Origin of the sequence: Opacimonas viscosa, from assembly GCF_024199005.1 — a bacterium.
GTDB lineage: Bacteria > Pseudomonadota > Gammaproteobacteria > Enterobacterales > Alteromonadaceae > Opacimonas > Opacimonas viscosa.
The window spans coordinates 57672-115342 of the sequence record NZ_JANATA010000006.1; the positions used below are offsets into that span (position 1 = coordinate 57672).

48 protein-coding genes and 1 pseudogene (2 of these 49 cut by a window edge) are annotated in these 57671 nt (G+C 42.2%); 20 read left to right on the forward strand and 29 right to left on the reverse strand.

Features of this window, described 5'->3' with window-relative positions:
* A protein-coding gene (locus NLF92_RS05025) for a glycosyltransferase family 2 protein (RefSeq protein ID WP_254099497.1) crosses the window boundary here: on the forward strand, positions 1 to 658 show its 3' portion. 107 nt of this gene lie to the left of the window's left edge; only the last 658 of its 765 coding nucleotides appear in the window; the start codon falls outside the window, past its left edge; it ends in the stop codon at positions 656 to 658.
* A 4-nt stretch (positions 659 to 662) separates the two neighbouring features.
* On the opposite strand, the gene NLF92_RS05030 is transcribed toward NLF92_RS05025, so the two are convergent.
* Together NLF92_RS05030 and nudF are read right to left on the reverse strand one after the other, a co-directional pair.
* Entirely contained in the window at positions 663 to 1100 is a 438-nt protein-coding gene (locus NLF92_RS05030; RefSeq protein WP_254099499.1) for a DUF1249 domain-containing protein, read from the reverse strand.
* A gap of 7 nt (positions 1101 to 1107) precedes the next feature.
* Complete coding sequence (nudF, locus tag NLF92_RS05035; RefSeq protein WP_254099501.1) at positions 1108 to 1725, reverse strand: ADP-ribose diphosphatase; 618 nt, start codon at positions 1723 to 1725, stop codon at positions 1108 to 1110.
* 203 nt (positions 1726 to 1928) lie between these two features.
* Between nudF and tolC the strand changes: the two genes are divergently transcribed.
* Positions 1929 to 3254 (forward strand): outer membrane channel protein TolC, encoded by a 1326-nt coding sequence (gene tolC / locus NLF92_RS05040; protein WP_254099503.1) that lies wholly within the window; start codon positions 1929 to 1931, stop codon positions 3252 to 3254.
* Between the two features lie 152 nt (positions 3255 to 3406).
* Here the strand turns inward: tolC and NLF92_RS05045 are convergent, their stop codons facing one another.
* Together NLF92_RS05045 and prsT are read right to left on the reverse strand one after the other, a co-directional pair.
* Positions 3407 to 3892 carry a GNAT family N-acetyltransferase gene (locus NLF92_RS05045; protein ID WP_254099504.1) on the reverse strand — a complete coding sequence of 162 codons (486 nt, stop codon included), beginning with the start codon at positions 3890 to 3892 and terminating at the stop codon, positions 3407 to 3409.
* A gap of 46 nt (positions 3893 to 3938) precedes the next feature.
* Complete coding sequence (prsT, locus tag NLF92_RS05050) at positions 3939 to 6707, reverse strand: XrtA/PEP-CTERM system TPR-repeat protein PrsT (RefSeq protein WP_254099505.1); 2769 nt, start codon at positions 6705 to 6707, stop codon at positions 3939 to 3941.
* Positions 6708 to 6960: 253 nt separating this feature from the next.
* Between prsT and NLF92_RS05055 the strand changes: the two genes are divergently transcribed.
* The 5 genes from NLF92_RS05055 (at position 6961) to NLF92_RS05075 (ending at position 12997) form a co-directional block, all read left to right on the forward strand.
* Complete coding sequence (locus NLF92_RS05055; protein ID WP_254099507.1) at positions 6961 to 8769, forward strand: DEAD/DEAH box helicase; 1809 nt, start codon at positions 6961 to 6963, stop codon at positions 8767 to 8769.
* An 11-nt stretch (positions 8770 to 8780) separates the two neighbouring features.
* Positions 8781 to 10181 (forward strand): siroheme synthase CysG, encoded by a 1401-nt coding sequence (gene cysG, locus NLF92_RS05060; RefSeq protein WP_254099509.1) that lies wholly within the window; start codon positions 8781 to 8783, stop codon positions 10179 to 10181.
* An 87-nt stretch (positions 10182 to 10268) separates the two neighbouring features.
* A complete protein-coding gene (locus tag NLF92_RS05065; protein ID WP_254099511.1) occupies positions 10269 to 11168 on the forward strand; it encodes a DUF3530 family protein in 900 nt (299 codons plus the stop codon).
* Between the two features lie 75 nt (positions 11169 to 11243).
* On the forward strand, positions 11244 to 11582 hold the full coding sequence (locus tag NLF92_RS05070; RefSeq protein ID WP_254099513.1) for a hypothetical protein: 339 nt from the start codon (positions 11244 to 11246) through the stop codon (positions 11580 to 11582).
* A 143-nt stretch (positions 11583 to 11725) separates the two neighbouring features.
* Complete coding sequence (locus NLF92_RS05075; RefSeq protein ID WP_254099580.1) at positions 11726 to 12997, forward strand: AmpG family muropeptide MFS transporter; 1272 nt, start codon at positions 11726 to 11728, stop codon at positions 12995 to 12997.
* A gap of 17 nt (positions 12998 to 13014) precedes the next feature.
* Here the strand turns inward: NLF92_RS05075 and NLF92_RS05080 are convergent, their stop codons facing one another.
* On the reverse strand, positions 13015 to 13866 hold the full coding sequence (locus NLF92_RS05080) for a pirin family protein (RefSeq protein WP_254099514.1): 852 nt from the start codon (positions 13864 to 13866) through the stop codon (positions 13015 to 13017).
* A 284-nt stretch (positions 13867 to 14150) separates the two neighbouring features.
* Between NLF92_RS05080 and NLF92_RS05085 the strand changes: the two genes are divergently transcribed.
* Positions 14151 to 14744 carry an FMN-dependent NADH-azoreductase gene (locus NLF92_RS05085; protein WP_254099515.1) on the forward strand — a complete coding sequence of 198 codons (594 nt, stop codon included), beginning with the start codon at positions 14151 to 14153 and terminating at the stop codon, positions 14742 to 14744.
* Positions 14745 to 14866: 122 nt separating this feature from the next.
* Here NLF92_RS05085 and NLF92_RS05090 read toward each other — a convergent pair whose 3' ends face one another.
* From NLF92_RS05090 to rppH, 5 genes are read right to left on the reverse strand one after another with little or no spacing between them, the layout of a single operon-like run.
* Positions 14867 to 15739: a thymidylate synthase gene (locus NLF92_RS05090; protein WP_254099516.1), complete on the reverse strand. Its 873-nt coding sequence runs from the start codon at positions 15737 to 15739 to the stop codon at positions 14867 to 14869.
* A gap of 19 nt (positions 15740 to 15758) precedes the next feature.
* Complete coding sequence (lgt, locus tag NLF92_RS05095) at positions 15759 to 16562, reverse strand: prolipoprotein diacylglyceryl transferase (protein WP_254099517.1); 804 nt, start codon at positions 16560 to 16562, stop codon at positions 15759 to 15761.
* A complete protein-coding gene (locus NLF92_RS05100) occupies positions 16563 to 17399 on the reverse strand; it encodes a sulfite exporter TauE/SafE family protein (RefSeq protein ID WP_284700366.1) in 837 nt (278 codons plus the stop codon).
* Between the two features lie 4 nt (positions 17400 to 17403).
* On the reverse strand, positions 17404 to 19686 hold the full coding sequence (gene ptsP, locus NLF92_RS05105) for a phosphoenolpyruvate--protein phosphotransferase (protein WP_254099584.1): 2283 nt from the start codon (positions 19684 to 19686) through the stop codon (positions 17404 to 17406).
* A gap of 12 nt (positions 19687 to 19698) precedes the next feature.
* Positions 19699 to 20235 carry an RNA pyrophosphohydrolase gene (gene rppH, locus NLF92_RS05110; protein WP_254099518.1) on the reverse strand — a complete coding sequence of 179 codons (537 nt, stop codon included), beginning with the start codon at positions 20233 to 20235 and terminating at the stop codon, positions 19699 to 19701.
* A gap of 90 nt (positions 20236 to 20325) precedes the next feature.
* On the opposite strand from rppH, the gene mutH reads away from it, so the two are divergent.
* Positions 20326 to 20988 (forward strand): DNA mismatch repair endonuclease MutH, encoded by a 663-nt coding sequence (gene mutH, locus NLF92_RS05115; RefSeq protein WP_254099520.1) that lies wholly within the window; start codon positions 20326 to 20328, stop codon positions 20986 to 20988.
* A 10-nt stretch (positions 20989 to 20998) separates the two neighbouring features.
* Here mutH and NLF92_RS05120 read toward each other — a convergent pair whose 3' ends face one another.
* The 3 genes from NLF92_RS05120 to alr all read right to left on the reverse strand — a co-directional run bounded on the left by NLF92_RS05120 (position 20999) and on the right by alr (position 27689).
* Entirely contained in the window at positions 20999 to 22546 is a 1548-nt protein-coding gene (locus tag NLF92_RS05120; RefSeq protein ID WP_254099522.1) for a CYTH domain-containing protein, read from the reverse strand.
* 33 nt (positions 22547 to 22579) lie between these two features.
* Entirely contained in the window at positions 22580 to 26386 is a 3807-nt protein-coding gene (putA, locus tag NLF92_RS05125; protein WP_254099524.1) for a bifunctional proline dehydrogenase/L-glutamate gamma-semialdehyde dehydrogenase PutA, read from the reverse strand.
* A 190-nt stretch (positions 26387 to 26576) separates the two neighbouring features.
* Complete coding sequence (gene alr / locus NLF92_RS05130) at positions 26577 to 27689, reverse strand: alanine racemase (protein WP_254099526.1); 1113 nt, start codon at positions 27687 to 27689, stop codon at positions 26577 to 26579.
* A gap of 116 nt (positions 27690 to 27805) precedes the next feature.
* Here alr and murQ point away from each other — a divergent pair, with 116 nt between their 5' ends.
* Positions 27806 to 28732 carry an N-acetylmuramic acid 6-phosphate etherase gene (murQ, locus tag NLF92_RS05135; RefSeq protein WP_254099528.1) on the forward strand — a complete coding sequence of 309 codons (927 nt, stop codon included), beginning with the start codon at positions 27806 to 27808 and terminating at the stop codon, positions 28730 to 28732.
* 101 nt (positions 28733 to 28833) lie between these two features.
* Here the strand turns inward: murQ and NLF92_RS05140 are convergent, their stop codons facing one another.
* Entirely contained in the window at positions 28834 to 30441 is a 1608-nt protein-coding gene (locus NLF92_RS05140) for an RNA polymerase sigma factor (RefSeq protein WP_254099529.1), read from the reverse strand.
* A gap of 222 nt (positions 30442 to 30663) precedes the next feature.
* Here NLF92_RS05140 and NLF92_RS05145 point away from each other — a divergent pair, with 222 nt between their 5' ends.
* Positions 30664 to 31257 carry an outer membrane beta-barrel protein gene (locus tag NLF92_RS05145; protein ID WP_254099530.1) on the forward strand — a complete coding sequence of 198 codons (594 nt, stop codon included), beginning with the start codon at positions 30664 to 30666 and terminating at the stop codon, positions 31255 to 31257.
* Between the two features lie 108 nt (positions 31258 to 31365).
* On the forward strand, positions 31366 to 32757 hold the full coding sequence (locus NLF92_RS05150) for an exo-beta-N-acetylmuramidase NamZ family protein (protein ID WP_254099531.1): 1392 nt from the start codon (positions 31366 to 31368) through the stop codon (positions 32755 to 32757).
* A gap of 299 nt (positions 32758 to 33056) precedes the next feature.
* Here the strand turns inward: NLF92_RS05150 and NLF92_RS05155 are convergent, their stop codons facing one another.
* Entirely contained in the window at positions 33057 to 34949 is a 1893-nt protein-coding gene (locus tag NLF92_RS05155) for a glycoside hydrolase family 3 N-terminal domain-containing protein (RefSeq protein ID WP_254099532.1), read from the reverse strand.
* Between the two features lie 230 nt (positions 34950 to 35179).
* Here NLF92_RS05155 and NLF92_RS05160 point away from each other — a divergent pair, with 230 nt between their 5' ends.
* Entirely contained in the window at positions 35180 to 36553 is a 1374-nt protein-coding gene (locus tag NLF92_RS05160; RefSeq protein WP_254099533.1) for a Na+/H+ antiporter NhaC family protein, read from the forward strand.
* Between the two features lie 102 nt (positions 36554 to 36655).
* Positions 36656 to 38338: a gamma-glutamyltransferase gene (gene ggt, locus NLF92_RS05165; RefSeq protein ID WP_432420210.1), complete on the forward strand. Its 1683-nt coding sequence runs from the start codon at positions 36656 to 36658 to the stop codon at positions 38336 to 38338.
* A 217-nt stretch (positions 38339 to 38555) separates the two neighbouring features.
* Here ggt and NLF92_RS05170 read toward each other — a convergent pair whose 3' ends face one another.
* The 3 genes from NLF92_RS05170 to NLF92_RS05180 form a co-directional block, all read right to left on the reverse strand.
* Positions 38556 to 38975 carry a VOC family protein gene (locus NLF92_RS05170; RefSeq protein ID WP_254099535.1) on the reverse strand — a complete coding sequence of 140 codons (420 nt, stop codon included), beginning with the start codon at positions 38973 to 38975 and terminating at the stop codon, positions 38556 to 38558.
* A gap of 115 nt (positions 38976 to 39090) precedes the next feature.
* Positions 39091 to 40389 (reverse strand): adenylosuccinate synthase, encoded by a 1299-nt coding sequence (locus NLF92_RS05175; RefSeq protein WP_254099537.1) that lies wholly within the window; start codon positions 40387 to 40389, stop codon positions 39091 to 39093.
* A 98-nt stretch (positions 40390 to 40487) separates the two neighbouring features.
* Positions 40488 to 41333, reverse strand: coding sequence for a tetratricopeptide repeat protein (locus NLF92_RS05180; RefSeq protein WP_254099538.1), 846 nt, complete (start codon positions 41331 to 41333; stop codon positions 40488 to 40490).
* 225 nt (positions 41334 to 41558) lie between these two features.
* Here NLF92_RS05180 and NLF92_RS05185 point away from each other — a divergent pair, with 225 nt between their 5' ends.
* The gene (locus tag NLF92_RS05185) at positions 41559 to 41876 is read left to right on the forward strand and encodes an Mpo1-like protein (protein WP_254099540.1); all 318 of its coding nucleotides are present in this window, start codon (positions 41559 to 41561) and stop codon (positions 41874 to 41876) included.
* Positions 41877 to 41945: 69 nt separating this feature from the next.
* Positions 41946 to 42578 carry a motility associated factor glycosyltransferase family protein gene (locus NLF92_RS05190; protein WP_254099542.1) on the forward strand — a complete coding sequence of 211 codons (633 nt, stop codon included), beginning with the start codon at positions 41946 to 41948 and terminating at the stop codon, positions 42576 to 42578.
* A 7-nt stretch (positions 42579 to 42585) separates the two neighbouring features.
* Here the strand turns inward: NLF92_RS05190 and NLF92_RS05195 are convergent, their stop codons facing one another.
* The 6 genes from NLF92_RS05195 to rimK all read right to left on the reverse strand — a co-directional run bounded on the left by NLF92_RS05195 (position 42586) and on the right by rimK (position 48001).
* Positions 42586 to 43485, reverse strand: a complete 900-nt coding sequence (locus tag NLF92_RS05195; RefSeq protein ID WP_254099544.1) for a diguanylate cyclase — start codon at positions 43483 to 43485, stop codon at positions 42586 to 42588.
* A gap of 264 nt (positions 43486 to 43749) precedes the next feature.
* Positions 43750 to 44694, reverse strand: a complete 945-nt coding sequence (locus tag NLF92_RS05200) for a zinc transporter ZntB (protein ID WP_254099546.1) — start codon at positions 44692 to 44694, stop codon at positions 43750 to 43752.
* A gap of 18 nt (positions 44695 to 44712) precedes the next feature.
* On the reverse strand, positions 44713 to 45582 hold the full coding sequence (locus tag NLF92_RS05205) for a mechanosensitive ion channel family protein (RefSeq protein WP_254099548.1): 870 nt from the start codon (positions 45580 to 45582) through the stop codon (positions 44713 to 44715).
* Between the two features lie 32 nt (positions 45583 to 45614).
* Positions 45615 to 46046, reverse strand: a complete 432-nt coding sequence (locus tag NLF92_RS05210; protein WP_254099550.1) for an ATP-dependent zinc protease family protein — start codon at positions 46044 to 46046, stop codon at positions 45615 to 45617.
* Complete coding sequence (locus tag NLF92_RS05215; protein ID WP_254099552.1) at positions 46043 to 47077, reverse strand: succinylglutamate desuccinylase/aspartoacylase family protein; 1035 nt, start codon at positions 47075 to 47077, stop codon at positions 46043 to 46045. Before NLF92_RS05215 ends, NLF92_RS05210 begins: the two co-directional genes overlap by 4 nt.
* 18 nt (positions 47078 to 47095) lie before the next feature.
* Entirely contained in the window at positions 47096 to 48001 is a 906-nt protein-coding gene (gene rimK / locus NLF92_RS05220; RefSeq protein WP_254099554.1) for a 30S ribosomal protein S6--L-glutamate ligase, read from the reverse strand.
* Positions 48002 to 48136: 135 nt separating this feature from the next.
* Between rimK and NLF92_RS05225 the strand changes: the two genes are divergently transcribed.
* From NLF92_RS05225 to NLF92_RS05235, 3 genes are all read left to right on the forward strand, one after another.
* Complete coding sequence (locus NLF92_RS05225) at positions 48137 to 48979, forward strand: LysR family transcriptional regulator (protein ID WP_254099555.1); 843 nt, start codon at positions 48137 to 48139, stop codon at positions 48977 to 48979.
* Between the two features lie 247 nt (positions 48980 to 49226).
* Entirely contained in the window at positions 49227 to 52055 is a 2829-nt protein-coding gene (gene rapA / locus NLF92_RS05230; RefSeq protein ID WP_254099556.1) for an RNA polymerase-associated protein RapA, read from the forward strand.
* 36 nt (positions 52056 to 52091) lie between these two features.
* A complete protein-coding gene (locus tag NLF92_RS05235; RefSeq protein ID WP_254099557.1) occupies positions 52092 to 52769 on the forward strand; it encodes an RluA family pseudouridine synthase in 678 nt (225 codons plus the stop codon).
* On the opposite strand, the gene NLF92_RS05240 is transcribed toward NLF92_RS05235, so the two are convergent.
* The 4 genes from NLF92_RS05240 to purE form a co-directional block, all read right to left on the reverse strand.
* A complete protein-coding gene (locus tag NLF92_RS05240; protein ID WP_254099558.1) occupies positions 52747 to 53850 on the reverse strand; it encodes a PQQ-dependent sugar dehydrogenase in 1104 nt (367 codons plus the stop codon). The two genes, NLF92_RS05235 and NLF92_RS05240, sit on opposite strands and share 23 nt — an antisense overlap.
* Before the next feature lie 81 nt (positions 53851 to 53931).
* Positions 53932 to 54525 (reverse strand): copper chaperone PCu(A)C, encoded by a 594-nt coding sequence (locus NLF92_RS05245; RefSeq protein ID WP_254099559.1) that lies wholly within the window; start codon positions 54523 to 54525, stop codon positions 53932 to 53934.
* Positions 54526 to 54557: 32 nt separating this feature from the next.
* Entirely contained in the window at positions 54558 to 55691 is a 1134-nt protein-coding gene (locus tag NLF92_RS05250) for a 5-(carboxyamino)imidazole ribonucleotide synthase (RefSeq protein WP_254099560.1), read from the reverse strand.
* A 3-nt stretch (positions 55692 to 55694) separates the two neighbouring features.
* Positions 55695 to 56180, reverse strand: a complete 486-nt coding sequence (purE, locus tag NLF92_RS05255) for a 5-(carboxyamino)imidazole ribonucleotide mutase (RefSeq protein WP_254099561.1) — start codon at positions 56178 to 56180, stop codon at positions 55695 to 55697.
* 195 nt (positions 56181 to 56375) lie between these two features.
* Between purE and NLF92_RS05260 the strand changes: the two are divergent.
* Positions 56376 to 57269: pseudogene (locus NLF92_RS05260) on the forward strand (LysR family transcriptional regulator).
* A 116-nt stretch (positions 57270 to 57385) separates the two neighbouring features.
* Here NLF92_RS05260 and NLF92_RS05270 read toward each other — a convergent pair.
* Positions 57386 to 57671, reverse strand: partial view of an amidohydrolase gene (locus NLF92_RS05270; RefSeq protein WP_254099567.1) — the 3' portion only. The gene runs 1052 nt beyond the window's last position; 286 of the gene's 1338 nt are visible here — the last part of the coding sequence; the start codon falls outside the window, past its right edge; it ends in the stop codon at positions 57386 to 57388.

Sequence of the window (57671 nt, forward strand, 5' to 3'; positions counted from 1 at the left end):
AGGGAGTACCGATAAGACATGTTCTATTGCCCAGAAATACGGAGCTCAGGTTATCCATCATGAGTGGTTAGGCTATGCTAGACAGAAGCAGCTAGCACTCTCATATTGCTCACAAGAGTGGGCCCTAAACCTTGATGGTGACGAAGAACTCACCCCTGAATGCTTATCAAGTATCAAAAAAGTTATTGTTGATGACAAATACGCTTGTGTTAGATTCAAGCGAAATGATATTTTTATTGGAAAACCACTTTCTAAATGGAGCAAAAAACCTAACAATCTGCGTTTTTACAAAAGCAAAAACGCATACTTTGATGAGTCACGTTATGTCCATGAAAGTGCCTCAGTAAAAGGCAAAGAGCTATACATAGACGATGCCTTTAACCACTATGGTTATGCTACAATTAATTCCCTAAATCAAAAAAACAATACTTACTCGACTTTGAAAGCCAAGGAAAAATTTACCAAAGGTAAGTCTTTTTCCACTACTAAACTGGTCCTAGCTTTTCCTTTGTTTTTTTGTAAAGAATATTTTCTACAACGTAAATTCATGTCCGGGAAACGAGGATTTTTATTGGCTGTTATTAAGGCATACTATGCGTTTTCTAAAGAAGCAAAGCTTTATGAATGTTACGAAAATTCAAAACTACAGAATAAATAACTGTTTACTTTATCAGAGTATTTTCTTGCCAATGCAAGCAGAAAGTTAGCCATTCAGCCAAGAACACATTTACCATAAATTTTTCGTTTCTTTGGTGCATGTGCAAATTTGGATATTCATAACTGGCCTTGATCTGACCAATGTTTTGGCAACTCAGAACTTCCGCACTGCGCGCATCATGATACATGCGGATCGTCATTATGGGTTTTAAATAGCCTGGTAACTGTTCCGATAACTGTTGCATCGTTAACGTAGTGGTATATCGTGCAGATTCGGTAATCTGGAGCTGGTAACTCAATAATTCACCGACACAAAAATCATAGGACAGATCGACTTCATCCACTTCAGGCAAGAGCCTAATAAGCTTCCCATAATTATGCTCACAGATCCCAAGTAAACTGGCGAGATGCGGTACATATTTTTTCTTTCGTGGTGTCGTCATGTGGATGTTATGTCCATTCTTTAAGGATTGTTTGCTCGTGCAAGAAAAAATGTTGAAGGATAATTATAGCTGCTGCATTGTCGATCACGCCAGTTTCTAACCATTCTTTTGCTTCTAATCTAGGTACACGCAACACCTTGATGTCCTCGGCTTCATTCTCTACCCCGTGTATACCATGGGCCACAGTACTATCGGTTTGCGCTAAAAATAATTCCAAACGCTCTGTAGTACCTCCCGGACTAGACAAATAACTACATACCTTCGTTAGGTGCGTCAGCTCAATCCCGGCTTCTTCTTGTGCTTCTTTATGGCAGACAGCTTCAGCATCGAGTCCAGGGTCAATCATCCCAGCGATAACCTCAATTAACCACGGGGACTCTGTAGTCGCCATAGCACCTAGTCTAAATTGCTGAATTAACACAAATTCATCCGTTACTGGATCATAGGGTAACAGCGCAACTGCATGACCTCTTTCAAACATTTCTCGCGTGATTTCAGGACTCCATCCGCCACTAAATAATTTATGTTTCAATGTGTATTGCACCATTTTAAAAAAACCATTGTATAAAGATTGTTTACTCACGATGGCAACATCTTGATGGCTAAAGGTTTCGCGTTTACTCATGATTTTTCTCTAATTGGTGAACATTAGGTAGGTCTAAAACAACGTAATGAATTGCAATATGACTAATTCATTTAGTCCAATATGCTATATTACATTCTGTTACACATAAGGGCATAATGTAACGTCAATATGATTTAATTATGTCACAGAGTTTCATACACTTCACACTAACATTATTTTTATACGAATTTATAGGCAGCAATATGAAAAAAACACTACTCAGTGTACTCATTAGTATAGGATTTACAGGCTCGCTTCACGCTGAAGATTTATCTGATATCTATGCACAAGCGCTGGCAAAAGACCCGGTTGTCAATCGCGCTAAAGCACTCAGAGATACGGCCTTCACTGGTATCAAATTATCGCGTTCTAGCCATTTACCAAAAGTTTCCGGCTCTATCAGCTATGGTATTTCGGACAGTGAGTCGCCTACCGGCACAGATAGTGTAAGTGTTTCTGATACCGATAGTTTAGGCTATCGCATTGGCCTAAGTATGTCGTTGTATGACCATGCCAACTGGGTGGGTTTGGACCGCGCAGAAAAAGTTGCACAACAATCTGAAGCTGCCTATTCAGCGACATTACAAAACCTGATTGTGCGAGTCACTACGGCGTATTTAAATATTCTTCGCGAACAAGACAATGTTGAATTTGTCCAAGCAGAAAAACGTGCTATCGAACGTCAGCTAGAACAAACTAAACAGCGTTTTGAAGTAGGTTTAACTGCCATTACCGATGTCCATGAAGCACAAGCCAACTTTGACACAACGGTTGCTCAAGAAATCCGTGCGCAAAATGCTTTGGAACTGCGTAAAGAACAACTACGTGAAATTACGGGTAAGTATTACAACCAAGTCAATGTGTTAAATACTACATCATTTTCACCCACCGCACCTGCGCCTAACTCAGTTGATGAGTGGCTCAAACTAGCAGAACAAAGCAACCTAGATCTGCAAGCAGCACGCTTCGCAGTGGATATTGCCAAACAAGATATTAATGGCGCCGATGCTCGTCATTTACCGACACTAGATTTATCTGGTTCGGTATCAGGTTCAGACCTGACGACCAACAATGTCGATTTGGCTAGAACCAATTCGTCGAGTTTGGGTATTACGTTAAATGTTCCCATTTTTTCTGGTTTTGCTACGACTGCAGGAAGCGAGCAAGCGCGTTCTCGTTTTGTTGCTGAAAGTGAAACTTTAGAACAGACTTACCGTTCGACGGTACTACAAGTACGCAATGGTTTTAACAATATCAAAGCAAACATTTCTACCATTCGAGCTTTCGAACAAGCTGTGGTCTCCGCTGAATCAGCACTTCGAGCAACTGAAGCAGGCTTTGATGTGGGTACGCGTACGATTGTAGATGTCCTAAACAGCACGCGTAATTTATTCAACGCACGCAAAAACTTGTCAAATGCACGCTATGACTTTATTACCGCAGTTGTGAATTTGAAACGCGCTGCAGGCACATTAACCGTAGCTGACTTAGATGCCATTAACCAAGGTTTGATTCCACCGGCAGTTTAGTTTTTAGTGACTAAGCAAAATACATAATAATAAAAAAAGGCATAACATTTTCCGTTATGCCTTTTTTTTGCCTTACTGACTGGAGCAATCACTTAGCTAACCCCTTTATCACATACAGCATGAGAGATTAGACGCGATTAACTTAGTCTGATTCAAGCAACTTCTAGCTTCTTTTCCCAAAACTCTGCAGAGCCTACTTGGGGATCTAGTTCGTAAGAGGAAAACCCGGTTTTACGATATAACTTTTGAGCAATGCTGTTGCCTTGCAAAACTTCCAGAGTCACTTTACAAGCCCCTCTGTCTCGTGCGACTGCGTCAACTTTAGCTAATAGATATGAGCCAATCCCTTGACCACGATAATCCGGATGCACGACCATATCATGGATATTAACTAATGGTGCGCAGGCAAAAGTCGAAAACCCTTCAAAACAGTTGACTAAGCCTACTGGTGTACTATTAGAAAAAGCAATGATAGAAAATGCATAAGGACGGATTGCCAATTCTCCGATCAAGCACTGTTTGGCCTTTGCTGATAAAGGTTTTCCGCCTCCCATAGGATCACGAGAATATACATCCATTAATGTCAAAATAGCTTCCGAATGCGTCTTTTCATTGTAATTTGCAATAATATAATCCATATAAATACTTTTTGTGATTTGTGCAAAACACCGAACAACGACAAACTTATAGATTAAATGTTGCTTTCATCATTTCGATTCTATCCAGGTCAATCTCAGAGGACCATTGACGGGAATCTAGTTCGCGCTGTGCCAGTCTAATTTCGTTATTTTTGAGTAATGCTTCTATGTAATTTAGTATAACCATAGTACTACCTTCTTCTTTTTTCATTACACTTTTGTATAGTTTTACTGCTTCACCATGATTACCTTGCAAAGTATATATTTGTGCTAAAGTATCTACAACAGCAATATTACTTGGTTGTAAAGTATAGGCCTGCTTGGCAAAATCTATTGATTCGTCAATTAACCCCTGCTCCTTCAACAAATACGCTAAGTTATTTAAGACAATTAGGTTATCGGGAACGTCCTCTAATAATTCACGATATAAACGCTCTGCTGTAGCTGGCTGCTGATAAAAATAACGCTCAGCTAATAGCACTTTGACCATTTTATCTTCGGGTTCTAAGCGATGATGGGCTTCGAGCAGTGCGAGTCCCTTTGCTGTTTTATCCAAACGATTCAATATTTCAATATACAACAACAAATGCTTCACGATGGGACGTGCAGCATATGCAGCTGCTATGGCTTTTTCTGCCGCCAAATACTCACCTTCTGTACCCAATAGTTTCGCTTCAACAGCTAGTGCAAAAGGTTGTTTACGGAATGCTTCTGGTACTTTATCAAACGTATTACGGGCTTCTAGTATACGACTACTCAACAGCAAAAACTTCGCTTTTAGTACCTGTATTTGTGCCCGTTGTAATTGTTCTGGATACTGTTCCAGAAAGGCTAAACCTGCCACATAATCTTGTTGTTCGTCATACATTAATAATGCAGTTGCCATGGCAAAGCCATTGTTGGGTTCTTCTACCAACCAGCGTTTGCTATGTTCCATTAACGCTTCAGACCTCTGTAAAGAGGCTAATGTTTGTGCTTTTAACAACCAGTAGTTAGGGGCAGTTTCAATATCACGGGTTTGCTCTAGTACTGCAAGTGCTGCAGTAAAGTTTTGTTCCGCAATATACATTTCAACCAACACCATCGCTAACTCAGGTGTTTTGGTTGCTGTATAAGCACGCTGAGCATGGTTCAGTAAATCATTGGCGTCACTATGGCGTTTACGCAATGCATAATTCATTTTCAGTAGTGTCACATTATCGCCAAACTGTGTTAATAACGCTTCAGACTCTGCGATAGCCTGGGTGTAGTCTTTTTGCGTAATCGCTAGATTTACTCGACTGATCAAGGCTCTAGGTTCATTCGGAGAACGTTTAATGGCTTCTGCGAAGGCACTTTTGGCGGCAGTAAAGTCTCGTTTGTAAAGGGCAAGCTCACCTTTTAATAACCAAGGTTCATAACTAGCAGGAAGTTCTTTTTGCCATTTTTCCGCTAATGCATATGCCTTTTCTTTGTCTTGCAATCGCACATAACTAGATGCTAACACTCGATAACCAATCGCTTTATCAGTCATATTATCTAGAGCAGATTCGATATCCAATAAACCGCTAATATCTTGTAAAGAAAGCTTTAACGCACCCAAACGTGCCTGCTGGTCTCCTGCAACATCTGCGTGATAATGCGCGTTATCTGTAATCAGTTCTCGTGCAGCTTCACTGAAACCATCATTGAGTAACGCAAAACCGGTGCGATGCAATAAGTTTTGATATGAATGACTTTCAGGAGCAATTCGCACCAAGATGGCTTTTGCCTCTTTTGCCTTGCCTAATTCTAAATAGCTCGCAGCCAAAATATTTAAGGCTGAATGCCCTTCTGGCAGTAAATCCGCAATGGAGCCCAAATGTTCTACAACGGTGGCAAAGCGTCCTAAGTTAAATGCATTAAAACTAGCAACTAATCTAGCTCTGGTTGAATCAAAACCAAGACTGATAGATTTTTCTGATGCTAATAAAGCTGCATCTAAATCATTATTTAAGGTATGGGCGATACTGTTGAGTAAATGTAAGCGTGGGTTATTTGGTGCGATCTGAAGTAACTTAGCCAACATGGGTAATGCTTGTTCATGTTGCTCTAACTCGACATACATTTGCGCCAATAAAAATTGGGCTTCCAAATCGTCTTTAGCAATATCAGAATAAGCTTGTAACGTTTCTACCGCTAATCTCTGTTGCTTATTTGACATATAAATTTTGGCTAAAAAATTCAGCAAATCACGATTCTGTGGATATGACTGCCGCGCTTTTTCTAAAATACCTATAGCACTATTAATTGATTGTTTTTTAACCACTTCGGCCATGGCAAGTACTAACTCAACGTACACAGAATCCGCTTCCACTGCGATTAATTCATCGAGTAAGGAAATCGCTTCATCCGTTTGTTTTAGTTCTACTAATGACTGAACTCGATAATAGCCTACTTGCACTTTTTCCTTGTTTGCTAGATCTGTCCAACTTGGATCCAAATTTTGTAGACCGACGAGTGTATTGTTGCGTTGATAAACTTGTGACAACAAAGGAATAATCTCGGCGACTGAATATCCGAGTTCTTTCGCGCGCTCTAATTCTTTTTCAGCAAAGGCGTATTGGGCATTGGCAAAATAGGCTTTACCTAATAAAAAACGGGCTTGTGCGAGCTTTGGTGATTGTTGTAAAACGGTTTTTAGCTCCACGATTGCTGCGTCATAATTGCTTTGGCCAAGTGCCGACTGTGCAGCTTCGACCCCTTCTTCTGGGGTTTTTGTACCACACCCAGAGAGCAGTAATAAAGAACCAATAATGGGTAATAAGCGGTAAGATATGAGTGAGTTTCTGCGCATCGAGTGATTCCTTTTACAGCAGCAAAATCCATTTTTCGCGGTGTTTATTTATGTGAAACTATCCAAAAGTATAGGCTAAAGCGAACCAATTGAACCTACTTTGTCCGCTTTTGGATCAAAAAAAACAGGATTAAATTATTCTTAATTAGATTATCGACTGAATTAAGCTTATAATTAAAACTTACGCATAACGCGATTTGATTTTACCGCACGCTTAGATTCGTGCAACGCTCTATACCAATCAGGACTCTGCATGACCGACACCGTCGATTTGACATTTAAAGACCTCAATCTACCCTCTGAAATATTACAAGCTTTAGACAAAGTAGGATACGAAAAACCATCACCCATCCAAGCGGAAAGTATTCCTCTTATTCTAGAAGGTCATGATTTACTAGGACAAGCCCAAACGGGTACCGGTAAAACTGCAGCGTTCGCTTTACCTATGCTAGCCAACATTGATGTTGAAGAAAGTTACCCACAATTACTCGTCCTTGCACCGACTCGTGAATTAGCGATCCAAGTCGCAGAAGCCTTCCAAGTTTACGCAAGCTTCTCCAAGAAAATCCGAGTTTTACCGATTTATGGTGGTCAATCATATGACAACCAAATACGCCAACTAAAACGCGGTGTACAAGTGGTAGTTGGAACACCTGGTCGAGTGATAGACCACATAAAACGTAAAACGTTGAAATTAGACCGTTTGCGCTTTTTAGTGCTTGATGAAGCTGATGAAATGTTGCGTATGGGTTTCATTGACGATGTTGAGCATATTCTTTCGCATGCACCTGCAGAACGTCAAACCGCATTGTTCTCAGCGACTATGCCAGGTCCGATCAAAAAGATCACACAGAACTATTTGAAAGATCCAAAACATGTAAAAATTGCCTCTAAGGTATCTACTGCGACGACTATCCGTCAACGTTATTGCCAAGTTGCAGGTCATCACAAACTTGAGGCCCTCACACGTATCATGGAAGTCGAAAACTTCGATGGTGTGATTATCTTTGTACGCACCAAGACAGCGACCATTGAATTAGCTGAAAAGCTTTCTGCTCGTGGTTTTGATGTCGAACCATTAAATGGTGACATTCCACAGAATGCTCGTGAGAGGACTGTAGAACGTTTGAAGCGTGGCAGTATTGATATTTTAGTGGCGACCGATGTTGTTGCGCGTGGTCTAGATGTTGAACGTGTTAGTCACGTTATTAACTTTGATATCCCGTATGACACCGAGTCTTATGTGCACAGAATCGGTCGTACCGGTCGTGCTGGACGCCAAGGTGATGCGATCTTATTTATTTCTCATCGTGAAAAGCGTTTATTATTCCAAATCGAGAAAACCACTAAACAGACCATTGAGAAAATGGACATCCCAAGTATTTCTCAACTAAATGAATCGCGTTTAGTCCGTTTCAAAGAGTCTGTTGTAGAAGCGCTTAATGATGATTCTCTAGAGCAATTGTTACCGATTATCGAAACAATCCAAACGGAAACTGAAGCATCTCCTGAAGCATTAATGGCTGCGTTAGCTAAAATGGCCCAAGGTGATGAGCCACTGATCCTAAAAGAAGGCGATCGTCCTGACTTGAATGCCATGCCTGAACGCCGCGAACGCAGTGATCGTGGTGGTCGTGAACGCGGTGGTAGAGAACGTGGCGGCCGTGATGGTCGTGAGCGCAAACCGCGCGAGCGCACATCTGCACCTGAAGCCGGTATGCAACGTTTCCGTATCGATGTTGGTCATGCTCACAAAGTGAAGCCTGGTAACATCGTAGGCGCAATCGCCAATGAAGCAGATATCAGTTCAAAAAATATTGGTGCGATTGAGATTTACGATAACTATGCTACTGTCGATTTACCAAAAGGCTTACCAGCAGAAACGCGAGAGAAACTCCAAGGTACTCGTGTTGCAGGACAACGTTTAGCGATTCGTGAATGGTCTGATAAGCCACCAGCACGTCGTGATGGTCCTTTCAAAGGAGAGCGTGGTGATAAACGTAGTCCGAAAAAGGAACACCGTGGCGGTGGCAACGGTAAACGCAAGCCTAAACAAGACTAAAAGGAGTTAGGGTGAAATATTTTCCAGTTTTTCTCAAAGCTGAGAATTTATCTGTTTTAGTTGTTGGCGCTGGTGAAGTCGGTGCCCGTAAATTAGAACTCGTCCTAAAAACACCTGCCCAAGTGACCATTGTGTCACCTTGGGCTTGTGATACTGTTCACAGCCTAGTGAAACAGCATGATTTAACGTTGCATGAGCGGAAATTTGAAGACTCAGATATCTTTTCTCACAACCTGATATTTGTCGCTACCGATGACCCAGCGGTCAATACGCATATCCATCAGCTAGCAACTGCACACAACATTCTTGTTAATGTCGTTGACAACACCCCCTTATGTGAATTTATTACTCCTTCGATTGTTGACCGCTCTCCGGTCATCATTGCTATGGCTAGTGGTGGTGTGGCACCCGTTTTGTTACGTTATTTACGCCAAAAACTAGAAAGTGTCATTCCAGTTAAAACGAAATTACTTGGTGAATTTAGTCAAAAGTTTCGTGATAATGTCAAAGATAAGTTGGATAATGTCACCCAGCGCCGTTATTTTTGGGAATCTTTTTTTGATGGCAATATCGCAGAAGACGTATTGCAAGGTAATGAAGAAAAGGCAGAGACTGCTTTTTTAGCCTCATTAGATGCATTTGCTGCAGACCAAAAACAAGAGGGTGAAGTCTACCTTGTCGGGGCAGGTCCTGGTGATCCAGATTTATTGACATTCCGCGCCCTGCGTCTCATGCAAAAAGCAGATGTTGTCGTGTTTGATCGCTTAGTATCTCCAGAAATTGTTGAATTAGTCCGTCGCGATGCTGAAAAAATCTATGTCGGTAAAGCGAAATCAAAACATACCATTCCTCAGAACGAAATCAATCAGTTGCTGGTCGATCAAGCCAAAGCTGGGAATCGCGTAGTGCGTTTAAAAGGTGGGGATCCTTTCATCTTTGGTCGTGGCGGTGAAGAGCTAGAAACCTTGGTCGAACAAAATGTTTCATTTCAAGTCGTTCCTGCAGTTACGGCAGCATCAGGTGCTGCATCATATGCTGGCATTCCTTTAACCCACCGTGATCACGCCCAATCAGTCGTATTTGCGACCGGTCATCTCCGTGATGACACGATAGATTTAAATTGGCCTGCTTTAGTTAACCAACAACAAACGGTTGTTTTTTATATGGGTATGACCGGATTGAGCATTATTTCTCGTGAATTAATAGCACATGGTATGCCTGCAGATATGCCAGTTGCCGTGGTGGCATCTGCGACCCTGCCACACCAAAAGGTCGTGATTGGTGACCTGACTACGATTGAAGCTAATGTACTTGCTGCAGAGATCAAGCCTCCCGCACTTATTATTGTAGGCACAGTAGTTAATTTGCATAAGCAATTGAACTGGTTTAAAGCAGACGACTATACTATTTAACTTTAGGACTTCCTCGACATTCTGTATAAGATTAAGTTAACGCTAAAAATGTCGATATAAGGGTAAGTCTTAATAAAAGTTAGTGGCATGCATACCTCCTCACTCAGCAGATTTTTATTCATTATTTTGCTCTTGTTGCCCCTTATGGGGTTTGCACAGGAAGCATCATCTGCAAGTAGTGAAAATACTCCTGAATCCACACAAACTGACTCGACTAGCTCGAATACTCCCTCAACCACAGAGAATAGTGAACCTTTTGATAGTGTCGCTTTTCGTAAATCTATTTTATCCTTTCAAGCTGGTGTGTTTCGTGAGGACGTAGTCCGGCAAATAAAAGAACATATATTACCTGTACAAGTAGGTGAATATGCACTGCAGTCTATCATGGGAAAATCCTTACTTGGCGTCAACCAAGGCCAAGTGACCTTTATTGCCCCGGCACAAGGAAACAGTCGGCTTTTTACCCTATATCAACGCTTAGCTCGTATCTTTAACGAACATGGTTTTACAACGTCTGTCGTGCTGGTCCCGCTTGGACTCACAATGCCGCAAGCCCTTACCGATGCGGCTAAAGAATGGGAAACGCCTCTTGCCGCTATTCATCAAGCGAAAAATTCAGATGCCCCGATCAAACTCATCGTAAGTCAGGGACAAATCGCAGCTACGTTACTGACTCTTTATAAAGAAGGGAAAGTACAAGCACCCAATGCTTTGATCATGCACGATGTTTTCTTTAGTGCCTATGAAGATAATCAGACTATTCCTGATTTAATTCGTCAACAACCTATGCCGATTCTGGATTTCACTAGCCATTCAGATTCGGTTTGGAGTAAGCAAACAAAACGTGCACGCCAATTTGCTGGAAAAATTCGACAAAATGGTACGTATCGTCAACGCCGGATCCTCGGCCAAAATATGTCGCCAAAACAAGCGCATTATATCCACAAAGAAATCCGAGGTTGGATCCGTTCGTTGGGTTGGATTTAAATAAATATTCTGCGTCACTCGATAAATCCAAATGTACGACTATACTTACACGGTTATTCAACTAAAGGTTACATCATGCAGGTTACAGCTAACTTCGATAAGTTTATTGATGTCAAAGCGAATCAGCTTTGTTTTTATGTCCAAGCTTTTTGGCATAAAGATGTTGCGCATCAAGAACTCCAATATTTTTTTTGGGATACTTTAGAAGAATGGAATCAAATAAAGCCAGCACCAAACACGCCTTATTCACGCAAAGAACAAGTATTTTGGCATTTCATCCAACAAGTCCATTTTTGGCCCGAACATGAATTGCGCAGTAATGTGTTTTTGTTGGATGAATTGCGTAACTGTATCCATTACTTACTCAAGGAAGGGCTGTGTCCGTTCGATTGTATAGGCGTTAGACCAAACTAAGCGCAAGTGGGTTTATTAATAACGTATTTATCGTTATCATCAATACTTCTTAACCCACTCGGTGCTTACTCTTGCATACATCCATACTAGATAATCTGCGTACTTATCGTGACAAACGCTTGGTCGCAATATTTTGTTTGGGTATGGCCAGCGGTTTTCCTTGGGTATTGATTGGCTCTTCAATGAGTGCTTGGTTAAAAGAAGAAGGCCTAAGCCGAGGTTCGATTGGCCTATTTGGTGCCATCTTCGCTGCATACTCTATTAACTTTTTATGGTCTCCTTTGTTAGACCGAATTAAGTTGGGCTCACTAGGGCAGCGCCGGGGTTGGATCCTGCTTACCCAACTATGTATTGTTGCAGGGACTTGTGCCATGGGGTTTGTCAAAATGCCAGAGCAACTATTTTGGGTTGCGGTGATCGGTCTTGGCATTGCTATCGCTTCAGCGACCCAAGACATTGCGATTGATGCATTTCGCGTAGATAGCATCCAAGCACACGAAAAATCGGCTTTATCAGGAGCCTCTGCTATGGCCACTGCAGGTTGGTGGACAGGCTATGGTGGTTTAGGTGCCATCCCTTTCTTTTTGATCGGTCAAGCCGGTCTCAGTTGGCCGGATATCTACTTTATTATGGCTGCTATTATGGCGCTTCTTGCAACAACGGTATTTTGGATAGATGAGCCTGTTACCCACCGTGAGGCTTACCAAGATGCAGCTAAAGCACGTTATCTGGGACATCTAAATCACAGCCCTACTTTAGCTACACACATCGGAGCTTGGTTAGCGGTGACGCTTTTTGAGCCATTTAAAGAGTTTTTTCAACGCAATGGTGTCCGCCTAGCACTTTCTATTTTGTTATTCATTTTTCTCTTTAAAATTGGTGAGGCCTTTTTGGGTCGTATGTCGATCGTTTTTTACAAGGAAATTGGATTTTCTAACAGTGACATAGGCACCTACTCAAAATTACTCAATTGGTGGGTAACCATCATCTTTGCTGTGATTGGTGGGATGGTGAATATGCGCTATGGCATATACCGAGGACTCATGATTGGTGGAATAGCAATGGCTGCCAGTAATGTAATGTTTTCTGCAATGGCGCTAGTAGGACCTAATAAAGCGTTGTTTGCTGCCACTGTGTTTGTCGATGGTTTTACGGCCGCGTGGAGCTCTGTGGCTTTAGTGGCCTTTATCTCTTTGTTATGTAACCAAGCCTTTAGTGCTGCCCAATATGCTTTAATGGCATCTTTAGGTGTCTTTGGCCGCACTTTATTGGCTTCATCGAGCGGTTTTATTGTAGACGGTTTAGATGGAAACTGGGCTCTGTTCTTTGTGCTAACAGCAATCATGGTGATCCCCAGCTTACTTTTCCTCTATACGATAAAAGCCGACATTATGCGATTAGAAGGGCGAACTTGACGGCAAGTCAGCCCAGCTTAGTAAGGTATGAACTCTAAATCATCACCCGGGATACGGGGGAACTTTCCGTCTCGCCAATCTTGTCGTGCTTGTGCTAGACGCTCCTTGTTATATGCGACAAAATTCCACTCTAAAATAGGTTGTTTTGCGAAGGGTTCTCCACCGAGTATAATAAACCGGGCATTACTTATTACCTTGATGGTTTCATCACTGCTATCCAACATAACAAAATCATGTTGCCCAAAGGTTTGGCCTGCTATTTCTATTTCTCCAGCGATTATATATACCCCGGTTTCCATGTGAGCATGTGGTACCGGCACTTTAGAGTCTGCTTTGGCTACAGTGTCTACATAAAAAATAGGTGAATGAGTTTTCACCGGTGCTGACATACCATAAGCATCGCCCACAATCAGCCTTTGTATAACGCCTTCGTGATTACGGTGTGGCAAGTTTGCTTTTTTTACATGAGTAAACGCTGGCTCTATTTCTACTTTGTCCGGTGGCAACGCTATCCAGCACTGTAAACCATCGATCTTATGTTCTGATTGACGGACTTCCAAAGACTCACGCTCAGAATGCACAATCCCTTTGCCAGCCGTCATCCAATTTGCGTCGCCAGGAAATATTTCACAGTAATTCCCCAATGAATCACGATGAGCAATTGCCCCTTCAAACAAATATGTTAATGTCGAGAGACCGATATGTGGATGTGGACGGACATTAATCCCCTCTCCTGCAGGAAAGTTACCAGGCCCCATATGATCGAAAAATACAAAAGGACCTACCATTTTTTGTTTAGGGTTAGGCAAGATTCGCTTCACTACTAAACCACCAATGTCATGCCCTTTTGCAAAGAGTAAATGCGCCATACTTGATTCCTTCATGTCATTATTGAATTGTTTATTTGTATAACAAATGTATCTCACTTCATTCTATGCTAAAAAACATGAACTACCAGCCCAAAATTCCGCATTAATCATTCGTATTATTCGAACTAAATACCATTCTAAAAAATCGAACCTTAGCGTGCATTTTTATCAGTTTTATTTCGAAGAAAAGTCTCTATAGTAAGTTACATAAACCAGTAGCAATACTTTTTTAATGGCATTTAGCAGTATTTGCCAGAACATAATTGAATAAAAAGGAAAAACTTATGAGCGCATTTTTAATTGTTAACGCTTCATTACAAGGTGACAATGGTAACTCTTCTAATCTGACACGTATATTTACAGAACACCTTACGAGTCAAGATACGACTGTGCATCGTCAATTGACTCCTGAAACGATGCCACATCTCACTAGTGCTGAACTGGGTGCTTGGATGACACGTCCAGAAGAACGCTCACCAGAACAATTGGCGCTAGCTGATTTATCCGATACTTTAATCGCTGAAGTACAACATGCGGATACAATCGTCGTCGGAATGCCAATGTATAATTTTGGCGCACCTTCACATTTTAAGGCTTGGGTTGATCACATCGCTAGAGCCGGTGTCACGTTCCAATACACAGAAAATGGTCCTGAGGGTTTACTAACCGGTAAGCGCGTTGTGGTATTAGTTGCGTCTGGTGGTATGTATAAAGGCACCGATAAAGATACGTTAACACCTTATTTAACGACATTCTTTAACTTTCTAGGTATTCAGCAAGTTGATTTTATCTATGCAGAGGGGTTAGCAATGGGTGATGCAGAAACACCTATGAACAAGGCAAAAGCAGAGATTGAAACGTTAGTGAGTTCATTGTAATTTTCAGTGAATACCTAGTTGTACTTTGTACCAGAGAAGCCAGTATGTCCTGCTTCTCTGGTGGCAAAACTTAACAACAAAACTCCGAGAAATGAGTTTCAGTGCAGTCACGGGGTAGTTTTCTATACCGCAAACGGATAAGCAATCGGTGGATGACACTCATATCCTTCAATAGAAAAGTCATCACGTGTTACCCATGTCTCAACATCTTCAAGTGATTTTATGTCAGGGTTAATATGCAGTTTTGGCGCAGGAAACGGTGTGCGTTTTAACTGCACGTCTCGCATCAAATCGAGCTGATCTTCATAAATATGTGCATTGACAATTTTGTGGTATGCCTTGCCTGGTTTATGCCCAGTGATCTGTGCCATTAGTGCTAACAATGTAAACACTTGGACTTGATTGAAATTTATGCCAAGTGGGATATCTGCACTGCGTTGGATACTATTCAAATACAATTTACCACCTAGCAGTGAAAAGTGATGCGTATGCATACAAGGACGTAAACACCCCATATCGAACTCACCTGGGTTATAAAAAGTCAAGATTTCACCACGATCATCGACACCGTTACTTAGGTCATCAACAATTTTGCGCAACTGATCGAGTGTAGAGCCATCTGGTTTTTGCCAACGACGGCCTTGGACACCATAAACGCGCCCCATATCATCTTCACCCTTGCGATGAGGATTGTTAAGCCAAGCATTATTTTCGTTCGCATTAGCATTCCAGGTATTACAACCTATCGCACGAAAATCAGCGGCATTATCGTAGCCACGCAAGTACCCTAATAATTCTGCGATAGCCGCTTTAAAGTAACTTTTACGCGTCGTTACTAAAGGAAATTCATTGGCTTCGACGTTATACTCTAAATCCGCATTGATTAACGTCAGGCAACGCTTTCCAGTACGCTCGTTGTTGACCCATTCACCCTCATCTATGATACGTTGGCAAAGATCTTCGTACTGACTAAAATTTTGGGTTGTTACGGACATCACATCACTCCATTTATTATTATTTTACGTGTGTTCTTTGGGCGCGATAAATTAAATAAGCTCCCAACATCACCATCGGTAGACTGAGGTACTGCCCCTGGGAAAGTCCCGTTGCATATAACCCCAGATGCGCATCGGGTTCGCGAAAGAATTCAACAATAAAACGAAACACACCGTAGCACAACAGAAACATACCACCTACAGCGCCGGCTCCTCTAGGTTTTTTCGAGTACCACCAAACAACTGTAAATAAAACTACGCCTTCTAAAGCAAACTGGTATAACTGTGAAGGGTGGCGAGCAACATTTCCTGCGGCTGGGAAAATAATCCCCCAAGGTACATCTGTTGTACGGCCCCATAATTCTGCATTCAAAAAGTTACCAATCCGTCCCGCACCTAGACCAATAGGTACCAAGGGGGCGACAAAATCACCAACTACCAAAAACGTACTTTGTTTCTTTTTAGCAAATAAGAAGATCGCAGTGATAACACCTAACAAGCCACCATGGAAAGACATACCTCCTTCCCAAATTTTGAATAAATACAAAGGGTCACTTAAAAAATAAGAGAACTGATAAAATAAGACATACCCAACACGACCGCCTAAAATGACGCCCATGAACCCCCAAAATAATAAATCACTTAGGTCATCTTCATTCCAGCCTGTTAGCTGTAAACGCGATTTAGCCAAATAATAAGCCGCTACAAAACCGACTAAATACATTAAGCCATACCAGCGAACGGCTAAGGGACCAATATTGACTAGTATGGGATCGATCCCACTAAAAACCCAATGGGTTGATGCAACAAGTGTTTCTTCCATTTATTCTGACAGCCCTATTAACATTCTTATACTGACAATAACGAGTAATACCGCAAACACTTTTTTTAGTTTTGCCGTATCCAGATTTTGCCCAAATTTAGCCCCATATGGTGCGGTAAAGACCGATGTCGCAACAATGCCAATCGCGGCAGGTAAATACACGTAGCCTAGCGAATAGGCAGGTAAGTCAGGTAATGACCAACCGGTATAAACATAATTGGCGGTACCAAATAGCGCAATAACCAAACCACTAAACGCAGCACACCCAATGGCTTTGCGGATATCCACGTTGAACAAAACTAGCAGCGGTACCAAAATAGCGCCTCCACCAATCCCCATCAAAGCGGAAATGAAGCCAGTAATGAGTCCAGCCACCACTAAAATAAAAGCGTTGTAAGTGAACTCTGTTGCTTTCTTTTTACCGAATATCATTTGCAAGGCAACTAAAATGACCAAGCCCGCAAAAATGCCTTTGAGTAAACGACCATCCAGCACACTGGCAGTTTGTGCCCCTAAAGTCGCTCCCAGGGCAATACCCACCCCACAAAAAAGGATGATATCTCGTTGTAAGTTGCCCAGTTTAAAATGCGCCCTTGAAGATGACAACCCAGTCAGAATAATCGTTGAAAGCGATGTCGCAATTGCGATAGTAATAGCACTAAATGGGGAGATTCCGAGTACATCACTCAACAAATAAGTGAGTACAGGCACAGCAACCAAACCACCACCGATACCTAGCATACCTGCCAAGACACCAATGACAGCCCCTAGGGCTAAGCAGATAAAAAAGATAAACCATTCAGGTGCTAAACTACCTGCACTTAAAAATTCTGGCAAAATATTATGCTCCAGCTCGGACAAGACCACCAAGCTGATGTTCTTCTAAATACATATCAATACGCGTCTTAATTTGCTGAGCATCAGGCATATTGATCACTTCACTCAACAAATGCTGAGCTGAGTATAATTGGATACTGCGTAACACCCAGTTAATTTTACGGATGTTATACGCACTCATACTAAGTTTTGTGTAGCCCATCGCCATTAATAAAATAGCGCCAGCAGGATCACCCGCCATTTCACCACATACGGTGATTGGGGTATGCATTAACTTAGCCTTGTCGACTATCTCTTGTAATACCGCTAACACTGCTGGATGAAAACTATTATACAAGGTCGAAACTTTGGGGTTGTTGCGGTCTACTGCCAATAAATACTGAGTTAAATCATTCGTACCTACAGAAAAGAAATCGACCTCGGCTGCCAAATGCGGGATCTGATGTGCAGCGGCTGGCACTTCAATCATAATGCCTATTTTGGGCATCATTAATGTTGAACGGTTGGCCAAAGACTCGTCTTTCACCTCAAAGAAGGCTTGTTGCAACAATCGTTTCGCTTCTTTTACCTCACTGACTGTGGTGATCATAGGCAGTAAAATATGTAAATTGGTCAAATCCTCACTCGCTCGGATCATCGCTCTGGCTTGGACTAAGAATATTTCTGGCTGATCTAACGTCATCCGAATCCCACGCCACCCCAAAAACGGGTTATCTTCGACTATCGGAAAATATGGCAACGGTTTATCACCACCTACATCAAGCGTCCGCATCGTAATTTCTTTATCGGGATGGGCTTGTAGGATTTCTCGGTACAACGTGAACTGCTCTTGCTCAGAAGGGAAACCTTCGCGCAACATAAACGGAATTTCAGTTCTAAACAGACCAACCCCCGTTACGTTAGGTTTGTCTTGTAAGTCAATATCGACAGATAAGCCTGCATTGATCATGAGTTCAACAGTGTGTTGATCTGTCGTGATGGTAGGTAGGTCAGCTTGTGCTTCCATTTTACCAAACAACTCAGCCTCTTCGGCAATCAATGCCTGGAACTCAGCTTCTTTGACTGCACCAGGTGATACGGTAATCGTCCCTGCATAACCATCAATGAATAACAATTTATCCTGTAAAATGGCAGGTAATATCGAGTTTACCCCCATGATAGCAGGTAACCCCATTGCACGGGCTAAAATGGCTGCGTGCGAATTTTGTGACCCACGAATTGCGATCACCCCTTGGAGGTATTCAGTCGGCATTTCTGCAAGCATTGGCGCAGAAATTTCTTCAGCCACCAAAATAAAGGGATAAGCAGGCAGTGCTACATCTGGTTTTTCTGTTTTAACAATGTTAGCTAAAATACGATTCGATAAATCGATAATATCGACCGCACGTTCTTGCATGTACGGATCTTCCATTGCTCTAAAACGACCCGCGTAGTCATTGATCACGATTTTCAGCGCGGTAGGCGCATCCCAGCCATCTTTGATTTGTGCTTCGACTTCGCGACCTAAACTATTGGCATCTAATAACTGATCATATAAGACAAAAATACCTTTGACGTCATCGGGTAAACTATCATCTAACCCTGAGGAAAGCTTATTTACTTCAGTCCGAGTCGCGCTCACCGCATCACGATAAAGCTGTATGGAGGTGCGAATATCCGTCGATTTACGATTAACAATTTGGTCTAAGGTAATATTTTGTTGGTAGACAAACCCTACGCCCAAAGCCAAACCGGTTGAACCTGCCACACCGACAATTTCTTGAGTCCCTGATGGCAGTGCGTTGCTTTCCGATTGCATCAACTCACCCAGCATATCCGCATTCGCAATTTCTAACGCAATCTGAGTGGCTAAGGTCACCAAAAATGCCTCCTCATCCTCAGAGAAGCGGCGTCGCTCTTTATGCTGCATCGTGAGTACACCCAGTACTTTTCTTTGGTAAATAATGGGGGTACCTAAAAAGGCATTGTAGTTTTCTTCTTGGACTTCAGAAAAGTGTTTAAAGCGAGGGTGTTCGTGCGCATTTTCTATATTCAGCGGTTCCTCACGCTGACCGACTAAACCGATCAAGCCTTCAGAGAAGCCAATTTTGACCTGACCGATAGCTGCACTAGCTAAACCATCGGTGGCTCTTAGAACAAAGTGTTGGTGTTGATAATCGGCCAAATACAAGGAACAAGAGTCTACCTGCATGGCTTCTTTAACCAAAAATACCAAACGCTGAATGGCCGGGTCTAGACCTGGGATCCGGTTTAGTTCTTGGACGATCCTTTTCAACGTTGTCAGCATGTTCACTTTAGTTTACCCCTGATGTCGTTTCTTGCGCCTCGGACGATAACGTTTTTGACCCGTATTCTGTTTTGTCATGGCGTTCAACAAGGGGAGTAGTTCTTTTAACGCACGACGATACACTTCACGTTTGAAGTTCACTACGTTGCGAATAGGATACCAGTAACTCACCCAACGCCAGCCATCAAACTCAGGATGAGACGATTGTAAAACATCAACTTCTGACTCAGGGCATTTGAGTTTTAACAAAAACCATTTCTGTTTTTGGCCAATACATACAGGCTCAGGTCCAGGACGGATAAACCGCTTGGGTAATTTATAGCGAATCCAATTGCGTGTCACGCCTAAAAGTTCCACATCTTTGGGTTGTAAGCCCACTTCTTCGTGCAATTCTCGATACATTGCCTGCTCTGGGTTTTCTCCATCATCAATTCCCCCTTGTGGGAACTGCCAAGAATGTTGGCCATAACGTTTGGCCCACATGACTTGTCCTTGTCTGTTGCAGATAATAATACCGACATTGGCACGGAATCCTTCCGTATCTATCACTGGAATACCAATTCGGTGTAATTTTTAATATAATCCCATTCTTCCATAAACGCGATTCTTTGCATAGCAGAAAGTGATTAAAATATATTTATGCGTCCTCCTCATTCACCACCTCAGCATGCAACTGATTTAATCCAACGGGCAGAAGCCATTGCGGGGTTAACGCTAGGCGATCTAGGCGCTATGGCTAATATTGTCGTGCCTGAAAACTTTAAACGTCACAAAGGCTTCACCGGTCAATTACTCGAATTATGGTTAGGCGCAAGTGCTGGCTCAAAACCCCAGCAAGATTTTCCAGAATTAGGCATTGAGCTGAAAACAATACCGATCGATAGTTCAGGAAAAGTCCTAGAAACGACTTATGTATGTTTTGCTCATACCCAAATTAAATTGGGTACAACATGGGAAAACAGCTCAGTACGCAACAAACTCAGCCAAGTACTATTTATTCCTGTGTTGGGTGATAGAGCCATTCCGCCTGTAGACCGTATGATAGGTATGCCGGTTTTATGGCAACCCAATGAGCAAGAAAATGCCGTGTTAAAACAAGATTGGGAAGAGCTAACTGAGCGTATCAGTCTTGGGCAAATAGATACTATTACGGCAACCATGGGCCAGGCCTTACACATTAGACCTAAAGCGGCTGATGGTTCTGCATTAACCGACGCTATTGGGAGCGAGGGCGAGACTATTCAGACCCGCCCTCGAGGGTTTTATTTACGCAAAACGTTTACCCAAAACATTATCAGGTAACATCTACGCCTTACCAATAGGTATCGGCACCCAGAGCCACTTTACGAGTCATCTCCATGACATGGAGCAGCGCCGCGATCTTATCCTGCGTCCACTTTTGTAAATCATGTTTATCGTCAAGATCTGTTTGTGCTAACACCTCTTCTAGCAAGACTAATGCATTAAGCTCTTCTAATCCTAATGCCAGATCGATCCATGGGGCACGGAAGCCTTCGCGGTCTTCATCAAACAAGCCTGCCAACATATAACCATTGCGTAAAACCTGACGTAACACTGGTTCTGCTGATAAGTATTGCGTCACCGATAAACGTTTACCTGGTAACGCCTGTAAAACGGTTTGCCAGCCTTGAGAAAGCCACCCGTGAGCATGTTCTAAGACCCTAGCGTCATAGGCTTTAGCTACCCCTTGCCAAGGTTTTGTAAACATTAATGCTGCGGTTTTTAGCTGTATTTGTGTGGACTCAGTCGAAAAAATAAGTTCTGTCGGAGCCTGCATATTCAGCATGCCTTCTTTACGACCTTGCAAATACCCCATCAAGGCCTGTTCTCGCGTCAAACGTTTATTAAATGGTCCTTTACGAGAACGCAAATAGCGAATGGCTTGGATCTCATTTTGCCAATCCCATTTTTGCGCAAAACTGATAAGTGCTTTATGTAATTGTAATAATTCTGCACACTGCAATACCGGTAAATACAAAGAAAATGCCTGTAACAACAAGCGTATAGCTCTAACCATTTCTGTCAGCGCAGCCAATTTAAACGTTTCCATGTACACTGATTGATGATATTGCCAATGGGCTAAAGCGGATTGGGTAGCGGCTAAGAATGCTTCTTCTGTAGAGCTGTGACGCTGTAATGGTAGAATATAAGGTAATGGTTTGGTTTTTATATTTTTACCGTTGGCCAGAGCATAACCAAATGCCGCTTTGGTCAAATCATTAACTCGCACGTCACAGTGCTCTGCAAGCTCAAGAGCAAGTGCAAATAAAGCTGCAGGATGGCCTTTTTTCAATTCCAATTCAATTTCATTGATCGGCCGTTGTTCTTTATCTGTCGCTACATCGCCAATATCAAAAACGACTTCAAACACATTGCCTTGTTGGTCATCTAAAACATACGTAGTACGATGAAAATGCGTAGTGAATAGCGCCTTTAAACTATCTTGGATGTCTGACAAAACGAAATCACTAGGCCAAATATCATCTGGGAATAAACGAATATCAACATTCGCTGTGGCGATATCTACATTGTATTCTGGGCGTTGATGTAGGCCCCCTATCACCTGACCTTTTTGCTTTAAGGTCTGCTCGTGCTGGTCATTGGAAGAACGTACACGCAAGCCCATTTTATGCAGACGTAAAAGCTGTTCAGGAGTATCAAAATATTGATTTTTGAGGGTTGCTTGGCGCAATTCATAATTGCCCTCAAAGCGTGGCAAAATGAATTGTTGAAAAGCCGTAATTGGGTTGTGTTGTGCGATGAGTTTTAACTCAACTTCCCAAGTGTCTAATTCACTTGGGGTGAGAGAAGCATCCATCGGTGGAGTGTTGTGTGGCAAAGTTGCCTCCGTGAAACCGCACTGGGATGACGATTAATCGTCATCCACCAACATCATTAGTGACGTGTTGCCTCCTGATGCTGTTGTATCAATGCTAATAGTTTTTTCAGTTACTAGTCTTTGGATAAGATTATCATTATATTCAGCGGTTATCACGGGTAAAATCGCACCCTCTCGCTTTGCCAGCATCGCGGTGATGTAAGCGCTTCTGTCAGTATGACTGTCAACAACCACACCGGCTAACTTTTCATCCATCAACAAAGCATTAACGTGATGTAACCTTGCAACTTGTAATACATTCCCATCGGTACCGGTTGTTATCAGTTTCGCCTTAAACTCTAACGCTTCGGCATAAAAGACATCAGAAACAACCGAGATAACAATGTTACCCGTGGCTAATGCAGTGACCAGCGACAAAGCCCAATATTCAAAGCTGACATCTTTATCACCAAAGCACAACAACACGCCGCGTGGTTCGTATTGCAAACTATTTTGCTCACCGGTTGGCCCAGGTAAAACGATCGGCTTACTTAAACGTTTTTCAATTTGTATCAACTGATCCCGGCATACTGCAAGGGTCTGATTCAAATCATCGGCAAACTGATTCACGCTATCGACCGTGGCGATTTTAGCCAGTAATTGACGTACTATAGAAATCCGATCGTTCAAACTGGTTAACCGCCAGCTTTGTTCTACTGATGTTGCTCCTGCCATCATGCTCTGGGCTTCTGTGATGGCGTTTCCGGTGGAATTAAGTGCCTTATCAGGCTCTACCAACGAAACGTTTTGCGTCGGTTTAGGGGTCGCTTTTTCTTTCAGTAAACGCGGTAAATAATTAGGTCCACCGGCTTTTGGTCCTGTCCCAGATAAACCTCTGCCCCCGAAGGGCTGTACGCCTACTACTGCACCAATCATGTTGCGGTTAATATAAATATTACCGGCGCGTGATAACTCAGCTAACTCAGCCGCACGCGCTTCGATGCGCGTATGGATCCCCATCGTCAAACCAAAACCCGTCGCATTGACTTGGTCAATGACGTTATAAATGTCTTTGCCTGAAAAACGGATCACATGAACACACGGACCAAACACTTCTTTTTTGAGCACAGATATATCATCAATTTCATATAAACGCGGTGCAAAAAAGTAGCCGTTTAATGCGTCAGGTAAGGGTAATTCATAATGGCAAGTCGCTTGACCCCCTGCGATTTTTTGTTGCATGTATTGCGCATGTTCTGTGAGTGCTTGCAATGCTTTTGCATCAATCACTGGGCCGACGTCCGTAGCTAAATCAGCTGGATCGCCAATGTGTAATTCTGCCATTGCACCTTTGATCATGGTGATGACCTGATCCGCAATCTCTTCTTGAACAAACAATACTCGTAGGGCAGAACAGCGCTGCCCAGCGCTTTGCATGCCAGATGTAATGACATCATCAACGACTTGTTCAGGTAACGCTGTAGAGTCTACGATCATACAGTTTTGTCCGCCTGTCTCAGCAATCAGTGGTACTTGTTCAGTCCCACGTTGTGCGAGCATCTGGGAAATTAACGTCCCGGTTTGGGTAGAACCTGTAAACATAACCGCTTGAATGCGCTCATCAGGTAACAAAACATCACCAACATCTTTACCAGGTGCAATGATCAACTCACAAGCATCTTCTGGTAAACCGACCGAGCGCATCAAATCAAGAGCAAATAAAGCCATTAAGCTGGTTTGTTCAGCCGGCTTAGCAACTACGGTATTCCCCGTCACTAAAGCTGCGACCACCTGACCCAAGAAAATCGCTAATGGGAAGTTCCAAGGACTGATACACAAAACAACGCCTCGCGCAGTCAATCTATCATCTTGAGTGATTTGTTCAGCTTGGTCCGCATAATAACGGCAGAAATCGACTGCTTCACGAATTTCATCAATCGCATCTTGAGTGATTTTGCCTGCTTCTTTTATACATAGTCCAATCAACTCTTCCGTGTGACGCTCTAATGAATCCGCTATTCGACGTAAACAATCAGCACGTTCTTGTACCGATGTTTTTGACCAGGTAGTAAATCCTTGTGCAACTTTGTCTAGGCTGTGCAACATTTCGTCTGGCGAAGCGTAATCAACACCACCGACTAACTCGCCTAGCTTTGCAGGGTTATAAACGGGTTGACTAAAACTAGCTACAGTAAGCTTTTCTATGCGTTGTTGAAACCAGCGTTGCAAACCTATAGATAACTGAGACGTTTTATTGCGATCACTTAAATCGAATCCGGCCGAGTTATCTCGCGACTCTCCGAAAATACCTTTCGGCAACGGAATATGGGTATTTTCTTTGTGAATTAAGCGCTGTGTTCTTTCAACAGGATCAGTTAATAATGACTCTACAGGTAAGTTAGGGTTTACTATGGCATTTACAAACGAGGAGTTAGCCCCATTTTCTAACAAGCGACGTACTAGATATGCTAATAAGTCTTCATGCTCACCAACAGGCGCATAAACACGGCATTGAATTTTTTCGTTACTGACTACCTGATCATACAAAGAGTCCCCCATGCCATGTAGGCACTGGAATTCAAAGTTATCATGCGCACCTTCTGCTAACTCAATAATAATCGATGCAGTGTAGGCATTGTGCGTCGCAAATTGTGGGAAAATCGTATCCCGGTAAGCAAGTAGCTTATTGGCACAGGCATGATAAGAAACATCGGTAGATGACTTACGAGTGAAAACCGGATAGTCCTCTAAACCCATTTGTTGAGAATGTTTTATTTCACTATCCCAGTAAGCGCCTTTTACCAGACGGACCATCAACTTACGGCCGACTTTTAGTGTTAAATCATGGAGCCAATCAATCACGTGAATTGCACGTTTTTGATATGCTTGTACAGCTAAGCCAAAACCAGACCAATCACCTAAATCAGGATCACTAAAAACAGCCTCAATGATATCTAAAGACAAATCTAAACGTTCTGACTCTTCAGCATCGACGGTTAAGCCTATGTCATATTCTTTAGCTAATAAGCACAACGCTTTCAACTTTGGCGGAATTTCTGCTAGTACTCTTGCGGTATGAGTAAACTCGTAGCGTGGGTGGATTGCTGATAACTTGACCGAAATCCCAGGACTTTTAATGGGACCTTTACCTTGCGCGGCCCGGCCAATGACATGAATTGCTGCAGCATAAGAGTCATAGTAACGCTGAGCATCTGCTGTTGTGCGAGCCCCTTCTCCGAGCATATCGTAAGAGTATACGTAACCCTTAGCTTCTTTATCTTGAGCGCGCTTCACCGCAGCTTCAATCGTTTCACCCATGACAAATTGTTTGCCCATCACCTTCATGGCAATGTTCATCGAACGACGAATAACAGGCTCACCCAAACGACCTAATGTTTTCTTTAATACACCAAACTGTGCTTGTTTTTTCTCGTCGCTGTATTCAACCATATTACCGGTGACCAACAAGCCCCATGCAGATGCATTGACAAACAGGGAATCAGAATTTCCTAAGTGAGGCGTCCATTCGCCTTGGGATAACTTATCTCGAATCAAAATATCTTGAGTGTGTTTATCTGGTACCCGCAATAACGCTTCTGCTAGGCACATCAACACAATGCCTTCTGCGGTAGATAATGAAAACTCATTCAATAAGGCATCAATGCCACCGTGTCCCTCTTGTTCTTTGCGGATCTGCAACACCATGGTCCGAGCTCGTTCCCAAGCACGACTCCTTGCCGTCATATTAATTTCAGCTTGAGGCAGAATGTGATTTACTGCTTCTACTTCATTGATCCGGTAAAAATCTCGGATGTTTTTTCTCAATGGACAAGTAGGTAACGCAGGCTGAGTCGTAAGCATAATAAATCCCGATAAAAGAAACGCTAACACAATATTTAATAAATTTGTCTTTGGGCTAGGTGTATAAACCCGCCTCGTGACTTTCGGTAATTTAACCTTAAATTTACATGGATGCTAGTCAGCGAAATAAGATTTATTTTGGGAGATTCGGATAAAAAAAACTAATTCGAGGATAATGTAAATTGATACGCTAGGTAGAGCTATAAAACCGAGGAACTCTTAAAGATAAGCGAGTTAGCAACTCATAATTGATTGTCTCAAGGGCTTGAGCAACTTGCTCTACACGTTGCTGAGTACCCCAAACTTCTAGCATATCACCGACTGTTACTTCTTCAGTAATAGCGGACACATCAACGGTTATCATATCCATGGAAATCCTTCCTACTACCGGTAAGGCAATGTCTGCGAACATTACGTACATGCGATTTGCAGCAAAACGAGGGATCCCATCTGCGTAACCGATTGCGACAGTAGCGATCGCGGTTGTGGTGGGAGCTTGCCAAATTTGTCCATACCCCACACCTTCTCCCGCGGCAATCGTTCTGATTGCTAGTACTTGCGCTTTGACTGTCATCACTGGGGTAAGTGCTGCAGTGTATACAGGGTGGAGTAAGGAATCGGGGGTGCCCCCATAAAGTGATATTCCCAAGCGTACAAAAGACTCTGACGGTAAATCGATGTCAGCAAATATTTGTTCAATCAATAAACCCGGGGAGTTGCTGTAGCTTGTGCGCATAGCAGTAAGTACTTGCACCCGAGCAAAAGATATTAACTGTTGGCGAGTAAAGTCTGGGTCATTATCCGCTTTGGCAAAATGGGTCGCTAAAACACAATGGTCAGAAAGATTGCTTTGCAGATCTGCATTTTGTCTGTGCCAAAAATCCAAAAACTCATCTTCACTTAGCCCTAAACGATGCATCCCAGTATCTAATTTAAACCAAATTTGATTTGGGGTAGCAATATCCTCTGGTTCGAGCCAGGCTAGGTGTTGCGGAGTATGTAGCATTAACCAGCAGTTGTTCGCTCGTGCAACAGCAATTTCAGAGCGGTCCATCGGTCCCTCTAGTAATAAAATTGGCTCTTTTATGCCATTTTCACGAAGGGTCAACGCTTCATCTAAGAAAGCGACGGCAAAAACGGTTGCTTTGTTTTGCAACGCTCTAGCCACTTCCACCATACCATGGCCATAAGCATCTGCTTTAATGACAGCAATGACATCAGCCGCACCAGCATGGGTTTTAGCTAATGCATAATTTGCACGTAGAGCGTCTAAGTCAATCAAAGCATGGGTTTTTCTAGCCATGGGGGGGAGCGTATCCTTGTTTGTGTTGCTAACTCGTCAAAGCATGCGCATTTATACCATATTTTTATAAATTCGTTTATGCTTTCAACACAACCAGCCGCATTAAGAACCAAATTATGAGCGCAAATAATCTGACAGCAGTCGATTTACACAGTATTTTATCCGAGTCACGCAACCGTGACACCATGGACATTGACCAAATAGCAACGCTAGATATATTGCGTAAAATCAATGCCGCCGACCACGTTGTACCTCAGGCAATCGCACAGGTGTTACCAGACATCGAAAAAGTTGTCGAAGTGATTGTTCAACAACTACAACAAGGTGGCCGTTTAATCTATATCGGAGCAGGAACGTCCGGGCGCTTAGGCGTGTTAGATGCGGTGGAGTGCCGCCCTACATTTAGTGTATCGGATAATTTAGTCCAAGGCGTTATAGCAGGTGGTGAACCGGCACTAATTTCTGCGGTCGAAGGCGCTGAAGATGATCCTGAGTTAGCACTGAACGACCTAACAAGTTTGCAGTTGAGCCACAAAGATGTTTTGATTGGCATAGCCGCATCAGGTCGAACGCCTTACGTAACAGGCGCAATCAAATACGCACAGAGTTTGGGCTGCCCTGCTTTTGCCCTATCTTGTAACCCCAAAGGTAGTATTAATCAACTTGCAGATCATGCGATTGCTATCGCTGTAGGTCCCGAAGTATTAACTGGCTCGACGAGAATGAAAGCAGGCACTGCACAGAAACTGGTGTTAAATATGATCAGTACCACGGTGATGATCAAACTAGGTAAAACCTACGAAAACTTAATGGTCGATGTGCATGCCAGTAATAAAAAACTGGTGGCCCGTGCAGAGAGAATTGTTATGGATGCCACGGCATGTTCGAACGCTGAGGCAAAGCAAGCACTTACTCGTGCTGAACAATCAGCTAAGTTAGCTATTTTACTCATTAAAACTGAGTTAACTGTGCCTGAGGCAAAAGCTTTATTGGCACAGCATCATGGATTTTTAAGGGCAGCTTTGGAAGCGGTAGGGCTATAAAACGAGTCAGCGAATAATGGTGCTCCATTGCTCAAGAAAGTGACTGCTACAAAGTCAGAACACGCTTTATACGCCCCAAATAATAGATTGCGTTACAAACTCTATACCTTCATGCGCTTTTTCACATTCACAAAGTGCAGGTAAGCTGGAACAATCACTAAAACAGCTAAGACGAGTAGCAACCACTGGTAAGTTTGCTCAAAGACGGTGAGGTCAGATATTTGATAAGCAAGGTCATTATTGACTTCTTTAGCAGAGGCTATCGCTCCCACAGCGGCTTCTTTGGCTGTTGCAAACCCCGCACTAAATGCACTTTCCCACCCTAAAGAGGATAACGATGAATACGCTTTAAATCCAATCGCAGAAGAGCCAAAAGCAACCACACCAATAGCGACAGCACCTAAACTCAATAAACCAAAACCTACTGCTCCCACCGTAAAAATACCGAAAGAAAATACGCCGACACTGATTGGAGCTACAGCCAACATACCCCACGCAAAAATCAATCCATAAGCTTTTGCACCACCGGCAATCCAGGCGACAGCTGGTGCATCGCCTGATTCGGGTGTACCAAATTGAAAATGGATAAGTGGGTAGCCGAGTAAGGTCAATTTACTCTTATATTCTTTATTTTTAGCGTCTGGTTGGTCAATTTCTCGGGTAAACGCTTCTGGTTGAAAAATTCGTTCATGGGCACGTAATGCACGTGTTTGTTCTAATGCGGCTTTTGTTAAACAGATATAACTAATGATTAATAGAATCACGATAGTATGCGCTAAAAAGGTATACAACGTTTCAGCTCCAGGAGAAGTGAGAGCAAGGTGCTTTAAACCAAACATACTGAGAATCCAAACCACGGTAAAACCGATAAATAAGCTAAATACTTTAATCGTCAGGCGACGTTCATTCTCTGTTCGGCTTTGATAAAGGCTTGCACGCAAACCAAAACCCGAGCTAATTAACCCCGATAACGCAGCCAATAAACTCACAAACACACTAAATTTAAAAAACGAAGCTATTTTTGCTGCGCTTGTGGTAACTGAAGCTGCCATCACAGGTTTACTAATATCACCCAAGACACTCACCACTGCGACGGTAAAAGCTGTGCCTGGAGCACTTTTTTCCAAGGTTGTTTCGACAAAACTCAGCATGGTTTCTTTGAGCTGTTTACGTCCTCTAGATAGGCGCTGCTTAGCTGCATCAATACTCAAATCGAGTTCTTCAGCTACTCGTTCTACTGAGTGTTGTTGGCGGTAAAATAAAATCAAAGGCTCTCGATAGGCTAAATCGACAGAGCTTAATGTCTCCCATAATAAAGTACGTTCTTGAACGTTTATTGCATTTATTTCCTCACTGGGGAACGCTGAATCACTCAGTTCTTGATGTGCAATATCTTCCGCATTTAGCGTAGGTTGACGTTTTGCTTTGCGTACATGATGGCTGATTTTAAAGCGTAAGATCCCGCATAACCATGCTTTTAATTTTACTGGTTCTTTCAATGTATCTAGCTTTTGCCACGCCTCAATAAAGACCTCTTGGGCCAAATCCTCACTTTGTTTAATATCACCTAGCGCGGCATAAGCAATAGAACAAAGCAGATTTTGGTAACGCGTTACAATTTCACAAAACGCAGCGCGATCATTGCCAAGAGATAGCATTACTAATGACACATCATCGGATATTTTTAATGGTTGAGATACATTGAGCATATTTTTTCTTTCTAAAAAAGGTCTGGTACCTATTAAGTACCCTCGCCCACAAAAACGTGACAAAAAAAATTATTTTTTCTAAATAAACCTTTAGTGCGGCTTTTGCGTCTTACATTTTAACTATTTGTTCGGTCTCTTTATGTCACCTTTTCATTATTTGAAGCACTTATAGTTAACATAACTATTTTCTCGTTTATCCACCATAACTACAAGGAAACCCGATTGAAACTTTTATTTACCCGATTAGCCTTACCGCTCACTATTTTATGCTGTGTTTCTGCGCATACTGAAGCTGCGCCTTCTTATGATTTTGCACAACTTACCTATCAAAATACAGAATATTCTGATATTCCTGGATTTTCTTTGCGCGGTTTTGCTGCGCGCTTAAGTACAACAATCACACCTAATATGTTTGTTGAGGCTAATTACAGTAATAGCCAAGATCAGCATGACGGTATCACGTTCAAAAACCCAAAATGGAAAATATCTTTGGGTTATATCCAACGACTCAGTGCACAAACTGCTTTGGATTATCAAGTCGGCTTAGGTAACCTAGAAATTGATTTACGTAATCAGTTTATTCGCCAAAAAGAAGATGCCAATATCATCTCCTATGAAGTTAATATTCGACATATGCTTAAAAAAGAATGGGAAATATATGGTGGACTAGAGTTGCAAAATTGGGATATTGGTTCCAATCAAAAAGCGTATCATCTTGGCGCCTTATATGATGCGCCAATTATTAAAGTGGGTATGGAATACACCAAGTATTCTGACTCTGAGATAATCGGCCTTGCCTTGCGATATGATTTTTAAAACATGTAAGAGAAGATAATTTTAACAGAATATTTTCGCATTTAAGTCCGTTGCCCAGTACACTCTATCTCAGTTAAGAAAATGATGTAACCAATAGCGGACTTTTCAATGTGCTATAAAACTAATGGATCCTTTATATTTTTAACGAAGTCTATATTCGTTTTTTTAACTTGTTTATTAGTTATTGGCTGTCAACATACCAAAGTAACTCACGCAAACAGCGATGCTCCAAATATCATCGCTCACTCATCAACTCGCAATACTTCTCCTACTCCCGTTGCTTTACTTGTTAAAACCCCAATAACAGACAATACAGATGCTCTCAATACACCCTTTGTAGAAACTCATATAGGAGCAGCGCAACTTCCCAAATACTTACCTTTACTCAAAAACAAAAGAGTCGGTCTCATCGTCAATCAAACTTCAGTGCTCCCGCCCAACCATGCAGGCGTTCGTTTGCACTTGGTCGATGCTTTGCTAGAAAAAGGTATCCATGTTCAAAAAGTGTTTGCGCCGGAACATGGTTTTAGAGGCAACAAAGGTGCGGGTGAAAAAATCACGGATAATATAGATACCGCAACAGGTCTACCTATCTTGTCGCTGTATGGGAAAACCAAAAAACCGCCCCCAAAAATGCTAGAAGATATTGATATATTGGTGTTTGATATTCAAGATGTTGGCGTGCGTTTCTATACCTACATATCGACCATGCATTATGCTATGGAAGCGGCAGCCGAAAATAATATTCCCTTTATGGTTCTTGATCGCCCTAATCCTAATGGTCGCTTTATTGCAGGTCCTGTCTTAGAAAGAGAAGTGCAATCATTTGTTGGTATGCATCCCATCCCAGTACAACACGGTCTAACGGTTGGTGAGTTAGCACTTATGATCAAAGGCGAGCAATGGATAGCGCAGGCAGAAGCGCTTCAGTTAAAGGTCATTCCTATGCAGCAATATCACAAAGATATGGCCTATTCTCTGCCAGTTGCACCCAGCCCCAATCTACCTAATGATAATGCGATTCGCATGTATGCCTCTCTGTGTTTGTTAGAGCCGACAACGGTGAGTATTGGTCGAGGAACCGACTATCCATTTCAAATGTTAGGGCATCCAGGGCTTTCTGATTACCTCCCTGAACTCGCTAAACAAGATAAATTAGACAATATTACTCCTATTTCTTTGCCTGAATCTGCGCCCTCCCCCAAATGGCAAGATATCGACATTCCAGCACTCACATTGACGCAAACTAAGATGGGCAACACATTGGAAGGTTTTAACCTCACTTGGGTTTATCAGATTTATCACGCGATGACGGCACAAGAAAAGGCGTTTATCACCTCTGAAAGCTTTTTTGACAAACTAGCTGGCACTAAACGTCTTCGAGAACAGCTTGAAGCAGGCGTTCCTTTGGCAGAGATAGAGCAGAGCTGGGAAGCCGATTTGCAAACTTATAAAAAAATAATAAATCCTTATTTGTTATACCCGGCAGCATCTGATTAACCTCTTAACCAAGTGCTTTACATAGCTAAACTTTTTAAAACTGACATAAAGAGGCTAATTTTAAAGTCCCTTTGCTGTAAAACACGACTTTTAACCAGTTTTAAATCTAATGTGTTTTAGTATCTTTACTATGTATCATTTGCTAAATAAGAGACTTGTTTAGAACAAAACCTTGCTTTACATTTTACTGAAAAGCAAAGCAGGTCTATACTTACTAAAAATATACAGGAATAAATGCTATGAAAGTCAGCACAAAGTTTGCCAGGCGTTATGAACCCTGAATCCAACTTATGAATGAGCTATGGATATTGTACCGGTAGTTCACCATACACTTTTTTACCAAGCAAGAGATGTTCAGCAAATACGGATAATGTCGGACTAAATAAACTCTCGGGCGTTACGCGATAGTCATAAAGTGCAAACACTGCAACAACATTTTCATTTTCTGCTCGCTGCATGACGGCATATGGTGCTCGCAATCCCAACAAAATTAACTTATCTCGTACTGATTGGTCTTTAATGACTCGGTCCAATAAAGCATGTTGTTCGGCAATCGTCGTTCTTGCCTGTCCCGCTTGGCGCAGAGCTTGCCAGTCTTCCATCCCCCCCATTTCGACCACAGATTGCGCTGGGGATAATTCGCCCCAAAGTACAGCATCATATGTATTTAGCTGTAATTTATCTGGCGACCACGCTTGTCGTATTGCCGTTGTTAGACAGGTTAACTTGACGTCTTCTCTCACCTTGAGTAAAGCGTTAAGTAATCCTTGGCAACGCAATTCATCCGGCATAACCAAAAGCAGTTTAGGCGCCTTTATCGTTTTCAATTTTTTATGTAACTGAGTCGCTATCGGTTTAATCGTGGTTATGCTGTGTTGGGCAAGATTAAAAGCAGTAGTGACAGCAGTATTTTTGTCATAGGTCATTTGCGAACGCATGTTGAGATGCTGGTGTAATCGATGCTTAGCCTCTTTAATTCGAGTAAACGATGTTCTGATATGCACCTTGTCAGCCGGAGTTAAGGCTTCTTCAATCTGATCTAAAAATGTCTTAAATTCAGCGACATCAGACGGTGTTCTTATTGTGTAAGGCATCAATGCAATATCACTTCCGGCGCGCCATGTTTCAAGAACTGCAATATCAGCACTAAAAAACTGTGTAATACCAGCCATATCGAGAGCATCAGTCACAACTAACCCTGTAAAACCAAGATCTTCACGCAGTACTTCTGTCAAAATAGTTTTCGACAATGTCGCCGGACGTACCACTTGTTTGAGGCCACTCTTAGCATTGACTGTGAGGGTGGAATTATCCAAAGCTGGATATTGAATATGCGCAGTCATCACCATAGGTAAGAGCGGTAGAGGATAAGTTAGGGCATGCATTTGGTTTTGACTATGACCATTATTTGGGTTCTGGTTCTGGTTTTTGTTTTGACTATGACTTTCAGCAATAATATGCACAAACGGGTATATATCGGTTTGCATAATAAGATTTTTATTATGCGTTACGACAGGTAAACCCGCATGACTATCAACATGCGTATCACCGTGCCCAGGGAAATGTTTTAGTGCTGGAACCACTCCCGTAGCAAGTAAACCCTGCGTCATAGCCAAACCTAACTCTGCGACGTGCTGTGGATTATCCCCAAACGAACGAACATTGATAACCGGATTATCTGGGTTACTGTTCACGTCTATCGTAGGCGCAAAATTCAAATTAACCCCAACTTCACGCAGTGCGTTACCTGTATGTATCGCAACCTGTCTCGCCAAAGTCAGACGCTGGCCTTCAGGCACAGCCCCCATAGCCATAGCACCACCAAAAGCGGGTAAGTACTCACTAGGTAAACGTGCAACTCGCCCCCCTTCCTGGTCGGTTGCGATAAATAAAAGTTCTGGTTGAGTACTTTGCAAAGACGTCGTTAACGTTTTGAGTTGCTGTTCATTCTGAATATTTTCAGCGAATAAAATCACTCCCCCGATATGCTGCTCAGCTAACAATTTGGCTAGCTCGTCTGGTAGCCCTGTCACTGGGGTACGACATTTTTCAGCAGATGTTCCATCTGTACAAAAATAACGAAGATCTAACATCAACTTTTGCCCTAGCATGTAACGCATACTCGGTGCCTGTTCAGCTAGTACCAAACTGTTCCACAACAATACTGTAATCAAAATGAGGATCTGACGCATGCAAGGTTCTCTTGGGAAGACGCAACGAATGTGCTATAAAACTAACACTTCACGCAGTGAATGAAAAGATACGCCGATACGCCTAGCCAGATTTATGCACACGGTACTAACACCATTTGCATTGCACTATGCTTGGTAAAGATGTGCCATCTAACATTAGACGATTCCCTGATTTTGCTGGCCGTGATAAACTGCAATTGCGCTGAAAAATTATAATAAGAGAAGCTCCTATGGATTGGCTATCAATCATCCCCCCATTATTAGCACTTGTGATTGTCTTTTGGAAAAAAGAAGTCATTAGCGCCTTATTTATCGCTTTGCTAAGTTCAGAGTTCCTGCTTATTCTCAAGAGCAACACAAGTCATTTGTTGACTACACCTATCGCTGCGATTGAGCGGATTGTCGGAGTTGCTGGCAGTGGTTCAAACACACGCATTCTAATTTTCTCTCTGCTAGTGGGAGCTTTGTTAGCCTTGATCAGAGATTCTGGTGGCGTCGCAGCTACGGTGAATATGTTGTTGCAAAAAGGCGTTGCTAAAAATAAACGACAAGTTGGTGCGGTCACTATGTTCACTGGTACTGCAGTATTTATCGAATCCAATTTAAGCATCCTTACCTCAGGCATATTAGCCCGAGGACTCTTTGACAAATTTAATATGTCACGGGCCAGATTGGCCTATATTATTGATAGCACTTGCGCACCAGTGTGTATTTTAATCTTACTCAATGGCTGGGGGGCGTATGTTTTAGGGTTAATTAGCGCTTACGAATTAACTGAATCTCCTGTTAGTGTGTTATGGGGTAGTGCCTTATTAAACTTCTATGCCATTTTCACTCTGCTTATTGTTGCTTATACGATTTTCACCGATAAATTACATGGACCTATGAAACACGAAGAGGCCATTCGAGAGACTATTAGTTCAGAATTGAAAACTGTTACAGCAACCAAAGCTCGATTTATGCTCGTGCCGTTAGCCACCATGATTATCTCGATGTTTGGCTTTATGTGGTGGACTGGCGATGGTGTATTGACCCAAGGCAGTGGCAGTAAATCTGTATTATATGCCACTTTACTGGCGTGTTTTGTAGTGTATGTTTTGTTGGTGAAACACCGTCAAATGAGTCATCAAACTACCATTTCTAACGCTTTTAAAGGGATGGGAGAATTGTTACCGTTAGTGACTATTGTCTTGTTATCTATTGCTCTCGGTGCCAGTCTAAAACTCCTCGGAACAGGTGTTTTTGTAGCTAATTTGGTGGGTGCTTTTTTACCCATTTTCTTGATTGTGCCTATGTTATTTATTGCCGGTGGCATCATGTCTTTTACCACGGGGACCAGTTGGGGAACGTTTGCCATATTAATCCCGATTGGCATACCACTCGCTCAAACATTGGGTATTCCACCTAGTCTAGTCTTGGCCGCTATTTTAGGTGGTGGTGTATTTGGTGATCATTGTTCACCAATTTCTGATACCACAGCCGTTGCATCATTAGCTGCCGGTTGTGATCTTTTAACGCATGTTAAAACCCAGTTACCTTATGCCTTAGTAGCTGGTGGTTTGAGTGTCGTCGCTTTCACAGTTGCCGGTCTTGCCATGACCTAATAATCAGAGATTGAGGAAACACACTTCTTTGTGATAACGCTCTTCCTCCTATAAAGTCTTTGGTGTAATCTTAGTAGGTATATAATTTTTGGAGTTCCTCTCTTGCGTGCATTAATCATTTCTTTGCTGTGTGTTTTTTCATTCTCCAGTGTTGCCCAAGGCCATCGTGCCATTGCCGCACCTGATACGTTTAGCTCTGATGTGGGTATGGCCGTATTACAAAAAGGTGGGAACGCGATTGATGCGGCCATCGCAGTACAATTTGCCCTTGCGGTCACCCTGCCTGAAGCTGGCAATATTGGCGGTGGTGGTTTTATGGTCATTCATACCGACCGCGGCAATGACTTCATCGACTATCGCGAAACTGCACCCGCAGCCGCTTCCCGTGATATGTATTTAGACAAAGATGGTAATGTTGAACGTTTAAAAAGTTTATTTGGTATCTACGCTTCTGGTACCCCAGGTACCGTTGCTGGCATGTGGGAAGCACATAAAAAATACGGCACCCTGCCGTGGGCTGAATTAGTGCAACCTGCGATAGATCTCGCGGAAAATGGTTTTATCGTGCCGGAAAAACTAGGCAAAAAAATCAGCAGTTATATCGAGCGCATGAGCAAGCGCGACGTAGATATTAACTTTGTCGATTATTTTGGACACGCTAAATCAGGTGAACTGTTCAAACAACCCGAATTAGCAGAAACGTTGAAGCGCATTCGTGACAATGGTACGGACGGATTTTACAAAGGAAAAACGGCGCAAATTATCGCTGATTTTATGACCCAAAAAGGCGGTTTACTCACCGCGAAGGATTTAGCTGACTACACGGCAAAACTCAGAGAACCGGTCACAACACAATGGCGCAACTACACACTAGTCAGCGCTGCGCCTCCAAGTTCAGGTGGAGTAGCAATCTCTCAATGGTTAAATATGTACGACTTATTAGCTCCTCGCACCAAAGCAGCTGATGGCTCATTGACCCCAATGCATCCGCACAACTCGACTGAGTATGTGCATTTATTAGCGGAGATCGGCAAACGTGTCTTTGCTGATCGCTCTGAATACCTAGGTGACCCAGATTTTTATAAGGTGCCAGTCGCAGCGCTAACTAACCCTGAATATATTGCAAAACGTGCCAGTGGTGTAAAACGTAAAAGTATTTCAACGACTGAAAAAATTCGTCCTGGCTTGACCGAAAGCGAGCAAACCACACATTTTTCTATTCTTGATCAATACGGGAACGCTGTCTCTAATACAACAACCATTAACTTAAGTTTTGGTTCAGGTGTCGTTGTCGAAGGTGCCGGCTTCTTATTAAATAATGAAATGGATGACTTCAGTGTAAAAGCAGGTGTCCCTAACTTCTTTGGTGCTGTAGGCGGAGTCGCCAACGAAATCCAGCCTTTCAAACGTATGCTTTCCTCCATGAGCCCAACCATTGTATTAGAAGATGGAGACGTTAGATTAGTGACTGGAGCGCCGGGTGGGACGACCATCATAACCTCGGTTTACCAGTCTATTTTAAACACACTTGAGTTTAATATGTCCGCACAAGATGCCGTCGATGCGCCCCGCTTTCATCACCAGTTATTGCCCAAAGATGAAATCCGTCATCACAAAGGATTGCAGCAAAGTGTTATTGATGAGCTCAATGATATGGGTTACAAGGTAAAAGAGCGTAGGTTTGGTGACTTGCATTTAATCCATGTAAAAGAGGAAGGTGTTGAGGCGGCTTCGGAAAGTCATGGTAGAGGTAAAGCACAAGTATCTGCTGTGGCTCCTAAATAAATGCCTTAAAATTTAAGATGAGTAAATGGGTAAAGTAATTTTACCCATTATTATAACTCGATATTGAACGGGTTTACTCTCCCCCTTTTCTAACCCCTTTCTTAATAACTCACAATGTATTTCAGTGCAGTCCACTACAAAATAGTGAACTGAAAGAGTCGTCCCACCCTCGGTAAACTGAACTATGAAATAAATTAACTCTTTCTAATGCAACATCTTAGTCGGTTGCAAATAACTGTCCAATATCTGCAAATGCTTTAAATTCCAATGCATTGCCAAAAGGATCTAACAAAAAGAGCGTATGTTGCTCTCCCGCCTGTCCTGCAAAGCGTGTATAGGGCGCTAAAATAAACTCAACATTTGCGGCTTGTAACTTAGCACTCAACACCTGCCAATCCGTTACACTGAGTACCACACCAAAATGTGGCACCGGTACAGCATGATTATCTACACTATTGTATTTCGGCGCACTTGGCATAGCCTCGACTTTGTGTGTTACCAGCTGATGACCAAAGAAGTTCCAATCTATCCATTGGGCATCTGTTCTACCTGTCGTACAACCCAATAAATCGCCATAAAATGCTTGGGCTTTGGCCAGGCAAGTAACAGGAATTGCTAAATGAAAAGGCGCTAACATCGTTTATCCAACCTCAAATCTGTTATTTTATTCTGATGAACCTAAATTTTTTGCAAAAAAAAGCAGTGTCTTCACCATAATGGTTAATGACACTGCTGGCAATTATCTTTTTTACTTATACGTCGTATGGATCTCGTAACACAATCGTTTCGTTACGATCAGGACCCGTTGAAACGATATCAATTGGCACACCACACAACTCTTCCAGACGCTTAATATAGTTAATCGCTGCTTGTGGTAACGCGTTGAAATCAGTGACACCGTAAGTATTTTCTGACCAACCAGGCATTTCTTCGTAAACAGGTTTAATCAAATCATAACCATCTGCTGCCATAGGAGGGACATCAGCAACATTGCCATCTGCATCGGCATAACCAACACAAATCGCTAATGTTTCAAGACCGTCTAGTACGTCCAGTTTAGTCAGACATAAACCAGTAATTGAATTGATTTGTACCGCGCGTTTCATAACCACTGCATCAAACCAGCCCGTTCTGCGTTTACGCCCCGTAGTCGCTCCAAATTCATGACCTTTGACACCCAAATGATTACCGACTTCACAGTCTAGTTCAGTCGGGAAAGGACCAGAACCTACACGTGTTGTGTAAGCTTTCACAATACCTAGGACATAATCAAGTTTTAAAGGTCCAAAACCAGCACCGGTTGCGACCCCACCTACCGTAGTATTAGAGCTTGTTACATACGGATAGGTACCATGGTCGATATCAAGCAAAGTACCTTGAGCACCTTCAAACATAATTTCTGTACCGGCTTTATCGGCTTTATCCAATAAATCAGTCACATCAACAATCATTGGCTTAAGAATTTTTGCTACTTCCATAGCTTCAGCGTAGACCGTATCAAAATCGACCGGATCGACTTTATAATATTCCGTTAGCATGAAGTTATGATATTCGAGAATTTCTTTGAGCTTAGTGGCAAAATCTTCCGCGTTGAACAAATCACCCACACGTAAACCGCGACGAGATACTTTATCTTCGTACGCAGGACCAATACCACGACCGGTAGTACCGATGGCTTTGTTACCGCGGGCTAATTCACGCGCTTGGTCTAATGCAATGTGGTAAGGAAGGATCAAAGGACACGCTTCAGAAATCACCAAACGCTCTTTTACTGGTATGCCGCGTTCTTCTAGCATCGACATTTCTTTAAGTAATGCTTCAGGGCTTAGCACAACACCGTTACCGATCACACAAGTAACATTATCTCTAAGTACACCTGATGGAATAAGGTGAAGAACTGTTTTTTCACCGTCTATCACTAAAGTGTGACCTGCGTTATGTCCGCCTTGATAACGGACGACATATGTTGCCTTTTCAGTTAATAAGTCAACAATTTTACCTTTACCCTCGTCACCCCATTGGGTACCGAGCACTACTACGTTCTTTGCCATAATTCACAAGCGCTAAAAAATTAAGCACGAATTCTAACAATAATTGCATATTAATTCACGCTCAATTAGTACGATTTTAGAATTATTTAGCAATAAGTCTAATAAAGTAAACTATATACTTTGCGACGATAGCTCGACTTTAATGCGTCACCATCTGGTAGTGCATTGATCATATCGAGTAAAAGTTTTTTGGCTTCACCAAAATCTAGCTGCTCACTGACTACACTAAATAATAATGCTAGGGCATCTTCAGTCTGATGAGCAGCGTGCAGTTGCACAGCTAAATCGACTTTAATCTGTTTATTTTCAGGCTCTTCTGCTAGTTGTGCTTGTAATGCTTTGATTTCTGGTGACTCTGCTGCCTGGAGCGCCAGTTCAATTTTTCCCTGTAACACTTGGTAGCGATTGTCCTGATCCGCTAGTCCAATAGAACTTAACAAGGCTTTGGCCGCATCAATCTGTCCTAAATCAATCTGACAATCAGCCAGCATGTATTGACAGTCAAGGTTATTTGGCGCTAAAGCATATGCTTGCTGAGCACTGGTAAACGCACCTTGAATATCCCCTGCATTCAGTTGCTCCTGAGCGGCAATCAATAATTCATCTTCTGGGCGCGGTAAGTGCTTTACCAAAAATTCTTCAACTTGTGCTGCATCCAGTACACTGGCAAAACCATCCACCGGCTGTGCATCTTTAATCAGCATAACTGTCGGTACACTTTGGATACCAAATTGCTGTGCAATTTGCTGCTGTTCATTGCAGTTTACCTGAGCATACGTTAGATGTTGGGCATAAGGCTGTACAGCTGTACTGAGAATTTGTGTGGTTTGGGCACATGCTTGATTTTCAGGCACAAAGAACTGGAGTAACAACCATTTAGATTTACTGTCTTCAAGAATAATTTGTTGGAAGTTATCCATCGTAATAGCAACAGGACTTAACACAGGTCTTTCCTTCTCGTCTGTCTGCAACATCAGATGGAATTGCCATCTTAGCGCTACATAATTATTGGGTATTTTCATTATTATGGGGGACATCCACAATAAATCAATCTAGAAAAGAATCTCCCCTTCATATAGCACTACACTTTACGCATAAATCACCTTAGTAAAGTACCTTATTAATACGTTTTAGATTATGATACCAATACTGTTAATTTGGAGGTCTGTATGGCTCAAACACCTGTAACGTTTGGCTCATTTAGAGAGTTTTACCCTTACTATTTAAAAGAACATCGCAATAAAACCTGTCGTTTGCTGCATTTTATTGGTTCATCATTAGTGCTTGGTATTATTTTCTATGTCGTAACGGGTGGACCAGCAGTCTATCTTTGGTTGGTTCCTCTGATTGGCTATGGTTTTGCTTGGTTAGGTCACTTTCTTTTCGAAAAGAATCGCCCTGCTACTTTTAAACACCCTTTTTATAGTTTCTTAGGTGATTGGGTGATGTATAAGGACATTTTGCTAGGTCGTTTGAGTATTTTTTAATTGCGATTTAGAGCAAAATTGTTGTGTCACTAAAATTGGTCATTGAAAAATATATCGTTGAAAAATACTATGCAGCTACCTTTAGTTTTTACAGAGCCTTTATTATTGGTCGGGGATGCGCCACTTTCTTCCACGGAAAAGACGTTTATCCAAGATTGGTGCGGACCGATAGTCTGTGCGGATGGTGGCTTACAACATGCACCTGATCGTGAAAACGTCTGGGGCATTGGTGATGGTGACAGTCATATTGGAGAGTTGACAGGAAATCCTAACTTTTTACATGTTAGTGAACAACATTCCAATGATCTAGAAAAATGCCTTACTCGGATCCAAGCACCTAAAGTTATCGGAATAGGTTTTTTAGGGGGGCGATGGGACCACAGCTTGGCAAATCTTTCACTGCTGCTCAATTACCCGAATTTAGTGTTGACTGATGCTAGACAAAGTGTGGTTGGTTGCCACAACACTTACCAAGGTCGCCATACTCCAGCTGAAATTCTCGGGATCATCCCAGCGACGCCTTGTATATTTGCAACAAGCCAAGGTTTGCAATATCCACTCGATGGCTTGACCCTAGCGATGGGTGAACGTATCAGTTCCTCCAATGCCTGTCTCACAGAAGATGTCAGGATCACAGGTACTGGCCAATTCTGGTTTATCTCGGATAGTTTGTTAAATACGAATACAGTATTTACTTATTAGCTAAATACTAAGCCTGAGCAGAACGATTTCGCCCCATGCTTTTAGCATGATATAGATTCTTATCCGCTTGAAGTAAGAGTTCTTTGTGATTGTCTCCTTGTTGCGGGACTATAGTCGCAACCCCAATACTCACCGTTAACCAACTATTGCTGGTCGGGTATTCGTGTTTTAAACACAAAGACTCTATACCCTTACGGATTTTTTCGGCAACTTTAATCGTCGAATCCAAATCAGAATCCAGCAGAATAATGACAAATTCTTCACCGCCATAACGTGCTACAAAATCCATTGGACGGACCAAAGAGTCGGAGATTTTCTTAGCGACCGTCTGCAGGCATTTATCACCTTGAAGATGCCCAAAAATATCGTTGTACTGTTTAAAATAGTCGATATCTAAAATCGCAATGGATAATGGCCTTTGTTTACGCTGGGCAAAGCGCCAAGATTTCTCAAACTCAACTTCAAAATGACGACGGTTAGGAATCGCGGTTAAACCATCGAGCATCGCCAAATCAGCCAGTAATTGAGTTTTATGACGTAGTTCGAGTTGGTTACTGACTCGGGCTTTGACCAAACTCATACAAAATGGCTTACGCACATAATCTACAGCGCCTAAAGTAAGCCCTGTAAGCTCATCGTCGTCATCATCACGAGCCGTTACGAAGATCACTGGGATGTCACGAGTTGCGTCATGATTTTTAAGCAGCTTACACACTTCGTAACCATCTACATCCGGTAAGCCAACGTCCAACAAAATTAGATCTGGTTGGAAATTTTGTGCATTATTAAATGCTTCCAAACCATTTTTTGCGACCGTAATATCATAATCATCTGACAAACCCTCGGCTAAAATTTGTACATTAGATGGTTCATCATCGACAACTAAAATATTGGAACGCTGCTGCATCGCTCTTCTCAATCCTAAATAATCCATAAACTTAATCTAGCCTATGCTTGTGTTTTGTCTAGTGATTACCTTAGTTTAGACCATGCCTACAGATATAAGAGACTTTTCAGCAAGCTTGCCAGGTCTTTTTCTTACAAAGCCGCCGACATCATCCTCAAATTGCTTACCACAAAAGGTTAATCCTTCGATAAAATCGAAATTTGACGCAGCCACCTCACAGCAAGCACGGCTAACGACTGTATCTGCTGCATTGCACTAGGGTAATTAGAGAAATTTAAGTCGCCTAAAGAGGTAAATTTCAAACAAAACCATCCCAAAAAGAATACCGCTAAACCAATAAAAAGCGTTGTTATTGTCAACACCCGGCATCCCACCAATATTGATCCCAAACAAACCAGTCAAGAAACCTAGTGGTAAAAAAATACCCGCAATAATGGAGAGCAGGTAAGTATTTCTGTTCATGACTTCGCTGTTGATGTGGGCAATTCGTTGGTTAATCACGTCAATTTGAGCGATATAAAAGTCGATAGTGTCTACGATACGCTGTAATGTATCTAACTGAGTAGCAAGGTAGACGTCAAAAGCATCAAATGCTGTAAGCTTATTTTTCACTAACGCAGAAAGTGCATAAAGTTGTGGCTTCAAAAAGCGATTTAAACGGAGTAATTTTCTGTGTTGGGTATTGATTTCAGAAATTTGTTCTGGGGTAAATATTTCTCCATCTTGATCCTCAATAAAGTGTTCAATGGGCTCAATAACAGAGTCTATTTTGGCATGTAATTGTGCTAACAGTGTCACGACTAACATTTCCATACTGTCGGGTCCTTGCCCTTTGTGAAAATCATTAGCAATGGATTCAATCGCCCTAGAACGTTGCTGATTACACGTTATCACTCGCTGCGGTGTATACAGTAACCTAATGGTCAACATATCATCAGGGTCTTTACCTTTATTGAGATTAACCCCTCTAAGAATCAAGAAAAAACTATTTTCATCAATTTGTTGAAACCTGGGTCTGGTATCCGAAGCTAACAATGATTCTCTAATCGAATCATCAATACCTTCATCAATTAACCACTGCTCAAACTCCGTTGATGAACGATCACAGTGGATCCAATACCCAGAAGCCGCAAGTTGTTCACTTGAACTCATTTGATAAGGGGTATCACAGTGAGTTAATTGCCAACTTTGCAAAACAAAACTATGCATGTTGCCTCCTGTTCCTTGTTATGACGATTCACCGTCTGTTCGGTTCACAATATTTAACGTGCCATCTAGATGAAGATCACGCTGCGGGAAAGCGACTACGACATTTTGTTCATTGAACTCTTTATCCAGTGCAAAGCGAATGTTGCTCGCGACTAACCTAAGCCCACCTTCTACCTGAGAATTTATCCAGAAATAGACTTCAAATAAAAGTGAATTGTCTCCAAAATCTTGAAAAAACACCTGTGGCTCTTTGCCGGTTTCAGATAATGTTTCTGCTTGTTGATTGGTGACTGCAAGCATGATTTCTCTCACTTTTTGACAATCGCTACCATAAGCGACACCCACCGAAACAGTACCACGAATGAGTTTATCTCTTAGAGTCCAGTTGATAACCGTGTTTTCCAACAGCTTACTATTTGGGATCAGCATGTGTACGCCGTCAACTCGACGTACACGGGTTGAACGGGTATTGATCTCTTCGACAATCCCCTTGACCCCTTCCACTTCTAAAAAGTCACCAATACGGATGGGTTTTTCTCCCATTAAAATCCAACCACTAATAAAATTATTGATCACATTTTGGGCGCCAAAACCAAAACCGATAGCAATCGCACCAGACAAAAATGCAAAAGCTGTAATGGGTACATTTAACATGGACAATGTAGTAATAAATATCACCGCCAAAGCGACGATGTACAGCAAACGCTGCACCAAATGGACAATATTGGGATCTTGGTTTTTTTGGCGGAGCCTATTCCCTAATTTGGCGATAAAAAAATGTACCATCCACACACTGACGATTAGCCATAAAGGGACCGCTAAAACCTCTAATACCGTGACGACGCGTTCATTAAACGTAAATAAAGGATAGCTAAGCCAATACTTCATGAGTTCCAACATTATTTCACCGCCTATTAAATTTAGTTATGTGATGCGACAAACGCATTGCCCGCATCGATATAAAAATGCTCATTTAAAGCTTGTCGCCCAAGTAACATCAAGTAAGTCATATCTGACCTATCGGTTAATGTGATTTCAATATTCCACTGATGAGCCCCCAATACAGCTAACGTTTTAATGACATAGCGCTGTTCGCTGATCCCGTTGGATGATTTCACCTTCCTAACGTCATGCAATAAAGCGGTACAGCGCACAACTTTCTCCACATTATGGATTTCAGGATGAATATCGAAAGATACCGCTGGTTTCGTGTCCACCAATACACGCTGAATATTATCCACGTGCAACGAGGATGTTTGTGCGCCGGTATCGACCCTAACGGTTAATTGCTTAATGCCTAACTCAGGCAGTTCAATGCTTTCTAAGTGGCCGATAATCATTCGGTCTGTCATAACAACCCCTCATTTTCTTCAGTATTATTTACCAGTTGTTCTTCCGTAATTTCAATATGCTCTGCGATTTTTTCATCATCTTCTTTAAAGTACGCTATGTGATACATCGCTTCACCTTCTTGCACCAGTGGAATATTTTGTTTGCCAATAATGACTCCGCTTTTAATCGCTAAAACCTCACCCAGAATTTCACCATATGGACTGCCAATATCCGCCAGCACATCGCCTTTTTTCACTTGATCGCCCAATGCAAAATAATGGGTGACAATGCCGCTACTCGTAGCACGTACCCAGCCACTATTGTTCGCAATGAATGGCTTAATATCTTTTTTGCTGGCTCTTCGTTTAGGCATCATTTTTAAGTGTCTAAGAACATTCACAATGCCCTTGATACCTGCTCGTATGGAGAATTCATCAAAGCGTAAAGCTTCACCGGCTTCATATAGCAAAACCTTGGTATCACTCGCCACTGCTGCATCTCGCAGCGAGCCTTCAATAATGTCAGAATTCAAAATAACAGGGACACCAAATGCTTTTGCTAGCGCTAAGGTTTCCTCGTCTTCCAACTCTGCTCTTATCTGCGGTAAATTGGAACGATGTATCGCTCCTGTGTGCAAATCAATCCCATAATCACAATGACTCACAATTTCTTTTAGAAAAATGTTAGCCACACGTGCCGCCAAGGACCCTTTTGCCGAACCTGGGAAGCTTCGGTTTAAATCTCGACGGTCAGGCATATAGCGGCTTTGATTCACTACGCCATAAACATTGACCATGGGCACCGCAATTAATGTTCCGGCAGAAATTTTAAACCCTTTGAGATTGATCAACCGTCGAATAATTTCAATCCCATTGAGCTCATCACCATGCACTGCAGCACTCACAAATATAGTAGGGCCACTTTTTTTCCCACGAATAATATATACGGGTAAGTGGACGTCTGCATCTGTATAAAGCTTCGCAACGGGCAGATCAATTTTTTTGGTCTGCCCTGGTAATATAATATGCTCACCTATCTTTAACTCACTCATAGATACATCTCGTGGAAATTAACCACGGCCTCGTGTTTTATTAGCATTAAATTTTGCATTTTTTTCAATAAATTCTATCACTTTTTTAGCAACATCTAACCCAGTAGCCGTTTCAATACCTTCTAAACCAGGTGAAGAGTTAACTTCCATGACCATCGGTCCGTTGTGTGAACGCAACAAGTCTACTCCACAGAAGTTTAAGCCCATTGCCTTAGCAGCATTAACCGCTGTGGCACGCTCTTCTTTAGTCAACTTCACAATTTCCGCACTACCGCCGCGATGTAGATTCGATCTGAATTCACCTTCTTCACCTTGACGTTTCATGGCGGCGACGACACTGCCCCCAACGACTAAACAACGAATGTCAGCACCACCGGCTTCTTTTATATATTCTTGCACCAAAATATTCGCTTTTAAGCCCATAAAAGCTTCAATGATGCTCTCAGCTGCTTTTGCTGTATCCGCCAATACCACGCCAATCCCTTGTGTACCCTCTAAGAGTTTAATTACCAACGGAGCACCACCCACATTTTTGATTAAATCTTTGATATTGTCAGGTTTGCAGGCAAAACCTGTACGTGGCAAACCAATGCCTTTACGTGAAAGTAGTTGTAGTGAACGTAATTTATCACGTGAACGACTAATCGCGACTGACTCATTAATGTTAAACGTTCCCATCATTTCAAACTGTCGTGCTACTGCCGTACCATAGAAAGTCACCGATGCACCAATGCGGGGAATAATGGCATCGTACTGCGGAAGTTCTTCACCGTGGAAACGCACTGCTGGGCGACTGCTGGTAATATCCATATAGCAATGTAAGGTGTCAATAATATCAACTTCATGTCCGCGTTCGATACACGCTTCTTTTAAGCGGCGAGTTGAGTAAAGGTTTTCGTTTCTCGATAAAATGGCAATTTTCACTTTTTAGCTCCAATGAATAGCTATGAATTTATGGAGCGAAATGTAGTTGAAAAACTTTGAAAAAAAAATCAAAATAAAAAATACGGTATGATAAAAATATTTAATTAAAATTATGGGGTTTTAAAGGAGTTTTATATGAAAATTGAGCTACTAACAACATTTCTAGAAGTCAGCCAAACCTTGCATGTAAGAGTCGCAGCTGAAAACCTCTATCTCACACAAGCGGCCATTAGTAGCCGCATTAAACAACTAGAGGAAGAGTTAGGGGTACAATTATTTGATCGCACACAAAAACGCTTAAAACTGACTGCGGAAGGGCACCGTCTGATTAAGCATGCGAATGAAATGATCATTATGTGGCAAAAACTCAAACAAGACGTGGGCGTATCACAGACCAATGCCTACCAGCTTTTTGTCGGCTCCATGATGTCAATTTGGGATATCGTTTTACAAGACTGGCTACAAAAAATTCATCGTAATCTCGATGATGTTCACTTGTATACTCATACCTACTCGCCACTCGAGTTAAGAAAACAAGTGATCAGTCGAGTGATCGACATCGCCTTTCTATTTGAGCCACCCTTTATTGAAGATATCATTAGTGAAAAAGTCGCAATCGTCCCACTGCAACTCGTATCAACAGAAAAAGGGATATCCACGACCGAGATCAAAAATATGATCATGGTGGATTATGGCGAATCGGTGAATAGCCAAATACTGCGTGACTTTAGCGATAATACCCAAATGCGACACAATATGAGTCAGCCACGTATTGCACTTAATTTTATATTGGAAGCCTCAGGTTGTGCCTATCTCCCTAAGCAGATGTGTTTTGAACCTATCAGAAAAGGCACTCTTCACCCTGTTGAGGATGCACCTGAATATAAACGCGATATTTATGCAATATATTTAGCTAAAAGTAACAAGGCCGACCTCATTCAGGATGCCTTAATGTTATTTCCTTATGTGCGACACTAATTAAATCATTCATATAAATTACACACTTTGATAAAAATAATTTATCAAGTCCCAAGTTCATCTTCAAAAATTCTGGCTAAACAAGATATAAATGTCGCATAAAAGGGGTGTTTTTAAAATTTTTCATCAATGAGGATTATCTGACTTTCACTACGCATTTTCTTCACTAAACTGATATACTACGCCGCTCGTTTTTCCGTGTGTGGTCAGCGTGTTTAGTTAGTGTATTTATATCAAAGGAAGTTATATGTCAGAGTATGTAGTTGGTCAGAGATGGTTGAGTTCACAGCAACCAGAATTAGGTTTAGGTATGATTGCCTCGGCTGATAATCGTCAGGTCACGATTTACTTTCCTTTGACTGAAGAAGACAAGCTTTACTCGGCACAAAATAACCCTTTGATCCGTTTGGTTTTAAACCCTGATGAAGAAGCAAAAGATGTCGAAGGACGTGTTTTTACGGTATTAGATGCAATAGAAAATCAAGGGGTGGTACTTTACTCGGTGCAGTACCAAGGTACATCAGAGGCGACGACTTTACCGGAAACTCAACTATCGTTTCACACCCAAGTAAACCAGCCTGAACAACGCCTATTTTCGTTGCAACTTGATAAGCCCTCATGGTTTGATGCCCGAGCGTCTGTAATGGAGCAAAAACACAATCACTTTACTTCTGACCGCCTAGGTCTGTGCGGTGCCCGAGTGAGTTTATTAGACTATCAAATTAACATTGCGCAACAAGTGGGTAATCGCATTGCCCCCAGAGTGTTATTAGCTGATGAAGTGGGCTTAGGGAAAACGATCGAAGCGGCAATGATCCTACAAAAACAAGTATTAGCCGGTCATGCTCAACGGATCCTGATTTTAGTTCCCGAATCTCTGATTCATCAATGGCTAGTCGAGTTATTACGGCGTGTGAATATGGTTTTCTCAGTTTTTGATGAAGAGCGGTTCGCTGCACTAAAAGAACAAGATATTAATCCTTTTGACTCAGAGCAATTTATCCTCTGTAGTGTCGAGAGTATGCTGGCAAGCAATGAGGCACAAACCGCACTGTTAGCCAGTCAATTTGACGTGTTAGTGGTTGATGAAGCCCATCATTTACACTGGTCTGAAACTGAAGTGTCTGCTGATTATGCACTAGTAGAGTCTTTAGCAAAAATTATCCCTGGCGTTATTTTATTAACGGCAACACCTGACCAACTGGGTCACGAAAGTCATTTCGCACGTTTGCGCCTTTTAGATCCTGCTCGTTTTACAGACTTTGTGACTTATCAAAGCGAACAAACTCAATACCATGCGTTGGCGGAGTTAACGGAAATGATTCTCCAAGATATGGAGCAACACGTTGCGGGTAAGGACGTATTATCTACCGCCACCAATGCACTTATCAAACAACAATACCCAGACATTGTATTTACGAATAGTCCAGAGTGTGACGCAATGGCGTTGATTTATGAACTCATTGATCATCATGGCACCGGACGGATGTTCTATCGCAACACCAGACAGGCTGTGGCACATGACTCTCAGCGTGAAGTCCATACATATCCACTAGCCACGCCAAAAACCTATGAAATCTATACGCAAACCATGTTAGAGACGGCTGAAGAAGCTTGCTTCATGCATGAATTACCTGATTTTCTAGATACTTGGACTACCATTGATCCTCGTTGTGAATGGTTATTGGCACATATTGCCGAGCACACTGATAAAACGTTGTTAATCTGTCGCTCTGCGCGAACGGTTCTCCAGCTTGCTGAATATATTAAAGAACAAACCGGTCTGCATATCCCCGTTTTTCATGAACAAATGAGTTTGGTCGAACGGGATCGTGCTGCGCACTTTTTTGCCGACCCAGAAGAAGGCGCTAACTTACTATTATGTAGTGAAATTGGCTCAGAAGGTCGTAACTTCCAATTTTGCCGTCACTTAATTTTATTTGATTTGCCGATGCAACCTGATCTATTGGAGCAACGGATTGGTCGTCTGGATAGAATTGGACAAACACAAACCATTCAAATTCATGTCCCTTATTTAAGTGGCAGTGCCCCCCATACCTTACTTGATTTTTATCACGAAGGACTCAATGCACTCAGTTATACTTGTGCGGTTGGCAGTAAAGTGTTTGCTCAGTTCGCGACTGAGATTAACGATAACTTGCTAGCAGGTTCAGGGACAAACGAGGCTTTATTAGGGCAAATTGGTGCATTAACGGCACAATTCAACGAAGAACGTCAATCTGGTCGTGATAAATTATTGGAAATCAGTTCAAGTGGCAAAGGGTTGGTTGAAGACTTAGTTGAAGATCTCAGTAATCCAGTCTTTGAGCGTGAACTAGAAGACTTTACACATTTATTGTTTGAAGCCATGGGGATCCACCAAGAAATCAATGACGCACATAGTTTCATCATCAAACCCACTGAGGACCTAGCACATGCTATTCATGGGCTCCCAGATGATGGTTTGACGGTAACTTATCGCCGTGACATCGCGACAGCACGAGAAGAGTTGACATATTTAAGCTGGGATCACCCTTTGATTATAGAGTTAATTCATACGATTGAGGATGAATCAACCGGCAAAGCGAGTGTTGCGTTCATGGCTGACAAAAGTATTCCTGTCGGTGCCTTTTATTTAGAAACATTATACAAAGTGCAAGCAGACCACCATGGTATGGATAATAATCCATTCTTAGCTGCCACCCCTATTCGCCTCTTGGTGAATTTCAAAGGCGAACTACTCAGCGCTGATGACTTACCAGAGATGAGTAAAGTCAGCCCTAAGATTGCTCGTAAATTACTCCCGGCTTTACAAGGGCATATCGAGAAAGCATTGGCTAAAAGTGCTGAATTTGCTCAAAAACGTGCTGATGTGGTGATTGCTGACAGCCAATATCTCGTTTCTGAAAAACTGGGGAATGAAGTGACCCGTTTACAAAGACTGCAAGCTATCAATCCAAGTATTAGCGATGTCGAAGTGACGACTTTACAGACCCAGCTAGACCAGACCATGCAAGCAGTGAGTCAAGCCCAACTGCATTTGGATTCGATTCGTTTAATTGTGAATAACCCATAACGATTGGTTACGCCTATCTCAAGGATTCTTTAACACATGGCTATTTTGAATTACCAACCACCGATGACGCCTTATCTCGATTTTTTGTATCAGGATGAGCACGTGATTGTAGTGAACAAGCCTGCGGGGATCCTTTCGGTGCGAGGTCGAGCTGCCAATCACCAAGATAGCATTCAAAAACGAATCAACGATGTTTTTCCGGAAGCGCGGATCGTGCATCGTTTGGATATGGCAACTTCAGGCATTTTAGTGCTGGCGATGCATAAATCAGCTAACCAACACCTCTCCAATCAATTTGCCGAACGCAAAACTCAAAAACGGTATTTCGCTAGAGTCTTGGGGCTGGTCAAAGATGATGAGGGAGAGTGTAATGAACCTTTGATTGTAGATTGGCCTAATCGTCCAAAACAAAAGGTGTGTTATGAGACAGGTAAAAGGGCTCTAACTCGATATACGGTTTTACAACGGGATGATTATTCAACACTTGTGGAGTTGAAGCCAGTGACCGGACGTTCCCACCAGCTTCGCGTCCATATGCTATCTCTGGGCCATCCTATCTTGGGTGACCGTTTGTATTCTGAAGAACACACACGACAACACGTCAATCGTTTACATTTGCATGCTGCTGAGTTGGGTTTTTATCATCCAGCAACCGAACAGTGGATGTCTTTTACCCAAGCCCACCCTTTTTCTAGCGAGCCAAATCGACCTTAATAAGACTTCCGTTAGGTGCATCAGTCAACACATAAACGGCATTACCTGACACTATAACGTCTCTAATTCGCGCATTTAACTCTTCTAAGAGTTTGGTTTCTTTGATGACACGCCCGTTTTCATCCAAATCGATATAATTCAAATAGCGAAACTTCAACGACCCCACCAACAAATCATCCCCATAAAATGCCATACCACTAGGCGCAATAGAAGGATCCCAATAATGTAATGGTTGTTCCATACCAGCTTGTGCGGTTTTATCGGTAATGATACTTCCATTGTAATTAACGCCATAAGTAATCGTTGGCCAGCCGTAATTAGCCCCTTTGGTCAAAGGATTGATTTCATCACCGCCTTTAGGACCATGCTCATGTGTCCATACTCGGTTTGTTTCAGGGTGTACGGTCATTCCTTGGACATTTCTGTGACCTATAGAAAAGACTTCTGGCACTTGGCTATCTAAAAAAGGATTCTCAGGGTGAGCCTGACCCTGCGTAGTAACTCGTACGACTTTACCAAAATGAGAAGTGAGATCTTGGGTGCGCGCTTTAAATGAACCACGATCACCTAAGGATACGAATAAGCTGTTACTATCCGTCAACGCTAAACGACACCCAAAATGAAAACCCGTTGGGACTTTGGGTAACGCCTCAAACACCTTGGTAGGATTAACAAATTGCGTCCCAACTAACTGACCTTTAAATACAGTTGACCCGGTATTTACACCTGTTTCGTCAGCCGTCACCAAACACACATAAAAAGTATTGTTTTGTGCAAAGTTTGGATCAAGTGCAATCCCTAAAGCACCACCTTGTCTTTGTGCGGTAACGGCAGGAACATTAGCTAGTCGTGTTTTTTGCCCATTGGTATCGACCAATGTGATGAAGCCTGGTCGCTCAGTCACTAAAAAACGGCCATCAGGTAAAGCAGCTACCCCCCATGGATGCGCTAGCCCATCAGTAATCACGGTGGTGCTACTCACAGACTGTGCATGCGCCAATGCAGACGTCATTAACACACTGATGGTTAATGCACTATACACCGAGAATACACGTGAAAAGTGTCGTAATAATAAAGACATAACATGCTACCTTAACTGTACTTAATAAGTATTAATACTCAGACTTGGCTAAAAAAGACCTATCTCAAAACATACCATGACTTACAGTTTTACCACGGTAAAGTCGACAGTAATACTACCCGATTCACCAAAGTTCAGTGTCAATGGAAAGGTTTTACCTGCATCTAATGTGTCATTTAACCCCATCAACATAATATGCTTGCCACCAGGCTGCAAAGCAATATCAGTCCCGACTGGCAATGCGATACCGTCCATAATTTGTTCCATTTTCATGGTTTCGCCATCCATCACCATATCGTGCAACTGCACCTCATTGACTAAGCTTACCGGGGCACTCACTGACTCAAGTGTCACAGCCTGCTCACCCTGATTAGTCAAAGAAACGTAAGCTGCACCTGTACTTGCTTGTGAAAAGGCCGCTCGAATAATCGGCTGGGTAATTGTCACAACTATTCCTGATGCATTTGTAAAACTTACCGTTTCTAAAGAGTGAGGCAATGTAATAGCAGATTTATCCTCATTGTGCGACTGTGAATGTGAGTTAGGATGATCTGATGATTGTGTGGTCGAGTGAGAAACAGAATCGTGTTTTGTATGTTCTGGGGCTTTTGAGCATCCAGCCAATAAAGCTACTGCAATGATACTTATTGGAATAAGACTTGTAGAACGGCGCATATTTTTTTCCTTTAATAAATATGCGCTTAGTTTTACTTAATTCGGTCAGCATCCGCAAGTAATTTTGGAAAAAACTCCATCGGTAAGTATTCGCTGAGATTACCAAATTTATCAGCCAGATCAGCATAAGAATTAGCTGTCACATTGATATGTCCCATCTTGCGTTTTTCACGCACCGTTTTACCATACCAGTGAAAGTGTACACCTGAAATACTTAGGAAGTTTTTCGAAAAGGTGTTACAGCCTATTATGTTGATCATCGCCGCGGCAGGGCCGTGTTCTGTTGAGCCTAGAGGCAGAGCACAAACCGCTCTTAAGTGATTTTCAAATTGGCAGGTATCGGCACCATGCATACTCCAATGACCAGAGTTATGCACACGAGGTGCCAGTTCATTGACCAACAAAACTCCGTCATGTTCAAACAACTCAACAGCCAAAACACCCACATACTCAAGTTTTTCAGCTAAGCGAGTAAAAATATCCAAAGCTTGAGCTTGTAATGCTTCACTGAGCAGTGGTGCCGGTGCAATCGAAGTATGTAACTGCCCCTCATGGTGAGTATTTTGAGCTAATGGATACACAACAATTTCACCGCTTTCGTTACGTGCTCCTAGCAATGAGAGTTCACGCGTAAACGGACACATTTTTTCGGCCACGATCGGCACTTTATGCAAGTCAAGCTTAGTAAAAATGTTTTTGAGTTCCGGTAAATCGGCAGCGGTACTTGAACGCCATTGGCCATAACCATCATATCCATCGCGAGAAGACTTAAAGATAATCTTTTCGCCGAGACGTTCACAGATCCCATCTAGTTGGGCAATGTCAGTGATGATTTCATGCTCACAATTCGCAATATTTAATGATTCTAATAAATGCTTTTCTCGGACTCGATCCGCACCTACTAAAATAGACTGCAGATTGGGAGAGAGTTTACCTGATTCTTCCGCAACTAATAAAAGTTCTTCAGGTACGTGTTCAAACTCGACAGTTAATACGTCTGCATCATTTATAGCTTGCTCTAAACTTTGTGGAAGCACTGTTTTTTCTACAGGATGTACCACTGTCTTATTTGCGACATCGACTGCTAATACATTTAGATTTAAAGGAGCCCCTGCCAAATACATCATTTGAGCCAGCTGACCTGCACCATAAACTAATACATTCATATGTTATAACTCGAGTTGACCGTTAGCTAAGACGGTTTCAGTCTGTTTTTCTCTAAAAGCAATAATCGCATCTCGCACTGCAGGCTCTTGTAGCGCTACTATCTGAGCAGCTAATAAACCGGCATTGGCGGCACCCGCCTCTCCGATTGCCAAAGTACCAACAGCAACGCCTTTGGGCATTTGTACGATTGATAACAAGGAATCAATGCCGTTGAGTTGACTGGAACGAACCGGACAGCCCAAAACCGGAATATGCGTGTGCGCAGCAATCATGCCTGGTAAATGTGCGGCACCACCTGCGCCAGCGATAATAACAGAATATCCTTCGGTTTCCGCCGTTTTGGAGAATTCGGTTAACAGTTCAGGTGTTCTATGTGCAGAAACAACCTGCGCTTTGTACTCAACACCAAAACTTTCAAGCATTTCTGCTGCTTTTTGCATGGTAGGCCAATCCGAAGTTGAACCCATAACGATAGCGACTTTTGCCATGATAAATCTCGATAACGAAGCCGATAAAGGGTCATGTCTTAATTGGCTTCTGCAATGTGAAAACCCGATAGTCTAACAATAATTTATAAATTAGCCAATTATCCAGATAGGTTATTTTTACAAAAACACCTAAACATGGTCAAATTATGTACCGATAAGTATTTACATTTTGAATTTAGTATATACTATTAAGTCATGAACTCGATTACATTCAGACTTTTACAAGTCTTTAAACAAGTTGTAGAGAGCGGATCCATTACGGGTGCATCAGCTAAGCTTTCATTATCTCAGCCGACCGTTTCTTTACAGTTAAAAAAGCTCAGCGAAATTTATGACATGACCTTGCTGGAAACGCATCATGGCACCATAAATTTGACCGCTGCGGGTAAAGCTGTTTACCAAAGCGCTATCGCTATATTGCAAACGCAAAGTGAACTTGACGCGCATATTATGGCATTAAAAGGCCAATCCAAAGGCTCATTCAAACTCGCTGTGGTCACTACCGCTAAATACCTTATTCCTAAAATATTAAAACCATTTTGCTTGGAACACCCAGGTATTAACATCCAAGTAAAAGTCGGTAATTCACAACAACTTTTGGATAGAGTCAAACAACAGCAAGACGATATGTATATTTTGTCTGATGTTCCTGATTTTTCTGATATTGATGTTCATGCTTTTATGCAGAACAAACTACACGTTGTTGCGCCTACTGACTTTACAGGCCCGAACCATTGTCACCTATCAGCATTACAAGAACACAAGTTCCTAGTACGAGAGCAAGGTTCCAGTACGCACAAAGCACTACAAAACTACTGCATTCAAAACAATATTAGTTTATCTAATATTATGTTAATTGAGAGTAATTAAGCCATACAAGCAGCTGTTGCCGAAGGTATAGGTCTAGCTGTTTTATCAGAGCATACAGTGAATCAAGGTACTACAAACTCGGTTAAAGAACTAAACGTCATCGATTTCCCACTAGTGGATCAATGGCATGCCGTTTCGTTAGTGAACCGGCCGAAAAGTGAAGTGAGTGATGCATTTCGTGAGCATCTCTTGTCTTATGGTGCTGTAGCAAACCAATAAGTTCATATACAACAAAGACTTAGCTAAATATACTAGGTTTGAGCTATGGTAGGTTTGAGCTAGATTATCTAACTCAAACCTTTTTTATAGCAGGATGAATGCTAGTTAATCCTCACCTATTTCTGTGATTCAGCAAATAACGTATCTATCGTAAGATTCGTTAATAACTCAACCCCTAATTGCATACCGTCATCACTTACTACAAACTCAGGCGTGTGATGTGCTGGTGCATCTTCTGGTGCAACATCGACAGGTTTGCCACCGATCCATAAATACACACCAGGCACTTCTTTTTGGAAAAATGAGAAATCTTCAGCACCTGTAACCGGTTTGGAATGGATCAGGTTTTCTTTGCCTGCAGTACGTTCAAGAGTCGGTAAAACTTGCTGCATGAGTGCAGGA

What these genes read in the sequence shown, in the direction of transcription:
- NLF92_RS05085 (WP_254099515.1), top strand. Translation starts at nt 14,151, where the DNA reads ATGAGCGCATTTTTAATTGTTAACGCTTCATTACAAGGTGACAATGGT.
- NLF92_RS05170 (WP_254099535.1), bottom strand. Translation starts at nt 38,975, where the DNA reads ATGTTAGCGCCTTTTCATTTAGCAATTCCTGTTACTTGCCTGGCCAAA.
- alr (WP_254099526.1), bottom strand. Translation starts at nt 27,689, where the DNA reads ATGGCTAGAAAAACCCATGCTTTGATTGACTTAGACGCTCTACGTGCA.
- NLF92_RS05195 (WP_254099544.1), bottom strand. Translation starts at nt 43,485, where the DNA reads ATGCAGCAGCGTTCCAATATTTTAGTTGTCGATGATGAACCATCTAAT.
- NLF92_RS05080 (WP_254099514.1), bottom strand. Translation starts at nt 13,866, where the DNA reads ATGGCGCATTTACTCTTTGCAAAAGGGCATGACATTGGTGGTTTAGTA.
- NLF92_RS05065 (WP_254099511.1), top strand. Translation starts at nt 10,269, where the DNA reads ATGCATACCTCCTCACTCAGCAGATTTTTATTCATTATTTTGCTCTTG.
- NLF92_RS05205 (WP_254099548.1), bottom strand. Translation starts at nt 45,582, where the DNA reads ATGAAGTATTGGCTTAGCTATCCTTTATTTACGTTTAATGAACGCGTC.
- NLF92_RS05150 (WP_254099531.1), top strand. Translation starts at nt 31,366, where the DNA reads ATGTGCTATAAAACTAATGGATCCTTTATATTTTTAACGAAGTCTATA.
- NLF92_RS05235 (WP_254099557.1), top strand. Translation starts at nt 52,092, where the DNA reads ATGGCTATTTTGAATTACCAACCACCGATGACGCCTTATCTCGATTTT.
- NLF92_RS05045 (WP_254099504.1), bottom strand. Translation starts at nt 3,892, where the DNA reads ATGGATTATATTATTGCAAATTACAATGAAAAGACGCATTCGGAAGCT.
- NLF92_RS05225 (WP_254099555.1), top strand. Translation starts at nt 48,137, where the DNA reads ATGAAAATTGAGCTACTAACAACATTTCTAGAAGTCAGCCAAACCTTG.
- NLF92_RS05075 (WP_254099580.1), top strand. Translation starts at nt 11,726, where the DNA reads ATGGCCAGCGGTTTTCCTTGGGTATTGATTGGCTCTTCAATGAGTGCT.
- NLF92_RS05200 (WP_254099546.1), bottom strand. Translation starts at nt 44,694, where the DNA reads ATGCATAGTTTTGTTTTGCAAAGTTGGCAATTAACTCACTGTGATACC.
- NLF92_RS05155 (WP_254099532.1), bottom strand. Translation starts at nt 34,949, where the DNA reads ATGCGTCAGATCCTCATTTTGATTACAGTATTGTTGTGGAACAGTTTG.
- NLF92_RS05175 (WP_254099537.1), bottom strand. Translation starts at nt 40,389, where the DNA reads ATGGCAAAGAACGTAGTAGTGCTCGGTACCCAATGGGGTGACGAGGGT.
- NLF92_RS05210 (WP_254099550.1), bottom strand. Translation starts at nt 46,046, where the DNA reads ATGACAGACCGAATGATTATCGGCCACTTAGAAAGCATTGAACTGCCT.
- NLF92_RS05215 (WP_254099552.1), bottom strand. Translation starts at nt 47,077, where the DNA reads ATGAGTGAGTTAAAGATAGGTGAGCATATTATATTACCAGGGCAGACC.
- NLF92_RS05030 (WP_254099499.1), bottom strand. Translation starts at nt 1,100, where the DNA reads ATGACGACACCACGAAAGAAAAAATATGTACCGCATCTCGCCAGTTTA.
- NLF92_RS05090 (WP_254099516.1), bottom strand. Translation starts at nt 15,739, where the DNA reads ATGTCCGTAACAACCCAAAATTTTAGTCAGTACGAAGATCTTTGCCAA.
- NLF92_RS05185 (WP_254099540.1), top strand. Translation starts at nt 41,559, where the DNA reads ATGGCTCAAACACCTGTAACGTTTGGCTCATTTAGAGAGTTTTACCCT.
- NLF92_RS05070 (WP_254099513.1), top strand. Translation starts at nt 11,244, where the DNA reads ATGCAGGTTACAGCTAACTTCGATAAGTTTATTGATGTCAAAGCGAAT.
- NLF92_RS05190 (WP_254099542.1), top strand. Translation starts at nt 41,946, where the DNA reads ATGCAGCTACCTTTAGTTTTTACAGAGCCTTTATTATTGGTCGGGGAT.
- nudF (WP_254099501.1), bottom strand. Translation starts at nt 1,725, where the DNA reads ATGAGTAAACGCGAAACCTTTAGCCATCAAGATGTTGCCATCGTGAGT.
- NLF92_RS05055 (WP_254099507.1), top strand. Translation starts at nt 6,961, where the DNA reads ATGACCGACACCGTCGATTTGACATTTAAAGACCTCAATCTACCCTCT.
- NLF92_RS05245 (WP_254099559.1), bottom strand. Translation starts at nt 54,525, where the DNA reads ATGCGCCGTTCTACAAGTCTTATTCCAATAAGTATCATTGCAGTAGCT.
- purE (WP_254099561.1), bottom strand. Translation starts at nt 56,180, where the DNA reads ATGGCAAAAGTCGCTATCGTTATGGGTTCAACTTCGGATTGGCCTACC.
- NLF92_RS05240 (WP_254099558.1), bottom strand. Translation starts at nt 53,850, where the DNA reads ATGTCTTTATTATTACGACACTTTTCACGTGTATTCTCGGTGTATAGT.
- NLF92_RS05140 (WP_254099529.1), bottom strand. Translation starts at nt 30,441, where the DNA reads ATGCTCAATGTATCTCAACCATTAAAAATATCCGATGATGTGTCATTA.
- NLF92_RS05160 (WP_254099533.1), top strand. Translation starts at nt 35,180, where the DNA reads ATGGATTGGCTATCAATCATCCCCCCATTATTAGCACTTGTGATTGTC.
- lgt (WP_254099517.1), bottom strand. Translation starts at nt 16,562, where the DNA reads ATGGAAGAAACACTTGTTGCATCAACCCATTGGGTTTTTAGTGGGATC.
- NLF92_RS05250 (WP_254099560.1), bottom strand. Translation starts at nt 55,691, where the DNA reads ATGAATGTATTAGTTTATGGTGCAGGTCAGCTGGCTCAAATGATGTAT.
- tolC (WP_254099503.1), top strand. Translation starts at nt 1,929, where the DNA reads ATGAAAAAAACACTACTCAGTGTACTCATTAGTATAGGATTTACAGGC.
- mutH (WP_254099520.1), top strand. Translation starts at nt 20,326, where the DNA reads ATGCGTCCTCCTCATTCACCACCTCAGCATGCAACTGATTTAATCCAA.
- prsT (WP_254099505.1), bottom strand. Translation starts at nt 6,707, where the DNA reads ATGCGCAGAAACTCACTCATATCTTACCGCTTATTACCCATTATTGGT.
- ptsP (WP_254099584.1), bottom strand. Translation starts at nt 19,686, where the DNA reads ATGCTGACAACGTTGAAAAGGATCGTCCAAGAACTAAACCGGATCCCA.
- rapA (WP_254099556.1), top strand. Translation starts at nt 49,227, where the DNA reads ATGTCAGAGTATGTAGTTGGTCAGAGATGGTTGAGTTCACAGCAACCA.
- putA (WP_254099524.1), bottom strand. Translation starts at nt 26,386, where the DNA reads ATGCTTACGACTCAGCCTGCGTTACCTACTTGTCCATTGAGAAAAAAC.
- murQ (WP_254099528.1), top strand. Translation starts at nt 27,806, where the DNA reads ATGAGCGCAAATAATCTGACAGCAGTCGATTTACACAGTATTTTATCC.